The sequence below is a fragment of the uncultured Sphingomonas sp. genome (assembly GCF_902806265.1).
GTDB lineage: Bacteria > Pseudomonadota > Alphaproteobacteria > Sphingomonadales > Sphingomonadaceae > Sphingomicrobium.
This window is the reverse complement of record NZ_CADCVZ010000026.1, coordinates 1-40592: the sequence shown is the minus strand read 5'-3', so window position 1 is coordinate 40592 and position 40592 is coordinate 1. Positions and strand designations below refer to the sequence as shown.

General features: G+C 67.3%; 26 protein-coding genes. 11 read left to right on the top strand and 15 right to left on the bottom strand.

Annotated features, from left to right (window positions below):
- Window positions 1-624 precede the first annotated feature (624 nt).
- Complete coding sequence (locus tag QZX62_RS06120; protein ID WP_294172957.1) at window positions 625-1743, top strand: glycosyltransferase family 4 protein; 1119 nt, start codon at window positions 625-627, stop codon at window positions 1741-1743.
- A 33-nt stretch (window positions 1744-1776) separates the two neighbouring features.
- Here QZX62_RS06120 and QZX62_RS06115 read toward each other — a convergent pair whose 3' ends face one another.
- From QZX62_RS06115 to QZX62_RS06100, 4 genes are read right to left on the bottom strand one after another with little or no spacing between them, the layout of a single operon-like run.
- Window positions 1777-2421: a response regulator transcription factor gene (locus QZX62_RS06115; RefSeq protein WP_294172956.1), complete on the bottom strand. Its 645-nt coding sequence runs from the start codon at window positions 2419-2421 to the stop codon at window positions 1777-1779.
- Window positions 2418-3602, bottom strand: a complete 1185-nt coding sequence (locus tag QZX62_RS06110) for a sensor histidine kinase (protein WP_294172955.1) — start codon at window positions 3600-3602, stop codon at window positions 2418-2420. Before QZX62_RS06110 ends, QZX62_RS06115 begins: the two co-directional genes overlap by 4 nt.
- A gap of 46 nt (window positions 3603-3648) precedes the next feature.
- The gene (locus QZX62_RS06105; RefSeq protein WP_294172954.1) at window positions 3649-4257 is read right to left on the bottom strand and encodes a redoxin domain-containing protein; all 609 of its coding nucleotides are present in this window, start codon (window positions 4255-4257) and stop codon (window positions 3649-3651) included.
- A 14-nt stretch (window positions 4258-4271) separates the two neighbouring features.
- Complete coding sequence (locus QZX62_RS06100; protein WP_294172953.1) at window positions 4272-6347, bottom strand: protein-disulfide reductase DsbD domain-containing protein; 2076 nt, start codon at window positions 6345-6347, stop codon at window positions 4272-4274.
- Window positions 6348-6478: 131 nt separating this feature from the next.
- Between QZX62_RS06100 and QZX62_RS06095 the strand changes: the two genes are divergently transcribed.
- Window positions 6479-8386, top strand: coding sequence for a TonB-dependent receptor (locus QZX62_RS06095; RefSeq protein WP_294172952.1), 1908 nt, complete (start codon window positions 6479-6481; stop codon window positions 8384-8386).
- 77 nt (window positions 8387-8463) lie between these two features.
- On the top strand, window positions 8464-10230 hold the full coding sequence (locus QZX62_RS06090) for a M20/M25/M40 family metallo-hydrolase (RefSeq protein ID WP_294172951.1): 1767 nt from the start codon (window positions 8464-8466) through the stop codon (window positions 10228-10230).
- A gap of 44 nt (window positions 10231-10274) precedes the next feature.
- Here the strand turns inward: QZX62_RS06090 and QZX62_RS06085 are convergent, their stop codons facing one another.
- Complete coding sequence (locus tag QZX62_RS06085; RefSeq protein WP_366926185.1) at window positions 10275-11930, bottom strand: glycoside hydrolase family 43 protein; 1656 nt, start codon at window positions 11928-11930, stop codon at window positions 10275-10277.
- Window positions 11931-12153: 223 nt separating this feature from the next.
- Here QZX62_RS06085 and QZX62_RS06080 point away from each other — a divergent pair, with 223 nt between their 5' ends.
- From QZX62_RS06080 to QZX62_RS06055, 6 genes are all read left to right on the top strand, one after another.
- A complete protein-coding gene (locus QZX62_RS06080) occupies window positions 12154-14547 on the top strand; it encodes an exo 1,3/1,4-beta-D-glucan glucohydrolase (protein WP_366926184.1) in 2394 nt (797 codons plus the stop codon).
- A gap of 171 nt (window positions 14548-14718) precedes the next feature.
- Window positions 14719-15849, top strand: coding sequence for a fumarylacetoacetate hydrolase family protein (locus QZX62_RS06075; RefSeq protein WP_294172948.1), 1131 nt, complete (start codon window positions 14719-14721; stop codon window positions 15847-15849).
- Between the two features lie 14 nt (window positions 15850-15863).
- A complete protein-coding gene (locus QZX62_RS06070) occupies window positions 15864-17303 on the top strand; it encodes an aldehyde dehydrogenase family protein (RefSeq protein WP_294172947.1) in 1440 nt (479 codons plus the stop codon).
- A 3-nt stretch (window positions 17304-17306) separates the two neighbouring features.
- Window positions 17307-18062 (top strand): SDR family NAD(P)-dependent oxidoreductase, encoded by a 756-nt coding sequence (locus QZX62_RS06065; RefSeq protein ID WP_294172946.1) that lies wholly within the window; start codon window positions 17307-17309, stop codon window positions 18060-18062.
- A gap of 1 nt (window position 18063) precedes the next feature.
- Window positions 18064-18930: an SMP-30/gluconolactonase/LRE family protein gene (locus tag QZX62_RS06060; RefSeq protein ID WP_294172944.1), complete on the top strand. Its 867-nt coding sequence runs from the start codon at window positions 18064-18066 to the stop codon at window positions 18928-18930.
- The gene (locus QZX62_RS06055; RefSeq protein ID WP_294172942.1) at window positions 18909-20855 is read left to right on the top strand and encodes a sialate O-acetylesterase; all 1947 of its coding nucleotides are present in this window, start codon (window positions 18909-18911) and stop codon (window positions 20853-20855) included. Before QZX62_RS06060 ends, QZX62_RS06055 begins: the two co-directional genes overlap by 22 nt.
- Here QZX62_RS06055 and QZX62_RS06050 read toward each other — a convergent pair.
- The 4 genes from QZX62_RS06050 to QZX62_RS06035 form a co-directional block, all read right to left on the bottom strand.
- A complete protein-coding gene (locus QZX62_RS06050) occupies window positions 20852-22510 on the bottom strand; it encodes an MFS transporter (RefSeq protein WP_294172940.1) in 1659 nt (552 codons plus the stop codon). The two genes, QZX62_RS06055 and QZX62_RS06050, sit on opposite strands and share 4 nt — an antisense overlap.
- 9 nt (window positions 22511-22519) lie before the next feature.
- The gene (locus QZX62_RS06045) at window positions 22520-24280 is read right to left on the bottom strand and encodes an IlvD/Edd family dehydratase (RefSeq protein WP_294172958.1); all 1761 of its coding nucleotides are present in this window, start codon (window positions 24278-24280) and stop codon (window positions 22520-22522) included.
- Window positions 24281-24375: 95 nt separating this feature from the next.
- Window positions 24376-25782: a sugar porter family MFS transporter gene (locus QZX62_RS06040; protein ID WP_294172939.1), complete on the bottom strand. Its 1407-nt coding sequence runs from the start codon at window positions 25780-25782 to the stop codon at window positions 24376-24378.
- 113 nt (window positions 25783-25895) lie between these two features.
- Window positions 25896-26945: a LacI family DNA-binding transcriptional regulator gene (locus QZX62_RS06035; protein ID WP_294172937.1), complete on the bottom strand. Its 1050-nt coding sequence runs from the start codon at window positions 26943-26945 to the stop codon at window positions 25896-25898.
- Window positions 26946-27048: 103 nt separating this feature from the next.
- On the opposite strand from QZX62_RS06035, the gene QZX62_RS06030 reads away from it, so the two are divergent.
- Window positions 27049-29463 (top strand): glycoside hydrolase family 3 N-terminal domain-containing protein, encoded by a 2415-nt coding sequence (locus tag QZX62_RS06030; protein WP_294172936.1) that lies wholly within the window; start codon window positions 27049-27051, stop codon window positions 29461-29463.
- Here QZX62_RS06030 and QZX62_RS06025 read toward each other — a convergent pair.
- From QZX62_RS06025 to QZX62_RS06000, 6 genes are read right to left on the bottom strand one after another with little or no spacing between them, the layout of a single operon-like run.
- Window positions 29460-30368 (bottom strand): polysaccharide deacetylase family protein, encoded by a 909-nt coding sequence (locus QZX62_RS06025; RefSeq protein ID WP_294172934.1) that lies wholly within the window; start codon window positions 30366-30368, stop codon window positions 29460-29462. The two genes, QZX62_RS06030 and QZX62_RS06025, sit on opposite strands and share 4 nt — an antisense overlap.
- Window positions 30365-32191: a glycoside hydrolase family 9 protein gene (locus QZX62_RS06020; protein WP_294172933.1), complete on the bottom strand. Its 1827-nt coding sequence runs from the start codon at window positions 32189-32191 to the stop codon at window positions 30365-30367. Before QZX62_RS06020 ends, QZX62_RS06025 begins: the two co-directional genes overlap by 4 nt.
- 19 nt (window positions 32192-32210) lie before the next feature.
- Window positions 32211-33770 carry a tryptophan halogenase family protein gene (locus QZX62_RS06015; protein WP_294172932.1) on the bottom strand — a complete coding sequence of 520 codons (1560 nt, stop codon included), beginning with the start codon at window positions 33768-33770 and terminating at the stop codon, window positions 32211-32213.
- Complete coding sequence (locus QZX62_RS06010) at window positions 33767-35305, bottom strand: tryptophan halogenase family protein (RefSeq protein WP_294172931.1); 1539 nt, start codon at window positions 35303-35305, stop codon at window positions 33767-33769. Before QZX62_RS06010 ends, QZX62_RS06015 begins: the two co-directional genes overlap by 4 nt.
- A complete protein-coding gene (locus tag QZX62_RS06005) occupies window positions 35302-36819 on the bottom strand; it encodes a tryptophan 7-halogenase (protein WP_294172930.1) in 1518 nt (505 codons plus the stop codon). The genes QZX62_RS06010 and QZX62_RS06005 overlap by 4 nt, the downstream gene beginning before the upstream one ends.
- Window positions 36816-38333 (bottom strand): tryptophan halogenase family protein, encoded by a 1518-nt coding sequence (locus tag QZX62_RS06000; protein WP_294172928.1) that lies wholly within the window; start codon window positions 38331-38333, stop codon window positions 36816-36818. The genes QZX62_RS06005 and QZX62_RS06000 overlap by 4 nt, the downstream gene beginning before the upstream one ends.
- Window positions 38334-38501: 168 nt before the next feature.
- Here QZX62_RS06000 and QZX62_RS05995 point away from each other — a divergent pair.
- Window positions 38502-40592: TonB-dependent receptor (locus QZX62_RS05995; RefSeq protein ID WP_294172926.1), on the top strand; the 2091-nt coding region annotated here is incomplete at its 3' end.

The following is a 40592-nucleotide window of genomic DNA, read 5'->3' as shown; positions in this document are numbered from 1 at the left end:
CGCGCCTTCGATCATGCCCCGCAACGCCAGCCAGACAAGCCGCAGAACGATGCCCAGCGCGATGATGAGCAAGACCAGCTTGGGCGATTGATATGCCGCTTCAAGCCCCCGCCTGGCGCGAGCGAGGGACAAAAGACCCACAGACATCAGGGCACCCTGTTCAAAAACATCCACGCAATGCGAGTTGCCCGTACAGCATAGTTTCACCCGGGCCGCTATCTGCCTTGAGGGAGAAGGAGTTACCGGGTCAGCGCGCCGAAGTCCCTGAGGACGTCCCGGGTATGTGGAACCGGCTGTTTGTCGCTCGGGCCGGATCGTCTTCAAAGCTGGGCCACCGCGCGCTGGCGCCGCGGAAAATCGCTATCAAATCACGAGGTTGCCGGTTTGAGGGTCATGACTTGTAAACGAGTGCAGCCTATGTGGGTAAGACGGCCTGCTAACCCGGCGCTCATCCGAACCGATTACAGCTTCGTTGCATCCTTTAGTGAACATACAGCATCCGAACGGTCAGCCCAGCCAGTGAACAGTCTTCCTCCGGCAACGAATCCAAGGCGGCGGAGAGTTGCATTCCTGAGTCTTGACGACGCTGCACAACCCAACCTGCTTTCCGGCGGGTTCTTCGCGATGCGTCAGGGCTTCAAGGACATTGGGTGCGAGGTTTGCGACCTGTTTCCGTTGAGACCTGCGGTACGAGTGCATTGGCTGGCCAAGAAGCTACTGCACCGCTCGCTGGGCCGATATTATCATTGGGATCGGGAGCCCGACTTTCTGCGGGTGGTCGGTCGCATGGCCGAAGCGCGGATCCGGCAGGTCAAGCCCGACTTCGTGATCGCGGTCCAGTCCCCCGCCTGCGCGGAGCTGGAGGTCGCTGTTCCAGTTGTGCTGACGCATGACCAGACCTTCCTCGAGCGGCTTGCCTATGTTCCGTTCGAGCGGCGGGCGCCGGCCGAGGAGTATGTCCGGCAGGCATTGGAGCAAGAGGGCAGGAGCTTCCGCACCGCCGATCTGATCGCCTACCCGTCCCGAAGCTCCTGCGACACGGTGCAGGAAGCCTACGGCATCTCCGCTTCGAAGCTTCGCATGGCGCCTTGGGGCGCCAACTTGCCCAAGGTCCCGTCGGGAGCGGAGGTGGACCGGATGATCCGGGGGCGGGGGCGTGATCCCGTTGTGCTGTCGGCCATCGGCGTCCACTGGGAGCGTAAAGGCGGCGACACGATCGTCGCGGCTTACCGGAGCCTTCGGCAAAGCGGGGTGAATGTCCGGCTGAACGTTATCGGCATGACCCCGCCGACCAAGGTGGACGAAGGCATCCACTTCCTGCCGTTCGTGGACAAGTCCACTTCCGATGGCTTCCGCAAGATCGCCGATCTATTAGCCGCCACGCACGTCCTTGTGGCTCCGTCGCGAGTAGAAGCCTTTGGCCATGTGTTCGCTGAAGCCGCTGCCTTCGGCGTACCCGCCCTCGCGGCGGACGTTGGCGGAGTGTCCACCAGCATAAACGATGGGGTCAACGGCCGCTTGCTCCCGCCTGGGGCGACCGGCGAGGATTATGCCCGTGCCGTGCTACAATTGCTGGCCACCCCGAAGGCCTACCTCCAAGTAGCGCGTGCGAGCCGTGCCCGCTTCGAGGATGACCTGAATTGGCCAGCCTTCTGCCGCACGATCGTCGATGAGGTCGCCGGGCTTGGGGCCGCTCCCCGGAGAAGCGTGCACGAGGGAGCGGACGTAGCCCGTCGGGCATAGTGAGCAGCAGTCAGATTGCCGAAGGGCAACGGCCTAACCCAGATGTCCTTCCTGCAGAGCGATAAGCGCTGCCCGGGTCCGGTCGCGGGCGCCCAATTTCAGGAGGAGGTTGGACACGTGGTTCTTCACCGTCCCCTCCGCCAGGGCAAGCAGGTCCGCAATCTCCTTGTTGCTGTAGCCCGCGCAGATCAGGTGCAGCACCTGCTTCTCGCGACTGGTGAGCGGCTCGGCGATCGAGTTGTCCGAGGAAGTAGGGCGAGATCGACCAAGCGCTGCCACCAAGCTTTCGGTCATGGCGGGCTGAAAAGCGGTTCGGTTCTCGGCTAACGCCCGGATGGCCTGGGTGAGATCCTCCAGCGAGACGTCCTTGAGCATCAAGCCCTTGGCGCCCGCCTTGATGGCCGCGATCGCGGCGTCGCCATCATCGAAGGTCGTCAGCACCAGGGTTGGCGGCAGGCTTCCGGCCTCGCGCAGGGCGTCCAGGACGCCAATGCCGCTCAGCCGCGGCATGCGGATGTCGAGCAGCAGCACGTCGGGCTCGAGCTCCGGCACTTTCTTCACCGCTTCCTCGCCGTCGCTCGCTTCGCCGACGACCTCGATGTCCGGCACCAGCTCCAGCAGGCCGCGAACGCCCTGCCGAACCAGCTTCTGGTCGTCGACGAGGACGACTCGGATCATGCGGTATGCGGAGCGCGGGCCGGCAGCCAAGCGTCGACCGTAAAGCCACGGCCTTCACCGACCTGAATTGCCAGCCGGCCCCCGAGTTGTTCCAGTCGCTCACGCATCCCGAGAAGCCCGGTTCCCGGTACCGAAGCTTGGGGCCGCGCCTTGCCGTCATCACGGGCAACAAGGCGCACGCCATCCTGCTCGGCGTAGACCCGGAGCGACAGGTTCGTGGCCCGGGCGTGCCTAACGGCGTTCGTGATGGCTTCCTGGGCGCAGCGGACCAGAACATGGGCCTGATCGGCGCCAACCTCGACGTCGGGTGCGACGTCCACATGGATGACCGGGGTGGGCACACTATGGGCGAGGCTTGCCAGCGCTTCCTTCAGGTCGCACCTTTCCGCTTCGCGCAAAGTGGAAACGACATCACGCACCTTGGTAAGAAGAGCGCGAGCAAGCGTTTTCGCCTGGAGGACATGCTCGTTCGCACGCCTCGGTTCGCCCACGTTGCTGGCGATCTCGAGCTGAAGGCCGAGCGCGGTCAGCTCATGACCCCAGGCGTCGTGCAGCTCGCGCGAGATGCGCAGCCGCTCTTCGTCGCGGACGGTATTCGCGATGATGCTCTGGGCCGCCCGCAGCTCCCGGTTCGAGTTCGTCAGCGCTCGAGCCAGTTCCTCCTCCCGCCGGAGCGCGTGGGCGGTGAACACCAGCAACAATTGCAGGGCAATCGACTTCGCGATGACCCAGCATAAGTCCGGATTGAGCGCTTGGGCTAGCGCCAGCGTCACCGCCAAAGTCTGGGCGGCGACCCACGCCAGGGCCTTGCCAGGGGTGGTGGCCATGGCGACCTGCCAGGCGACGATGGTCAGGAACATCGACATTCCTGCCCACGACACGATGTTGGCCATGGCCGCGACGGCAGCAACCTGAACCCCGAGCAGCGTCCAGTGGAGCTCCCTCCGGCGCTTCGGCGCAAGCGCTGCGAGCAATGCAGCCCCGAAGATCGCGAAGCAGACCAGCCACAGGTCCGCCACCGGGCCCCCGCGGACGCTTCCACCGGCCAGATACTCTCTCAGCACCGGCCAGCCGAGGGCCAGCCAAACAGCGACCGCGCCGATGCCGAAGATCAAACCCTGGCGAGCCTTGAGGTAAGCTTCCATGCCCGACGGCTGCCACAGGCCGGCCGGCGCGGCCATAGGCCGGAAGTCACGGCCCGAGGCCGCGCCTTCGGCCTGCCGTGTTTCAGCTGTCGCCATATTTGACTGCGCAGCCATAAGGCCGGCTGGTCGCCACGGAAACTCCCTTGCCCGCCTTCATCTCGGCCAGGGCGGCGAGCACATGATTGCGAGCGCCGTTGATATCGCTCGCATTCCTCGTCGGCTTGTCGTCGATCCCGCCCGCATAGACCAGCGTTCCGGCCTTGTTGATGATGTACATGTGCGGCGTCGTCTTCGCTTCATAAGCCTTGCCGACTACGCCGCGGGGATCGAGCAGGTAGGCGGTCGGCCGCGCGCCCGCTTTCGCAACAAAGGCCTTGGCTTCCGCGCCGCTCATGTGCCCTTGCTTGCCCGGCGCGCCGGAGTTGATGCTGAGCCATACCGCGCCGTCCCGCGCCGCCGCGGCCTGCGCCTTTTGCATGTTGCCGCTCTCGTAATGCTTCTGCACGAATGGGCAGCCCGGGTTGTTCCATTCGAGCACCACCGTCCTGCCGCGGAAATCCGACAGCATTACCGGCTTGCCGTTGGCATCGGCCAGCTTGAAGTTGGGCGCGGACCGGCCGACAGCTGGCACCGCTGTGGCCGGTACTGCGAGGACGGCCACGGCGGCGAACGCGGCAAGCATCTCTTTCATCGTCTTACTCCTTCTCAACTGACCATTGACACGAGCCGCGAGGGGGTGAGGACCTGCGGCAGGATCTCGGCCGGCTGGCCCGGCGCGTAGTAGAGGTAGAGCGGCACGCCGGAGCGGCCGTGCTTTTCGAGAAAGCGGCCGATCGCCGCGTCGCCGCGAGTCCAGTCGCCAACCAGCACGGCCACCTTCCTGGTGGCGAATGCTTCGGCGACCTGCGCGCGTTCGAGTGCCCCCTTCTCGTTGACCTTGCAGGTCACGCACCAGTCGGCGGTGAAGTAGACGAACACCGGCCGGCGCTCGTCCTGCAGCTGCGCGAGGCGAGCTTCGGTGAACGGTTCCGACGCGAGCGCGGTCCGAGCGCTGGTGGTCGCCGGCGGGTTGGCGGCAAGAGGAAGCAGGATCAGGGCTGCGGCGGCAGCCAATGCGGCCGGTGCGAGCGGAAGCCACGAACTCAGCTGCCCTTGCCGATGGCCGACCCACCACAAGGCGAGCGCGAGCACCGTCGCGGCGGCAAGGCCGAGTGCCATGCCGTTCACGCCCGCCTGCCGGCCGAGGATCCACGCGAGGGCCAGCGCAGTCAGGAACATCGGGATCGACAGGATGCGCCGCAGCCGCGCCATCCAGGGTCCGGGCTCGGGCAAGCGGCGGCGCAGCGCCGGGATGAAGCCGAGCGCCAGGAACGGCAGGGCGAGCCCCAGGCCCAAGCCAGCGAAGATGGCGAGGGCCGCGGCGGTCGGCAGCACCAGTGCGGCGCCAAGGGCGGCGCCCATGAACGGTCCGGTACAGGGCGTCGCCACGAACGCGGCAAGCGCACCGGTCCAAAAAGCGCCCTGGCTTCCGCTCCGCCGGGCAAGCTTGCCGCCGACATCCAAGGCCGGGAGCTCGAACAGGCCGGCAAGATTAAGCGCGATGCCGGTGACCAGCAGGAGCAGCACCAGGATTACCCGCGGGTCCTGCAGCTGAAACGCCCAGCCCGCCGCACTGCCGCCCGCCCGCAGGCCGAGCAAGATCGCTCCGAGCGCCAGACAGATCAGCACGGCGCCCGCGGTGTAGGCGATCGCTTCCCGCCGGGCAGTCCGCTCATCCCCGCCCGACTTGGCCAGGCTCAGCGCCTTGAGGCTAAGGATGGGAAAAACGCATGGCATGACGTTCAGCAGCAGCCCGCCGAGCAGCGCGCCGAGCAGCGCCACGAGCACCGCGGGACGGAGAGCCGAGGATTGCTTGCCTTCGGTGGCGGGAGCGGTCCCGGCTGCCGGAACGCTGCCCGGCACGGCCTTGAGCCATAGACCGTTGCCGTCGCTCAGCTTCAACACGCCTTCGACCGTGTCGATGCTGGTCGCGTTGGACGGCGCGTCGGTTTCGACGATCAGCGCGTCGCCGGAGCGGGAGAAGGTCTGGCCGGCCGCATAGGCGAGCGCGCCGTCGGTCAGCGGAAAGAAATAGGGCTCGGCAAGCTCCACTCCCGCGGGGAGCGGAACGGCGAGTCGGAAGCGATTGCCGGCGCGCTCGAACCGCCCCTCGCTGCCCAGCGGCTTGGGCAACGCCTGGCGGAAGCGGTCGAAGGTCGTATCGCTGGGTGTCGCTCTACCGGGAACTCCGGCGCGCAGATCGACCGCGACCTTGGCGGTCTCGGGCACGCAGACCTCGTCGGTGCAGGCGAGGTAATCCACAGTCGCGCGCAGGGGGAGCGCAGTGCCGGGTGCCACGTCTGCGGGCACCTTGACGTCGATCAGCTGTGCGTACTCCCCTTCGTAGACATAGTTCATCAGCCCGCCGACGATCAGCCGGCCGGGCACGGGATACTGGATCGGTCCGGCGGTGAGGCCATAGGGCAGCTCCCAGGTGATCTGGGTCTCGATTCCGCTGTCGCCTGGGTTTTTCCAATAGCCGTGCCAGCCCTTTGCGGGGCGCATCACCAGGGCCAGCGTCACGCTTCCGCCGGGCGCAACCTCCGGAGTCTCGGCGATAAGGCTCGCCGAGATCGCGTTCTTGCCAGGCTGCGGAAACTGCGCGCTGGCCGCGGCATGCAGCAGCAGGGCTGCCAGCACCGCCGCGATCCAATGCCACAGGACTCCACGAGAGGCAGCCATGACCTCGTTTCTCTCATGACCTCGGTCCCCTGACCATATGCCGAAAGTCACGGGTGCGCGGGCCGACCTTCGGCACTTACGGCAAGGCGAGCGAGCCCGCACACCGGACGGACCAATTCGAGGGAACAGCCATGCTAAGGTCCGTCGGCGTCACCGCCATCCTGCTTGCCACCGCCGCGCCGGCCCTTGCCCAGCGTGCGGGGGAGAATGCCGTGGCCTCGGCGCAGGACGCGTTCGGCACCAGTGTCGGCAACGAGCGCGTGGGGCTCTACTTCCCCCAGAGCGCCCGCGGCTTCAGCCCGGTGCAGGCCGGAAACGTTCGCATCAATGGCCTCTACTTCGACTATCAGAACGACCTCAACAGCCGGCTCGTCTCCGGCAGCAACGTCCGGGTCGGCCTGACTGCCCAGGGCTACCCGTTTCCAGCACCGACCGGCGTCGCGGACTTCGCGTTGCGGCTGCCGGGGAAGGAGGCCGTGGCCAGCACGGTGGTCGGTATCGGCCCGTTCGGCGGAACGCGGGTGGAGCTCGACGCGCAGCTGCCGGTCACCGGCACGCTTGGGATCGCGGCGGGGGTCGGCGTGAACCGCGATGAGCTGTCTTATGGCGGACACCGCCGTCTGGTCTCCGCGGCCGCCGTTGCGCGATGGCGTCCGACCGAGACGCTGGAGGTCGTTCCCTTCTGGAGCATGCTCGACAACAGCGGCGACGAAGGCCAGCCGATCATCTTCACGGCAGGCGCGGTTCTTCCGCCAAAGATCGAACGCCGGCGCTACTTCGGCCCGGAGTGGGCGCAGAACGAGTCGCAGGGCTTCAACAGCGGCTTGCTCGCCACCTATACTGCTGGCGACTGGACGCTGCGCGGCGGTGCCTTCCGCTCCGTGTCGCGCCAGGAACGCAACTTCAACGTCCTGTATCTCAATACCTCGCGGGAGGGCGACGCAGACCGCCAGGTCATTCAGGAGGAGGGCCGCCGGGTCGCGTCCACCTCGGGGGAGCTGCGCCTCACCCGCCAGCTGATCGAGGGCGATCGCCTCCACCTGGTGCACCTGATGACCCGCGGCCGCATGCTCGACCGGCGGATCGGCGGCAGCCGGCGCTTCGACTTCGGCCGAGGCCCCATCGATGAGCCGCTGGACGTGCCGCAGCCGGATTTCGTGCGGGGGCCGCAGACCACGGACGAGGTGCGCCAGTTCACCGGCGGCCTGGGCTATGAAGGACGCTGGCGCGGGGTCGGCGAACTCAGCCTCGGCGTTCAGCGGACCTTCTACCGCAAGGAGGTGGTGCGCCCCTCCGGCGCCCTTCCCGTAACGGAGGCGAGCCCGTGGCTGTTCAACGGTGCGCTCTCGATCTTCGCGACGCCCGGTCTCGTCTTCTACGCCGGGTACAGCAAGGGGCTGGAGGAAAGCCCGGTCGCGCCGGAGATCGCCACCAATCGCGGCGAGGCCCCGCCGGCGATCATCACCGAGCAGAAGGACGCCGGCTTTCGGCTCAAGCTCAGCAAGGGCCTCAGCCTGGTCGCAGGCGTGTTCGACGTGCGCAAACCCTACTTCGCCCTCGATCCGTCCAAGGAATTCCGGCAGCTCGGCGAGGTGCGCAACCGCGGGGTCGAGGCGTCCCTTGCCGGTCAGATCACGCCGCGGCTCAGCATCGTGCTCGGCGCCGTGTTCCTCGACGCGAAAGTCGGCGGCGACGCGGTGGAGCTCGGCCTCATCGGGCGGCGGCCGGTCGGGTCGATCGGTCGCGTCATCACGGGCGCGGCGAACTGGGAAGTGCCGTGGGTCGAGGGACTGTCGCTCGACCTCGCCTATGAAAGCTCGTCGGACAGGAACGCCAATGCGGCGAACACTCTGGTCATCCCGGCGCGCTACATCCTGGCGCCCGGCGCGCGCTACCGCTTCGACCTGTTCGGTAAGCCGGCAACGCTTCGCGCACAGGTGCCTTCGGTGAACAAGCCCTATGGGTTCAGCAACATCGGCGAGGGCTTCTACTACAACCCGCCCCGCCGCTTCCAAATGAGCCTGACCACGGACTTCTGAGTTATCGGTCGCCCGATCGGGACCGAACAAATTCGACGACCGCCCGTTTCGCTCCTGAGCGGCGGAGGACAAGGCTGATGGATCTGATACGTGTGGGCACGTTGGTCGTGAGCTTGGCGATGCTCGGAGGCTGCCAGACGGCAGGTGCACCTGCACCGGCGATTAGTCCAGCCGACGAGCCGGTGCTCGCCGCCGCCGGACCCGCGCAGGCAACCGCCGCTCCGTCCGTAAGCACCCAGCGCATGTCGGAGATCACCCGGGTGCTCGCATCGGACGAGTTCGAGGGGCGCTCCATGGGGACGGGCGGCGAGGACAAGACCGTCGCCTACCTGGTCGAGCAGTTCAAGGCGGCCGGCCTCGAGCCGGGCGGCGAGAATGGGGGTTGGACGCAGCGCGTGCCGCTGATCCGCACGAAACTGCAGACGCCGCAGCTTTGGATCCGGCAGGCCTCGACCACGACCCCCCTGAGGTTCCCGCAGGACATCTATCTGAGCACCGTCCGGGACACGCAGGTCGCTCGTATCGCCGACGCCCCGATCGTCTTCGTCGGTTACGGCACGTCCGCCCCCGAGCGTGGGTGGGACGACTTCAAGGGCGTGGACCTCAGGGGCAAGGTGGCGCTGTTCCTAGTCAACGATCCGGACTTCGAGGCGGCTGCGGGCGAGCCGGTCGCGGGCAAGTTCGGCGGCAAGACCATGACCTACTATGGCCGCTGGACCTACAAGTTCGAAGAGGCGGCGCGGCGCGGGGCCATCGGCGCGATCATCGTGCACGAGACCGAAGGCGCCGCCTATGGCTGGAACGTGGTGGAGAGCGCGGCGGGCGAGAACTTCAACATCGTTCTGCCGAGTGGCGCCAGGCAGCCGGTGCTGCTGCAGGGCTGGATGCAGCAGGCCGCCGCGAAGGCAATGCTCAAGCGCGCGGGCTATGACTATGCCACCCTTAAGCGGCAGGCGCGGACCGGCGGCTTCCGCCCGATCGACCTCAAGGCGCGCTTCTCCGCCTCGGCCGGCGTGGACCTGGCGCGGATCACCAGCCGCAACGTCATCGGCAAGCTGACGGGGAGTCGCTATCCGGCCGAGACGGTGAGCTACGGCGGGCACTGGGATGCCTATGGCGTCGGCGCGCCCGATGCGCAGGGCCGGACGGTGCGGCCAGGCGCCGCCGACGATGCCCTCGGCTTGGCGGCGATGATCGAGATCGCACGCCTGTTCGCGGCCGGCCCGCGGCCGGAGCGCAGCTTGGTTTTCGCCGCCTGGACAGCCGAGGAGCGCGGGCTGCTCGGATCCGAATATTATGCACAGAACCCGCTGTTCCCGCACGAGACGATGGCGGCGAACCTGACGCTGGACACCCTGCAGTGGGCCGGCCCGACCCGCGACACATTGCTGATCGGACAGGGGCAGAGCGAGCTGGAGCGCTACCTTGAGGAAGGCGCCCGGGCGCAGGGGCGGGCGGTGACACCGGAGGGTCGGCCCGAGCGCGGGCTATTCTACCGGGCCGATCACTTCACCCTGGCCAAGCGCGGGGTGCCGGTGCTGCTCAGCATGGCGCTGGCGGGCGCCTACGATCTGCAGAACGGGGGGCGTCCGGCAGGGGAGCGCTGGCTCGAAGAGTTTACGGGCAAATGTTATCACCAGACCTGCGATGCCTGGTCGCCCGACTGGGACCTGCGCGGCGCCGCGCAGGAGGCGGAGCTCTACTATGCGATCGGCGCGCGGCTGGCGAACAGTCGCGACTGGCCGGCCTGGAGCGCCGGCTCCGAGTTCCGCAAGGTGCGCGAGGAGAGTGCGGGTGCCCGTAGCGGGCAGGCGGAGACACAGCGCCCGGGCGAGCGGGGCTAAGGCCACTCTCGATAGTGCTTGCCGCCCGGTCTCGACGGGGCCGCTCAACGCGCTCCATAGGCGTGGAGACCGAACACCGTGCCGACGAACCCACCGGCCGTTTTTGTGCTGAGGAGCTTGCCGTCTGCCCCGTGCCGTAGCGCTCGCCATTGGCCGGGCCGCACCGCATAGTCGAAGTCGTACGCACCGCCACGGGCGCGGATGCGGAGCTGGACCGGGCCCGTGTGAGCGCTGGGTAGGGGTGCGGAAGCCAGCAGGACGCCGGCTGCGGCGTCCGCCGGTCCCGCTCGGCGCTCAAGCTGCACCTCGGGCCGGCCGTTGCGGTTCCCCAGCGACAACAGGAACCAATATTCGTCGTTCTGCAGCGCCGCGATCCCAGCCTTCTGCCCGGCCGCAGGGTCGAAGCGCACCGAGGTCGAGGCGGTCGCGAACATATGCTGCTGGCGCCGAGCCAGGAACGAAGGATTGCCGAAGTCGCTGAGGCCGACGGCGCGGGGCTGCAGGCGCAAGGCCCCGCCGGAAACCGCGTACCAACGCTCGCGCGGGTTGCGCATCATCATCCACTCGGGGCCGAGCGCCCGGTCGAAGTCCTCGCGCACCGTCGTGCGCCGCCGGCTGAACGGCTTGCCCGTCGCGGGCAGCGGGGGCCGCTTGTGGACGTAGGGGATTACCTGGCCGGGAGCGGTGATCCGCGGCCAACCGTTCTCCCAGCGGACGGGCATAAGGAAGGTCTCGCGCCCGGTATTATAGTGATCGCCTTCGTACGGCCGCACGGCGAGGAAGGTCGCCCACCACTCTCCGCCGGGCAGCTGCACCAGGTCGGCATGGCCGGCCGAGGTGATCGGATTGGGACGGTCGCGCGGCAGATCCCGTTGCGTCAGGAAGGGATTGGCTGGGTTGGGGATGTAGGGGCCGGTGACGTTCTTGCTGCGCAGGGCGACTTGGGAGTGACCCTCCGCAGTGCCGCCTTCGGCCGCGGTCAGATAATAGTAGCCGTCCTCCCGGTAGATATGCGGCCCTTCGATCCAGATCGGCTTCGTGCGGATGTCGACACCCCCGTTCACCAGAAGGGTGCGCGGGCCCACCGTCTTCAGCTTGGCCGCGTCGAACTGCTGGATCCAGATGGCACGGTGGCCTTCGTAGAGCGGCTCGCCGACCGGCGGGCCGTTGTTCAGGATCCACGCGCGCCCGTCATTATCGAAGAAGAGCGACGGGTCGATGCCACCCTCCAGTTCGGGCAGCCACACCGGATCGCTCCACGGGCCAGCCGGGTTCTTGGCGGTGATCACGAAATTGCCGCCGCAGTCGACGCAGGTGTTGGCGATGTAGAAGGTGCCGGCATGATGCTCGATCGCCGGAGCGAACACGCCGCGCGACAGGCCGAGCTGCTTGAAGTTGAGCTGCTCCGGCCGGGAAATGGCGTTCCCGATCTGCCGCCAGTTCACCAGGTCGGTGCTGTGGAAGACCGGCAGCCCCGGAAAATAGGAAAAGGTCGAGGTGACCAGGTAATAGTCGCGGCCCACCCGGGTGATGCTCGGATCGGGGTAGAAGCCGGTCAGGACCGGGTTGGCGTACTCGCCTGCACGCGACCCAGGGAGGGACTCGTCGCCCCGGTACTCGAACCACTCGAACACAGCCGGAGCGGCGGCACTCTGGGACGCTGCGGGGGCGGCGACCGCGAGAGCTGCAAGCAGCAGCAAGCGCAGGCGCAACATCCAGCCTTGGCGATCGGCAATTTGAGCGAGCATGTTCCTCCGGGCTTTCTGTACCAGCACGACTTGGCCTCTTGCGCGATGGTAGCGTTACCATATGGTGCTATGCAGACGCAAAGCGGAGAAGAAGATGCAGGATCAACGCGCTGCCACCAGCCGAACGCAGCGGGGGCTTGCGGCCGTTCTCGTGGCCTCTTGCGCCGCCTTGGCTTTGGCTGCGCCGGTCGCGGCGGTGCAGGACGCAAGCTGGCCGGCGGTAAGGAGCCAGGTGGCGCCCGATCGGGTGATGGAAGCGCGCATCAACGCCATTCTCGCCCGCATGCCGGTCGAGGAAAAGGTCGGGCAGATCATCCAGCCGGACATCGCCAGCATCACGCCTGCGGACGTCGCCAAGTACAAATTCGGCTCGATCCTGGCCGGCGGCAACAGCGCGCCCGGTGGCAAGGAGAATGCTCCACCGGCCGAGTGGCTGAAGCTCGCCGACGCCTATTGGAACGCCTCGCACGCAGCCGACTGGAAGGGCGAGCGCATTCCGCTGATGTGGGGCATCGACGCGGTGCACGGCCACGCTAACGTGGTCGGAGCGACGATCTTCCCGCAGAACATCGGCCTCGGCGCGGCCCGCAACCCGGAGCTGATCCGCCGCATCGGCGAGGTCACCGCCCGCGAGATGGTCGTCACCGGCATCGACTGGGACTTCTCGCCGACGCTGGCGGTGGTGCGGGACGACCGCTGGGGCCGCACCTACGAGGGCTTCTCGGAAGACCCGGACGTTGTGCGCTCCTACGCCGGCAAGGTGGTGGAAGGGCTGCAGGGGCGCCCCGGAACCCGGGACTTCATGGGCGCGGGCCGGGTGATCGCCACCGCCAAGCACTTCGTCGGCGATGGCGGAACTGTGAATGGCAAGGACCAAGGCGACAATCCGGCGCCTCTGGCCGAACTCCGCGACATCCACGGCGCGGGCTACCCGCCGGCAATCCGCTCGGGCGTGCAGGCGGTGATGGCATCCTTCTCGAGCGTAGCGGACGAGAAGGTGCATGGCTCGCGGACGCTGCTGACCGACGCGTTGAAGCGGCAGATGGGCTTCGACGGGCTGGTGGTGGGCGACTGGAACGCGCACGGGCAGGTGCCCGGCTGCACCAACACCAGCTGTCCGGCTTCGATCAACGCCGGGCTCGACATGTTCATGGCTCCCGACAGCTGGAAGGGCCTGTACGAGAGTACGCTGGCGCAGGTGCGATCGGGCGCGATCCCCATGGCGCGCCTAGACGATGCCGTGCGGCGTGTCCTGCGGGTCAAGCTGCGGGCCGGGCTGTTCAACAAGGGTGCGCCATCGGCCCGTCCGCTCGCCGGCCGGTTCCAGCTGCTCGGCGCGCCGGAGCATCGCGCGGTGGCGCGCCAGGCGGTGCGGGAGTCGCTGGTCCTGCTGAAGAACAACGGCGGCCTGCTCCCGCTCAAGCCCAGCGCGAACGTGCTGGTCGCAGGCGACGGGGCCGACAACATCGGCAAGCAGTCGGGCGGTTGGACGATCACCTGGCAGGGCAGCGGGCTGACCAACGCCGACTTTCCCGGCGCGACATCGATCTATGCGGGGATCCGGCAAGCGGTCGATGAAGCGGGTGGAACCGCCACGCTCAGCGCCGATGGGCGGTTCACGCAGCGGCCTGACGTGGCGATCGTGGTGTTCGGCGAAGAACCTTACGCCGAGTTCGTCGGCGACCGGCCGAACCTGGAATATAGCCCCGCCGACAAGAAGGACCTCGAGCTGCTTCGTAAGCTCAAGGCGGCGGGAGTCCCCACAGTGGCGGTGTTCCTTTCGGGACGGCCGCTATGGGTCAATCCGGAGATGAACGCATCCGACGCCTTCGTGGCGGCCTTCCTGCCGGGAAGCGAAGGCGCGGGCGTCGCCGACGTCCTGTTCCGCGACCGCGCGGGCCGGACCCGGCACGATTTCCGGGGCAAGCTGTCCTACAGCTGGCCCCGGCGGGCCGACGGGGGGCCGCTCAACCGCGGGCAGGCCGGCTACGACCCGCTGTTCGCCTACGGCTACGGCCTGAACTATCGCGATCGCGTCGCCGTGCCGCGGCTCGCCGAGGATCGCCCGCCGCCGGTGCCGGGCGGAGCCGATGGCGTGTTCTTCGGCCGCGGCCGAGTTCCGCCCGGGTGGAGCTTCGCGACTTCGGGTGGCGCCCAGATCCAGCGCATCGATCGACGTGCGCAGGAGGACTCGGTCCTGGTCCGGTTCGCTGGGACCGGCGAGAAGTCGTTCCGCCTCCAGGCCAATGATCCGATCGACCTCTCGCGGGAAACCACCGGCGAGCTGAGTCTGCTGATCGATTACCGCGTGGATCAGGCGCCTGCCGGTGCCGTCACTTTGGCGATGGACAGCGCCGCGGTTCCAATCGGCGGAGTCTTGAGGAGCGCGAGCCGCGGGGAGTGGCGGACGCTGACGGTGCCGCTGCGCTGCTTCGCCAGGGCGGGGCTCAACGCGCAGAAGCTGTCGTCCCCGACCATCATCAGCACGGCCGGCCAAATGACGTTGGGCGTGTCCGACATTCGCGTGGCGAGCGCCGTCGTCGATCAGAACGCCTGTTCCTGGCAGTAGGGCAGGGCAGCACCGCCCGCCCATTTAGCGGGTTCGGAGATCAGGAAGCTGTCCGCAGCCGGCCAGCCGGGAAGCCGCGGCGAGCGGACAGCTTTTCCAGTTTGCATGCCTTGACACGGAGAGCGGCCGCTCCGATGGTAGCGCTACCAAACGCAGCGGGACAGGTCAGTGATGCAACTAAGCACATCGGCGATGCTGCCGGCCGACCACCGCGACGCGGTGCTCGCCGGGCGCCTGTTGCTGGAGGCCGGCCCGACTCCGGTCCTGATCCGCAATGGCATGGTGGAGGACGTGTCGCGCGCGGCTCCAACGCTCGCCGACCTGTTCGATCTTCCCGACCCGATTGCAGCGCGCGGCGCACCTCTATTTTCGGTCGAACAGCTTCGGGCCGAGCAGCTGCTCGCGCCGGTGGACCTGCAAGTGGTCAAGGCCGCGGGCGTGACCTTCGCCATCTCCGCGATCGAGCGGGTGATCGAGGAAGGGGCCCGCGGCGACTATCAGCAGGCTGCGGCAATCCGCGACAAGCTCGAGCAGCGGATCGGCGGAGCGATCCGCTCGGTGGTTCCGGGCACCCCGGACGCCAGCCGGCTGAAGCAGGTGCTGCTGGAGGAGGGGCTCTGGTCCCAGTATCTGGAAGTCGCGATCGGCCCGGACGCGGAAATCTTCACCAAGACTGCCCTGCTTGCGAGCGTCGGTTCGGGCGCGCCGATCGGGGTCCGGTCGGACTCGGACTGGAACAATCCGGAGCCCGAGGTCGTGCTGCTGGTTAACAGCCGCGGCGAGATCCGCGGCGCGACGCTGGGGAACGACGTCAACCTGCGCGACTTCGAGGGCCGCAGCGCGCTGCTGCTGAGCAAGGCCAAGGATAACAACGCGTCCTGCGCGATCGGCCCGTTCGTTCGCCTGTTCGATGACGGCTTCACGCTGGACGACGTGCGGGAAGCGGTGGTCGAGCTGGAGATCACCGGCGAGGACGGCTTCGTCCTCCAGGGGCGCAGCCTGATGGGCGAGATCAGCCGCGATCCCGAGGAGCTGGTTCGCCAGGCCCTGAGCGAGCACCATTATCCCGATGGCTTCGCGCTATTCCTGGGCACGCTGTTCGCGCCGACCCAGGACCGCGAGGAGCCCGGACGCGGTTTCACCCACAAGGTCGGCGACATGGTGCGGATCAGCAGCGAGAAGCTCGGCACGCTGGTGAACCCGGTGACCACATCCAAGGCGGCGCCGCCGTGGCGGTTCGGCGTTCGGGCACTCATGCGCAACCTGGCCGAGCGCCAGCTCCTTACTCCGGCGAACGCCTGACAGCAGGAATACACATGGTCGATACGCTTACCCATTTGATCGGCGGCCAGGCGCTTGGCGGCGGCGATGCTTCCGAGAGCAGCATTAATCCTTCCGACATCGGGGAGACGGTCGCGCGCTATCCTAAAGGCTCCGCGGCGGAGGTGGACGAAGCGGTCCGCGCCGCCCGCGAGGCGTTCCCGGCTTGGTCCGAAGCTTCGCCGGAGGTTCGTTCCGACGTGCTCGACCGCGCCGGTGCGCTGGTGATGGAGCGGGCCAAGGCGCTGGGCGAGCTCTTGTCCCGTGAGGAGGGCAAGACGCTGGCCGAAGGTATCGGCGAGGTGATGCGGGCCGCGCGCATCTTGAAGTACTTCGCAGGCGAGGCGCTGCGCCGCCACGGGCAGACGCTGGAGTCGACTCGGCCGGGCATCGACGCCGCGACCTATCGCGAGGCGGTCGGGGTGTTCGGTCTGATCACGCCCTGGAACTTCCCGATCGCGATCCCGGCGTGGAAGGCCGCGCCGGCGCTGGCGTTCGGCAACACGGTGGTTCTGAAGCCGGCGACGCCGACTCCGGCGATCGCTCATGCGCTTGCGGCCATCATTCAGGAAGCGGGTGCGCCTCCCGGAGTGTTTAACCTGGTGCTGGGCGAAGGCGACGTCGGGCGCGCGATCACCGACCATCCGGGCGTGGATGGCATCAGCTTCACCGGCTCGCAGGGCGTCGGCGCGATGGTCGGGCAGGCCGCAATGAAGCGGCAAGCCCGCATCCAGCTGGAAATGGGGGGCAAGAACCCGCTGGTGGTGCTGGACGATGCGGATCTCGAGCGCGCGGTGACCTGCGCGATCGACGGCGCCTTTTTCGGCACCGGCCAGCGCTGCACCGCCTCGTCGCGGATCATCGTGACCGAAGGCATTCACGACCGCTTCGTCGAGGCGCTGGCCGAACGGGCGCGGGCGCTCAAGGTCGGCGATGCGCTGGACCCATCCACCCAGATCGGCCCGGCGGTCAGCGAGCAGCAGCTGGAGCAGAACCTGCGCTACGTCGGCATCGCCCGCGACGAAGGCGGCAGGGTGCTCACCGGCGGCGACCCGCTGCAGCTGGACAAGCGCGGCTACTACATGGCGCCGACGGTGATCGCCGACACCGCACCCGACATGCGGATCAACAACGAGGAAGTGTTCGGCCCCGTCGCAAGCACCGTGCGCGTCCGCGACTATGAGGAAGCGCTGGAGATCGCCAATCGCGGGCAGTTCGGCTTGTCGGCAGGCATCGTCACCAACTCGCTCAAGCACTCGCGGCATTTCCGCCGTGCGGTGCGGGCCGGCATGGTGATGGTCAACCTGCCCACCGCCGGCGTCGACTACCATGTCCCGTTCGGCGGCACCCGCAAGTCGAGCTACGGCGCGCGCGAGCAGGGCTTCGCCGCGGTCGAATTCTACACGCAGACCAAGACCGTCTACATCGGGGGCTGATCATTGTCGGATGAGAATGGGCGGGCGGTCTATCCGAGCCTGCGGGGGAAGCGGGTGCTGGTCACGGGCGGAGGCTCGGGCATCGGCGCCGGCATCGTCGAGGCATTCGTGCAGCAAGGGTCGGAGGTAACCTTTTTCGACATCTGCGATGAGGACTCCGAGGCGCTGGCCGCGCAGACCGGCGCAAAGTTCGAGCGCGTAGACCTGACCGACATTCCTGCGACGCAAGCTACGATCCGGAGGGCGGCGGAGGAGCGTGGTGCGTTTGACGTCCTGGTCAACAACGCGGCGAACGACGATCGCCACTCGATCGAGGAGGTGACCGAGGCCTATTGGGACAACCGTCTCAACGTGAACCTCAAGCACCATTTCTTCTGCGCCCAGGCGGTGATCCCGGCGATGAAGAGCGCTGGCGGCGGCGCGATCATCAACCTGGGTTCGATCAGCTGGCATCTCGCCTTGCCCGACCTCGTGCTCTACCAGACCGCGAAGGCGGCGATCGAGGGCATGACCCGGGCGCTGGCGCGCGACCTCGGGCCGGATAACATCAGGGTAAGCTGCGTTGTCCCCGGCAACGTGCGGACGCCGCGGCAGCTCAAGTGGTACACGCCGGAAGGAGAGGCGGAGATCGTGAATGCGCAGTGCCTCAAAGGCCGGCTGGTGCCGGAGGATGTCGCGGCGCTGATCCTGTTTCTGGCCTCGGACGACGCGCGGCTCGTCACCGGCCACGAGCATTTCGTGGACGCGGGCTGGCGCTGAGATGGCAGCCGAACCTCAGGTCGTCTGGGATCTTGCGGCCGAGCTCGGCGAGGGGCCGGTGTGGGTCGACGAGGCGGTATGGTTCACCGACATCAAGAAGCACCAGGTTCATCGGTTCGACCCTGCCAGCGGAGACAAGCGCAGCTGGGATGCGCCCGAGCAGATCGGCTTCGTGCTGCCTATGCGCAGCGGCGGATTTGTCGCCGGCCTGCAGAGCGGCCTGCACCGCTTCGATCCGGACAGCGGCGAGTTCAGCCTGCTGCGGGAAGTCGAACCTGACCGCCCGACCAACCGCCTGAACGACGGGGTGGTCGATCCTTCCGGGCGGCTGTGGTTCGGGACGATGGACAATGGCGAGAAGGGGAAGAGCGGCAGCTTCTACCGCTATGACCGCGGGGAGCTCGCGCACAGCGGCATCTCGGGCATCGCCATCACCAACGGACCGGCGGTGTCTCCGGACGGGAGGACGCTCAACTGGGTCGACACGCTGGAGCGGACTATCTCGGCGTGCGAGATCGGTGAAGACGGCACGCTGGGCCCCTCGCGGCTGATCGTCACCATTGAAGAAGGCGGCGGCAACCCCGACGGGCCGACCTGCGACGCCGAAGGCTGTATCTGGATCAGCCTGTACGGGGGGTGGGAGGCGCGCCGCTACTTGCCGTCGGGCGAGCTTCTGCAGCGGGTGCGCTTCCCCGTCGCGAACATCACCAAGATCGCGTTCGGCGGCCCCGACCTGCGCACGGCCTACGCCACCACTGCGCGGCAGAAGATGAGCCCGGAACAGATCGCCCGCCAGCCGCAGATCGGCCACTTGTTCGCGTTTCCGGTCGAGGTGCCCGGCCTGCCATGTCCACGCATCGACAACTGATCGCGCTCGCCGCCCTGCTGACCAGCACCGCGACCTTAGCTGCGCCGCCGCGGCTGGACCCGCTATTCACCAACGGTGCCGTGCTGCAGCGCGACCGTCCTATCCGCATTAGCGGCGACGCTGCTGCGGGTGAGCGGGTTCGGGTCAGCCTGTCTGGCGCTACTGCGGCCGCGCGGGCGGATCGGAGCGGACGCTGGAGCGTCGAGCTCCCGCCGCTGAGCGCGGGCGGGCCCCACCGGATCGAAGCGCGGTTCGCTAGCGGAGTGTCGGCGGCGGCAAATGATGTGCTGATCGGCGATGTGTGGCTCTGCTCGGGCCAGTCCAACATGGAATGGCCGGTCAAGCAGGCCTTGAGCGGCGCTGCGGAAGCGGAAGGCGCTAGGGACGAGGAAATGCGGCTACTCACGGTGCCGCAGAAGACTGCGCTGACTCCGCAGCGGCGCTTCGATGAGGCGCCTTCCTGGGCCCGCCTGACGCCGGAGACTGCGGCGGACTTCTCCGCGGCCTGCTACTTCATGGTTCGCGACCTTCGGGCCACGCACAAGGTCCCGATCGGCGCGATCGACGCGAGCTGGGGCGGCACGCGCATCCGGCCGTGGATGGACGAAGCTGCCGCCCGGGCGAGCGGAGGCGACGCGGATGCGGCGCTGCTAGCGCTCTATCGCCGCGATCCTGCGGCGGGCGCTCGGCGGTTCGGGGAGCAATGGGGCGCCTGGTGGCGCGAGCGGACGGGCGAGGCTCCGGGGCAGGAGCCGTGGCGCGCCAGCGACCGGTTGCAGTGGCGGCCGCTCACGACGATCGCGCCGTGGGAGCAGTGGGGCGACCCGGCCTTCGCCAGCTTCAATGGCCATGTCTGGGCGCGGCGGCGGGTGACGCTCACGCCGGCGGAGGCGCGCAAGGGCGCGACGCTGTCCTTGGGCGTCATCGACGATCTCGACCAGACGTGGGTCAACGGGGTGGGCGTGGGCAGCACCTTCAGCTGGTCGCAGCGCCGCGAGCACCGGGTTGCGCCCGGCGTGCTGCGGGCAGGCGAAAACGAGATCATCGTCAATATCGGCGACAGTTGGGGGCTGGGTGGCTTCCAGGGTCCGGCCGAGCGGCTGAAGCTGACCCTAGCCGACGGTTCGGTGAAGCGGCTTCGCGAAGGCTGGGAATATTCCGTCGTGCCCGCGGCGGTCGGCGTGACGCCGCGCGCGCCGTGGGACACGCATGCGGGGCTCGGCACCATCCACAATGCGATGATCGCGCCGTTGGGGGCGCTGAGCCTCAAGGGCGTCGCCTGGTACCAGGGCGAGTCGGACGTCGGTGTGTCCGGCTACGACCGCCGCCTCCTCGCGCTGATGAGCAGCTGGCGCCGGCAATTCGGCGATCCGCAGCTGCCGTTCCTGGTGGTGGCACTCGCCGGCTTCGGCAAGCCGGCCGCGCAACCGGCCGACAGCGGTTGGGCGGCGCTAATTGACGCGCAGCGGCGCGCGGCAGCCGCGGACCCTCGTGCGGCGCTGGTCGTGGCTACCGACCTCGGTGAGCGCGCCGATATCCACCCGCCGAACAAGCAGGAGGTCGGTCGGCGGCTGGCGCTTGCAGCCCGGCGGCTGGCCTACCGTGAGGCGAACGTTGCAGCCGGGATCGTCCCGGTCGCGGGGGCGCGGAGCGGCAACGAGGTTCATGTCGGGATCGCCGGCACGGACGCTGCGCTGCAGTCGCTCAGCGGCGCTCCGGTCGGCTTCGAGCTGTGCGGCGAAAGGCAGGAGAGCTGCCGCTATGCAACTGCGACACTGGCCGCTTCCGCGCCGGTGGTCGTCGTGCAGCTCGACGGCAAGCCGGCGACGCGCGTGCGTCATGGCTGGAGCGACTATCCGATCCTTAACGTGGTGGACGACGCGCTGTTGCCGCTCCCGCCGTTCGAGCTGCCGATCAAGGACTAGTCGGCGATCTTCCTTCGCCGCGTTTCCGGCAGCAGGAACAGGCCGAGCACGACCGTCAGCAGCGCGATTCCGACCGGGTACCACAACCCCGAGTAGATGTTGCCGGTGGCCGCGATGATCGCAAAGGAGATTGTCGGTAGGAACCCGCCGAACCAGCCGTTGCCGATATGGTAGGGCAACGACATGGACGTATAGCGGATGCGCGCCGGGAACAGCTCGACCAGCAGCGCGGCGATCGGGCCGTAGACCATGGTCACATAGAGCACCAGCAAGGTCAGGATGGCGATCGCCAGCGGCCGGTTGATGCGGTTCGGGTCCGCCCTGTCCGGGTAGCCCGCGACTCGGAGCAGATTCGCCGCTTGGGTTTGGAAGCCCTTGATTGCCGCCGCCCGCTCAGGAGCGCCTAGCCCGCGCGGATCGGGGACGGGCAGGCTGGTGCCACCAACTCTAAGCTCCGCTGCCGCATCCGCCGATGCTGCGACGTTGGCATAGCTGACGCCCGCTTTCGCCAGGAACGATTTCGCGATGTCGCACGAGCGCTGGTCGAACTTGTTGCGGCCAACGGGGTCGAACTGCAGCGAGCATTGCCCCTGGTCGGCGACCACTGTCACCGGCGCCCGTGCCTGGGCTTCGGTGAGGGCCGGGTTCACCGCCCGCGACAAGGCGTTGAACAGGGGGAAGTAGGTCAGGGCCGCTATGAGGCAGCCGGCCAGGATGATCGGCTTGCGCCCGGTCCGGTCGGACAGCCAGCCGAAGAACAGGAAGAACGGCGTGGCGATCGCCAGCGCCACCGCGATCATGATGTTGGCCGTGGCGCCGTCCACGCGCAGGGTCTTCTCCAGAAAGAACAGCGCGTAGAACTGGCCCGTGTACCAGACCACCGCCTGGCCTGCGACCGCGCCGAACAGGGCGATCAGCACCAGCCGGAGGTTGGGCCAGCTGCCGAACGCTTCGGTCAGCGGCGCGCGGGAGGTTCGGCCTTCCGCCTTCATCTGCTGGAACACCGGGCTCTCGTTCAGCTGCAGGCGGATCCACAGCGACACGCCGAGCAGGACTAGCGAGACCAGGAACGGCACGCGCCAGCCCCAGGCCGCGAACGCCTCCTCGCCGAGGGCAAAGCGGGTGCCGATCACCACCAGGAGCGCGGCGAACAGACCGAGCGTAGCGGTGGTTTGGATGAAGCTGGTGTGGAAGCCGCGACGTTCGTCGGGGGCATGCTCGGCGACGTAGGTTGCGGCGCCACCATACTCGCCGCCGAGCGCCAGGCCCTGGAGCAGCCGCAGGGTGACCAGCAACACGGGGGCGGCGACGCCGATGCTGGCGTAGCTCGGCAGCACGCCGACCAGGAAGGTCGACAGGCCCATGATGCCCATGGTGACGAGGAAAGTGTTCTTGCGCCCGACAAGGTCGCCGATGCGGCCGAACAGCACGGCGCCGAACGGCCGTACTGCGAAGCCTGCGGCGAAGGCGGCGAGGGCGAGGATGAACCCCGTGGTCTCGTTCACGCCCGAGAAGAATTGCGCCGACAGGATCGTCGCCAGCAGGCCGTAGAGGTAGAAATCGTACCACTCGAACACGGTGCCGAGCGAGGACGCCGCGATCACCAGCCGCGAACTTTGGGCCTCGCTCGGATGCTGCGCGACCGCGTCGTTCATGGCTGCTTCCTAGTGATTGTGGCGCGGCGTGCGCGCGGAGGTGCCGCGGTACTTCAGCCCCAGCTCGAGCACTCCGCCTTCGGCTAGCTGGCCCGTCTTCTCACGGTAAATCTCCTCCCAGGGAGTCTGGCTTTGCGGGATGGGGGGCGGCGCTTCGGCCATGCGGCGGGCGATCTCTTCCTCGTCGACCAGCGCGTCGCACTGGCCGTTCTCGAGGTCGATGCGGATGACGTCGCCGGTGCGCAGCCAGGACAGGCCGCCCCCGGCCGCGCTTTCGGGCGAGGCGTTGAGGATCGACGGGCTATCGGACGTGCCGGACTGGCGACCGTCGCCGAGCGTCGGCAGGCTGGTAATACCGCGCTGGATCAGTGCATCGGGCGGCTGCATGTTCACCACCTCGGCCGAGCCCGGCCAGCCGATCGGCCCGGAGCCGCGGATGACCAGAATGCAGTTCTCGTCGATGTTTAGCGCGGGATCGTTGATGCGGTGGTGGTAGTCGTCCGAGCCGTCGAAAACGATCGCGCGGGCTTCGAACGCGCCTTCATGCCCAGGACGCGAGAGGTAGCGGTGGCGGAACTCCTCGGAGATCACGCTGGTCTTCATGATCGCGAAGTCGAACAGATTGCCCTTGAGCACCAGGAACCCGGCCCGCTCGCGGAACGGCTCGGCATAGGAGCCGACCAGCTCGCGGTCCCCGGTCTCGCGGCCCTGGAGATTGTTGGCCTGCGTCTTGCCCGTCACGGTCAACGCGGCGCCGTCGAGCTTGCCGGCGTTCAGCAGCTCCCACATGACCGCGGGCACCCCGCCAGCGCGGTGGAAACGCTCGCTGAGGAAGGTGCCGGCCGGCTGCATGTTGACCAGCAGCGGGATGTCGTAGCCGTGCTCCATCCAGTCGGCCGCGCTTATCTCCACGCCGGCATGCCGGGCCATGGCGGTGATGTGCGGTTGCGCGTTGCTGGACCCGCCGACCGCGCCCACCAGGCGGATGGCGTTAAGAAAGGCCTCGCGAGTCAGGATGCTTGACGGGCGCAGGTCCTCGTACGCCAGCTCCACCGCCCGCGCGCCGGTGCGGTAGGCCATCTGCCCACGCTCGCGGTAGGGTGCCGGGATGGCGGCGTTGCCGGGCAGGCACATGCCGAGCGCTTCGGCCACCGCGTTCATGGTGGAGGCGGTTCCCATGGTGTTGCAGTGGCCGGCGGACGGCGCGGAATCGGCAGCCCGGCGGAAGAACTCATCCTCGTCGATCTCTCCCGCAGCGAGCAGCCGGCGCGAGCGCCAGATGACCGTGCCGGATCCGACCAGCTCGCCATCGTGCCAGCCGTCCAGCATCGGCCCGCCGGACAGGGTGATCGCCGGGATGTCGACGGTCGCCGCGGCCATGACTGCGGCCGGGGTCGTCTTGTCGCACCCGGTGGTCAGCACCACCGCATCGATCGGATAGCCGTTGAGGATCTCGACCAGGCCGAGATAGGCGAGGTTGCGGTCGAGCGCGGCGGTGGGGCGGCGGCAATTCTCAAAGATGGGGTGCATCGGGAATTCCATCGGGATCCCGCCCGCATCCCGGATGCCCGCCTTAATCCGGTCGGCGAGCTCCAGGTGGATGCGGTTGCACGGCGCGATGTCGGAGCCGGACTGGGCGATGCCGATGATCGGCTTGCCGCAGCGGAGTTCGTCGGGCGTGATCCCATAGTTCATGAAGCGCTCGAGATAGAGCGCCGCCATGTCGCTGCGGCCGGGTGCCGCGAACCACTCGCGGGATCGGAACGGCATGGCAGGGGTGCGGGTCACTCGCAGTTGCTCCGTATCGGAAAGGAAGGGGGGCGGACTGCTCCGGCAGCCGCGCCCCTCAGAAGAGAGCCGAATGGTCAGCCCTGCATCTGCTCCAGTTCCTTGCCCTTGGTTTCATGAATGAAGCGCTGGACCAGGAAAAAGCTGATCACCGCAGAGATGGCGTAGAAGCTATAGCTCACCGCCAGTCCCAGCTCGCGGGCCATGACCGGGAAGCTCTGCGCAATGAGGTAGTTGGAGAACCACTGCGCAAAGCCCGCAACTGCCAGCGCCGACCCGCGGATCTGGTTGGGGAACATCTCGCCCAGCATCACCCACATGACCGGACCCCAGCTCACGTTGAAGAAGATCACGTAGAGGTTGGCGGCGATCAGCGCGACGATGCCGAGCCCAGAGGACAGCTGCAGGTTGCCCGCGGGGTCGAGCGTGCCATTGGCGAACACGTAGACCATCGAGAACAGGGTCACTGCCATGCCCGCGGACCCGATCAGCAGCAGCGGCTTGCGGCCGATCTTATCGATCACCGCGATGGTGATGAAGCAGGCGGCGATGGAGACCAGGCCGGAGACGATGTTGATCTGCAGCGACTGGTCCTCGGTGAAGCCGGCCAGCTGCCACAGTGTCGCGCCATAGTAGAAGATGACGTTGATGCCGACGAGCTGCTGGAACACGGCCAGCAGGATGCCCGCCCAGACGATCGGCCGGACGCGGCCGTTCGTGCCCTTGAGGTCGCTCAGCCGCGGGCGGTGATCCTGGCTGAAGGTGTCGCGGATCTCCTGCAGCTTGGCATCGGCCACACCGCGTCCGAAGAGGGAGGACAGCACTCCATGCGCCTGATCGTCACGACCTTTGGACACAAGATAGCGCGGGCTCTCTGGGATGAAGAACAGCGCGACCAGGAAGATCGCGGCGGGCAGCGCCTGCATCAGGTACATCCAGCGCCAGGCTTCCAGCCCCGCCCAGTAGGTCGCCGTGGTTTCGCCGGCCGCTGCGGCGAGGAAGTAGTTCACGACAAAGGCCGCCGTCAGCCCCGTGATGATCATGATCTGCTGGACCGTGGTGAGGCGTCCGCGGATGCTCGCGGGCGCGACTTCGGAGATGTAGGCGGGGGAGAGTACGCTCGCCGCGCCCACCGCCATGCCGCCGGCGATCCGCGCGATGACGAACACGCCTTGCGAAGTCGCGAAGCCTTGGATCAGGGCGCCAACGAGGAAGAGGACGGCGGAGAGCATCATAACGTTGCGGCGGCCCATGACGTCGGCCAGGCGGCCGGCGCTGAACGCCCCGATGAAGCAACCGATCAGCAGGGAGCCGACCGTAAAGCCCAGCCCTTCGTCCCCCAGGTTGAACGCCGTTCTCAACCCTTCCTGCGTGCCGTTCACTGCGCCACTGTCATAACCGAACAGGAAACCGCCAATGGTGGCCACGGCGACGATCGCGCCGATAAAGCCCATGTTCGCCCGTGCCGGACTGGCCTCAGTCATTCTCGCCCTCCTCAGCAGCCATCGACAGGCGATCGGCTGTTAGCGCTAACTTCTCCACGCTCCGCTCGGAAAAGCAATGGTCTTTTCACCGGAACGAGGATCGGATCGGCTGTTCAAGCGGAGGGCGGCACGGCAGACTCGCGGATCACGAGCTCATGGTCGAGCACCCGCTCGGCCGGGCCGACCGTGGTGCCCCGCCGCCCCGCGCGCAGTTCCGCCAGGAGCAGGTCCAGTGCCGCTCCGGCCATGGCTGCGACCGGTTGGCGGATGGTGGTCAGTTCCGGCCAGACGGTGGTCGCCTGGGAAGTGTCATCGAAACCCACGACGCTGAGGTCCCTGGGCAGGCTGAGCCCTCGCCGATGCGCGACGCTGATCACCGCCGCCGCCATGTCGTCGTTGCTGGCGAACACCGCCGTGGGGGGGCGCGGCAGATCGAGCAAGCGCTCGGCTGCGTCCAGCCCGGAGCGGAAAGTGAAATAGCCTTGTTCCAGGAGGATGTCGCGCTTGCCGAGCCTGGCCGCCTCGGCCGCGTCTCTAAAGCCCTGCTCACGCTCGGCACTCGCGATCTGGTCGGGGTGACCGGTGATCATGGCGATGCGCCGGTGTCCCAGGCCGATCAGATACTCCGTCATCTGCTTGGCTGCGCCGCGGTCGTTCATGCGAACGTTCAAGGGATTCTCGACCCGGCCCATGGCGACCGTGACTACGGGAACGTTCGCGTCGGCCAGTTCGCTCATGATGGCAACGGACTCGGACAGGGGAGGGGGCAGGATCACGCCCTCGACGTCCGCATTGGTGAAGCTGCGCGCCGCCTGCCGCTGGCTGTCTTCCCCGTCGGACTCGCACGGCTCGATCACCAGGTGGCAGCCGGCGCCCCGAGCGGTTTCAAGCGCGCCCACCAGGAACTGGCTGAGGTAGGCGGCGCTCGGGTTCGAGTAGAGCAGGCCGATGTGGGTGGCATCCCCCGCGGCCAGGCTGCGCGCGGCGCTGTTGGGCGAGTAGTTGAGCTTGGCGATCGCCTCCTGCACGCGTTCGCGCGTCCCGTCGCGGACGTTGCGTCCGTCGTTGATCACCCGCGACACGGTCATCGCGGACACCCCCGCAGCACGCGCGACGTCTTCAATCGTAATGCTGCCGCGGCGACGCCGGCTCGACCTGTCCATCTTCACCCCTCACGGCGAGCGTAAGAAGCGCTTTGAGCCATTGCAACAGCCCGGCACCGCTTTATGGTAGCGCTATCAAAAATTTCTTGCCTGTGGAGGTCCAATGAGCGTGCGTGCCCTGGGAAGCTTGAGCATGCTGGGTCTGGCTGCCGCGGCTGCAACGCTGGCGGTCCCGGTGTCCGCCGGGTCGGCGCAGCAGCAACGCAGCAGTGGGCGCCCGCTCTACAAGGACGCCTCGCAACCGGTCGACCGGCGAGTGGAGGACCTGCTTGCCCGGATGACGCTGGAGGAGAAAACGGCGCAGCTGATCACCATCTGGGAGCACAAGGACAAGATCCAGACCGACGCCGGCGCCTTCTCTCCCGCCGAAGCCAGCCAGAACTTTCCTCAGGGCCTCGGGCAGATCGCTCGGCCGTCCGACAAGCGCGGCGTCACGCAGTCGAACGCAGGCGCTGCGGGCGCCGCCGCGGGCACCGTCAACCGCGATGCACGGGACACTGCGGAGTATGTCAACGCCGCGCAGCGCTGGGCGGTGGAGAGAACCCGCCTGGGCATCCCCATCCTGATGCATGAGGAGGCGCTGCACGGCTACGTCGCCCGCGGCGCCACCAGCTTCCCGCAGTCAATCGCGCTTGCCAGCAGCTGGGACCCTGCTTTGCTGGAGCGCGTCTTCTCGGTGGCCGCGCGCGAGATGCGTGCTCGCGGCACTACTCTCGCCCTCGCTCCCGTGGTCGATGTCGCTCGCGATCCCCGCTGGGGCCGGATCGAGGAAACTTACGGCGAGGACCCGTACCTGGTCAGCGAGATGGGACTCGCGGCGATTCGCGGCTTTCAAGGGTCGACGCTGCCGCTCCGCCCGGACAAGGTCATGGTGACGTTGAAGCACATGACCGGGCACGGCCAGCCGGAGAACGGCACCAATGTCGGTCCGGCGCAGATCTCCGAACGCACGCTGCGCGAGAACTTCTTCCCGCCGTTCGAGCGGGCGGTCAAGGAGCTTCCCGTGCGTTCGGTGATGGCGTCGTACAACGAGATCGACGGGGTGCCGTCGCACGGCAATCCGTGGCTGCTCAACGACGTGCTCCGGCGCGAGTGGGGGTTCGAGGGCGCGGTGGTCAGCGACTATTTCGCGATCCGCGAGATGAACACCCGCCACAAGATGTTCACCGATATCAAGGAGGCGGGCGAGCGGGCGATCAAATCGGGCGTAGACTCCGAGACCCCCGACGGTGAGGCCTACGTCCACCTGCCCGAGCTTGTCCGTACCCGCCGCGTGCCGCAGGCCTTGGTCGATCAGGCGGTGCGGCGTATGCTCCGACTCAAGTTCGAAGCCGGACTGTTCGAGAACCCCTACGCTGATGCGAGAAGGGCGGAGCGCAAGACCGCGACGCCGGATGCGGTCGCCTTGGCCCGCGAAGCGGCGCAGCGCTCGATGGTGCTGCTCAAGAACCAGGGCGGGCTGCTGCCGCTCGTGCCGGCCAACATCCGCCGCCTGGCGGTGATCGGTACCCACGCCAAGGACACGCCGATCGGCGGCTACAGCGACGAGCCGCGCCATGTGGTCAGCGTGCTAGAAGGCCTGCAGGCCGCATCGCGCGGCCGCTTCGCGGTGGACTTTGCTGAGGGCGTTCGGCTGACCGAAAGCCGCTGCTGGTCGTGCGACGAGGTCAAGCTGGTGCCGGAAGCGGTCAATCGCCAGCTGATCGCGCAGGCGGTCGAGACCGCGCGCAAGGCCGACACGATCGTGATGGTGCTCGGCGAGAACGAGCAACTCAGCCGCGAGGCCTGGGCCGACCAGCACCTCGGCGACCGCAGCGCCCTGGACCTTGTCGGTCAGCAGGAGGACCTCGCCCGCGCGATCCTGGCGCTCGGCAAGCCGACGGTGGTGGTGCTGCTCAACGGTCGGCCGCTGGCGGTCAACTACCTTGCGGAGAACGCGCCGGCGCTGATCGAGGGCTGGTACCTGGGCCAGGAGACTGGCCATGCCGTGGCCGACGCGCTGCTGGGCAAGGTCAACCCGGGCGGCAAATTGCCGGTGTCGGTCGCCCGCAGCGTGGGGCAGCTGCCCATCTACTACAATCACAAGCCGACGGCGCGGCGCGGCTACCTGTTCGAGACGACCAAGCCGCTCTACCCGTTCGGTTACGGGCTCAGCTACACGCGCTTCGACATCTCGGCGCCACGGCTGGCGCAGGCTACGATCGGGACCGGCGATCGTGTCGGGGTCGATGTGGACGTCGCCAACACCGGCCAGCGGATTGGCGATGAGGTCGTGCAGCTCTACTTGCGCGACGACGAGGCCTCGGTCACTCGTCCGGTGCTGGAGCTGAAGCGCTTCCGGCGGGTGACCCTGAGACCCGGCGAGCGCCGTACCGTGCGCTTCGAGCTAACCCCGGACGACCTCGCGCTCTGGAACATGCAGATGAAGAAGGTGGTGGAGCCCGGTACCTTCACCATCTCAACGGGGCCGAACTCGGTCGACCTCAAAAGCGCCAAGCTGACGGTGGCCGCCCGCTAGGTGCAGGCGCGGTCGAGCGCCGGCGCGAAGTCGGTGCGCGGCGGCAGCGGCAAGTTCCTAGCCGCCGCCGCTTCCTCCAGCCCGCGTGGCCCGGCGGGCTGGGCAGGATTCTTGTCGGTCGCGTACACGGGATCGCGCTGCGCATCGGAGAGGCTGACGAAGCGGAAGCCGCTCGTGCGATACAGCTCGAGCAACCGCGGCATCATTCGGGTGGTGAACGCTCCGCCGTGCAGCAGCAGGACATAGGGGATGTCCCGGCCATGCAGCTGTCGTGACAGCCCGCGATAGAAGCCAATGCTCTGCCGCGCCGCCTCCATGTAGCTGCGCTCCAGCTCGGCGATCGCGGCCTGGTCGCTCGCCCCGCGGCAGCGGACGTACGGTCCCGTCCAATGCCAGTCGCTAAAGTCCATGGTGACCGCGGCGATGCGGTAGTTGTGCTTGGCCAGGATCGCGCGCCCGGCCGCACGCTTCGCCGGCGTCGCGCCCTCCTGCAGGAAAGGGTAGCGGAACCAGCGCCCGTCGTCGGGGTGCAGCAGCGGTTCGTTGCGCAGCAGTTCCGCCTCGAACTCGGCCTCGCTCAGCTGATTGAAGTTCTTGTGCGACCAGCCGTGATTGCCGAGCGGAAATCCGCGGTTGCGCCAAGACTGGAGCAAGGCGGCATGTGCAGGTTGCTGCTCCACTTGCTGACCGTTGATGAAGCCATGCGCGTCACGAGCGCCGCCCGCCTCCAGCGCGGCGAGCAGACCGCTCGCCATGCGCTCGGGCGAGTCGCCGGTGGGTAGCTCTCCATGGACCGGAAGGTCGTCGAGCGTAATCGCGAGCGCGAGGCCCCTGTTGTTCGGCACGGTCGCGCAGCCGGCAAGCAGGCTCACCAGTAGCAGCGCCGCCGCACGGCCCAGCTTCACTTGCGCTCGCCCGGGCGTTCAGCCAGCCACGCGGAGACCCACACCAGCGGTGCGTTCCAATTGATTGCAACTTCGTTGAGGCTGTAGGCCCGGGCGTCGTCGAGCCAGCAGGCCTGCGCCGCGCACTTGCCCCTGAGCGTCGCTGCGACCTCGTCAGTCATTGCCGTGTTGTTCGGCCCGCCGGACAGCGCCCCGCGCGGCGGCGGCGGGAAGCGCGGATCGAGCGAGTTGGCCCAGAACCGATGGTGCGGATTCACCATCGGCCGCGCGCCGTAGCCGGTCACGTAGGAGCGATCGAGCGGGTTGCGGCCGAGGACGTAATCCATCGCGTCGATCACGCCCGACCGGTAGCGGTCCTGACCGCTGAAGTCGTAGGCCAACCCCAGCAGCATGGCCCGGTTGAGCAGGTTCGAGTTCGACCCCCAGACCGTGTTGCCGGCATGGGGAACGAGGTAGCCGGTCCGCTCGCGCTCGGCGAGGAAGCGGTCGGCCGCCGACTGGACGGCCTGCCGGAGCCGCCGCGCTTCTCCGTTCGGCAGCGAATTGGGAAAACTCGCCAGCGTGACGGTGCCCAGCGGCGCGACACTTCCCCAACCGGGCTCGCCCGCGACCGTCCGGAAGTGCGGCGAACGCTGCAGCGCGGCTCGGTACGGTGCCTCGCCGGTAGTGGCGAACAGCTCGGCGGCGGCCCAGTAGAACTCGTCGCCGAGCTCGTCATCGCCATACGCGCCGCTGCCGGTGAAGTCCGCCAGCGCATAGACTTGCGGGTTGCGCACCGCGGCCGCCCAGGCGCGCTCGGCGCCACGGAGGCAGCGGTCGGCATAAGCCGAGTCGACTTGGCGCCAGACCCGCGCGCATTGCGCGGCGTTCGCGGCCAGGTTGAGCGTCGCCGCGGTGGTCGGCGGGAACAGCTGGCGCTTCTCCGGGTCCTGGTCCGGGCGCATGGGGAGCGAGGTCCACTTCTCGTCCGCCAGCTTGTGATGCGCCATCCCGGACGCGTCGATCTCGCTAAAGGTCAGGCCGGGAACGGTCTCCTTGGCTCCCGCCGGCACCCGCAGCCGCGTGCCCTCGGGCACCTGCATCTTGAGCAGGAAGTCCATCTGCCAGCGTGCCTCGTCCAGCAGGTCGGACAGGCCATTGCCGCGCTCGGGAATTGCAGCGGTGCCGTCGGCAAACAGCCTCGAGCCCGAGGCGGTCAGTCGCTCGTGAAGGTTGAGCAACGTCCACAGCGAGATGCCCGCGTTCACCACATATTTCCCGTGGTCGCCGGCGTCGTACCAGCCGCCGCTCACCTCCAGCGTGTAAGGACAGCCGGGCCAGACATTACCCTTGCTGTCGGTGCCGCTAACGCAGGTCGCCCGCTCGTTCGGGTGGCCCGCCGGCCGGGCCCAGCGCTGTCCGACCAAGCTCGCCTCGATCGGCGTGCCCGCGCGATTGTGGTAGAAATAGGCGAGCGCATCGTAAGGCAGGCGCGGGTAGGGCGCGGCCGAGATGTCGAACGGACGGCTAGCGGCAGCGCCGACGCGCAAGAACAGCGCCTTGCCCGGCTGGCGATAGCGGCTGAAGTCGACCCGGTGGACATGCTCGCCCGACCAACGGTCCTGGCCGAAGACGGTGGTGCGACCGGTTGCGAGCACCCGGCCGTCGAAATCCATCAGAGACCAGGCGAGCGGCTGCTTGCCGGCGTTCGGCACCACTGCGCGCTTGGGACCGCCGACGAGGATGCCGACCTGATTGAGTCGCACAGGCGCGACTTCCGCAGCGCCGGCTGAAGAAAAGGCGGCAAGCGCCGCGGCGCTGAGGAGCCAGCTCGATCGGATCATTCCACTGTTTCCTTGCCTGTCAGCCGAACCGGACTGCGCGCTCGGGCGCTGCCGCCTTGCTGGCCGCAACCATCTCAGGAGCCGCGCAGTTGTCGAGAATGAATTGCTTGTGCGTCGGCATGTAGTTGGCGCTGTTCCCAACTGCCTCCGCGATGTGCTGCAGACGGCGCCGCGTCTCGTCGAGCGGCATGATGTCAGCAACGGGATCGTAGGTGCGCGCCTGCATCAGCTGGCCCACCATGACCGCGAACCAGCTGGTGTCGTTGAACAGCTCGTCATTTTCGCGGAAGGTGCGGCCATACGCCTCGTACACCCGCATCTTCTCGGCGAGGCGCTCGGGGATCGGCATGTTGCGGCAATAGTCCCAGAAGGGAGAATCATCCCGCTGCGTGACGTGATAGTGGAGCACCAGGAACTCTCGTACGATCTCATATTCATAGGCGACGGTGCGGTTGTAGCGGTCGATCTCGGCCTGCTGGAAGGTGCGGTCGGGGAACATGGCCATCAGCCGGGACAGGCCGCTCTGCACCAGCCAGATGCTGGTCGACTCAAGCGGCTCGAGGAACCCCGCCGCAAGCCCAAGCGATACGCAATTCTTGATCCAGCTCTGCCGCCGGCGTCCGGTCTTGAACGGCACCACCCGCGGCTCGGCGAGCGGCTTGCCGTCGAGGTTGCTCATGAGGATGTCGGCAGCCTCGTCATCGCTCATGAAGTCGCTGCAGAACACATGGCCGTTGCCGATCCGATGCTGCAGCGGGATGCGCCATTGCCAGCCGGCAGTATGGGCGGTGGACCGGGTATAGGGCGTAATCTCCTCGACGCTCTCGCACGGCACGGCGATCGCGCGGTTGCACGGCAGGTAGTGCGACCAGTCTTCGTATCCGCTCTTCAGCGCCTGTTCGATCAGCAGGCCGCGAAAGCCGGAGCAGTCGATGAACAGGTCGGCCTCGATCCTGCGCCCGTCCTGCAAAGTGACGGACTCCACGAACCCGTCTTCGCCCCGTAGTGTCACGTCGACGATCTTGCCCTCCTGCCGGACGACGCCGCGGCTGGTCGCATATTCCCGCAGGTATCGGGCGTAGAGCCCGGCATCGAAATGGTAGGCGTAGGCGATCTGCGACAGCGGCGAATTACCGGCGTCGAACGGCCGCATGAACTTGCCGCGCTCGCCCGCTAGGGCCGGCAGGGACCATTCGTCGAGGCGCGGCGCTTCGCCCGCCTGGTGCAGTCGCAGCCAGTGCGAGTGGAACGACACGCCCTGCATGTTGAGCCCGTAGGAGCCGAACGGGTGGAAGTAGACGTGACCCTGGCGCCCCCAGTTCACGAACTGGATGCCGAGCTTGAACGTGCCGTTGGTGCGGCGGACGAAGTCGTCCTCGTCGATCTCCAGCATGCGGTTGAAGGTCGCCATCTGCGGGATGGTGGCTTCACCGACGCCGATGATGCCGATCTCGTCGGACTCGATCAGGGTGATCGAACAATAACGGTTGGTCAGGATCTTGGCCAAGGTCGCGGCGGCCATCCAGCCTGCGGTTCCGCCGCCGACGATGAGCACGCTGCGGATACGCTGGTCGGTCAACTCATGCTCCTCCATCTGGTGGTCACGCCGGCCGGGCGCGATCCGGCCACCTGCGCGAGATAGTTCTGGTGAGCCGGCATGGACTCGGCCGCCCGCCGGATGAACGGCGCCATCCGGCCCAGCGTTGCGCGCACCTCTTCATTCGGCAGTGCGTCTGCGAGCGGATCCCAGCGGCGGGGCACGATCCCCTGGCCGAGCAGCACGGCCAACCAGCTCGCCTCGCTGAACAGCTCGTCCTCGTGGCGGAACACCCGGCCGTTCTCGCGGAACAACGCGATCTTGCGGGCGAGGCTGTCGGGCACCGCCATGTTCGCCGCGGCGCGCCAAAACTCGCTGTCGCGGCGCTCGGTGGCCTTATAGTGGAGGATAATGAAATCGCGGACCTGCTCCAGCTGCAGGGCGGTCAGCCGGTTGTACTCGTCCGCCAGCACCGGGTCGAACCGCCGGTCCGGAAACAGCGCCAGCAGCTTGGAGATGCCGGCCTGGACGAAGTGGATGCTGGTGGACTCCAGAGGCTCCAGAAAGCCGCTCGCCAAACCCAGCGCAACCACGTTACGCTCCCACACCCTGTCACGCCGTCCAGCGGTGAAGCGGAGGAAGCGGGGTTCGGCAAGCGGCTCACCGTTGAGCCTGGCGAAAGCCGTCGCAGCCGCCTCATCGTCGCTGATGTGGGCCGATGAATAAACGTAGCCGGTGCCTACGCGGTGCTGCAGAGGGATCCGCCATTGCCAGCCTGCTGGGAGCGCCGTTGCGCGCGTGTAAGGCAGCGGCGGTTCGGTGGCAGCGGCCGGTACGGCGACGGCCCGATCGCACGGCAGCCACCGGCTCCAATCCTCGTAGCCGACGCCGAGTGCCTGACCGAGCAGAAGGGCGCGGGAACCCGAGCAGTCGATGAACAAGTCGCCCTCGATCCGCTCGCCGCTTTCCAATTGGAGCGCCTCGACAAAGCCGTCCTCGCTGCGCAGGGCTACATCGACGATCCTCCCTTCGCGCCGGACGACGCCTCGTGCGGTCGCATGATCGCGCAGGAAGGCGGCGTAGAGACTTGCGTCGAAGTGGAACGCATATTTGTACTTGGACAGTACCGATTTCGGATCGGGCGATGGACGTTGGAAGCGGCCAAGGCGGGCTGCCACCGCGCAGAGGTTGAAGTCCTCGAAGCCATGTCGCTCACCGGCAGCGCGGCTCTTCAGCCAGAACTGGTGGAAGCTCACGCCCTCCATGTCGGCACCGAAGGGGCCGAACGGATGCATGTAGCGGTGGCCGAGGCGGGTCCAGTCGACGAACTCGATCCCCAGCTTGAAGGTGGCCTGCGTCCGCCGGACGAATTCGGTTTCGTCGATGCCTACCATCGCACTGAAGGTGCGGATCGGCGGGATGGTCGCCTCGCCGACGCCAATGGTGCCGATCTCCTCGGATTCGATCAGGGTCACGCTGGTGCCGGTTGCACACAGCCGGGCAAGGGCCGCGGCCGCCATCCAACCCGCGGTGCCGCCGCCGGCGATCACGACGCGCTCGATCGGCCCTTGCCTCATGCCGCTGCAGCTCCCCTGGCCAGCTGCCGCAGATAGTCGCCGTGCGAGGGCAGGTGAGAAATCGCCTGGATCATGACCTGCCGCATGCGCGCGAGCTGGCTGGTCAGGCGTTCCAGCGGAATGGCTTCGGCGAGCGCGTCCGTGCGCGCGGCGGTGATGCCATGCCCGTCGAACAACGCCGCCCATTCGGCCTCGTCGAGCAGGTCGCCATCGAGCAGCGGCACCCGCCCGCGGCTGCGATAGAGATCGATCTTTCGTTCAAGCTTCTCGTTCCGGGAAGGCTGGCGCGCGCCGTCCCACGACTGCTCGCCAGCACGGCCGTTCAGCCGGTACGGCAGCAGCGCAAGGTCCCGCGCCCGGTCGATCTCCTCGACCGTTGCCCGGTTATATTCGTTCGCTTCCGCCTGCATTTCCATACTCGCGGGAAGTAGGCGAAGCAGCCGCTCAACTCCATTCTGAAGCAGCGAGAAAGGCATGGAGTGAAGCGGCTCTACTACAGCGGCGGCGGCCCCGATCGCCACGCAATTGCCGTTCCAGGGGGCGCGTTTGCCCGCCTTCACGGCCTCATCGCGCGGCGGGCTGACCAAGTCGCCCGCGCAATCGGCGAGGAGCAGCCGCTCGGCCTGATCGGGCGACAACAGCTGCGATGAGTAGGCGAAGCTCTCGCCCACGATCCCCGCTGCTGGAATGGTCAGGCGCCAGCCCTCGCTACGGGCGGCGGCATGCGCGTAAGCAGCCGGGGGAGCGCTGGCGCGGATCGCTGCCGAGGCCGTTCGGTCGAACGGGAACAGGCCGGCGCAGCTCTCGAGGTCGGCTCCCCTTAGGCTGCCGGCCAGCGCTCCGCGTGCACCGGTCGCATCGATGAAGACGTCACCCACCAGCCGCTCGCCGCGGGCGAGGTGCAGGGCCTCGATCCTGCCGTTCGCGACTTCGACCGACCCGAGCGCATCCCGCACGATCGTCGCTCCCCGCCGGCGCGCCAGGCCGAACAGCGCGTCCGCATAGGCCGCGGCGTGGAGGTGCAGACCGTAAGTGAAGGTGGATAGGACCGAGCGCGGATCGTCGGACGGCCGAGCGAAGCGGCCGGACTGCGCCAGCATGGCTGCGATCGAATAATCGGCCAAGGCGACCTTCTCGCCCTCCGTGCGGAGGCGTGCGGCAAGTAGGTGGAATGGAACCCCCTCGATGGAGGCGCCCGCATCGCCATAGGGGAGGAAATAAGTAGGCCGGACCGCAGACCAGCCGGAATAGGCAGTGCCCAAGGTGAAGCTTGCCGCGCCCCCGCGGATCAGCGCATCCTCATCCACACCGAGGTCGGCGTGGAAGCGACGGATACCTGGCCGGGTGGCGACGACCGGGCCGAAGCTGGCGTCCGCGTCGCCGCCGTCGCGGAGCACAGTGACGCTGTGGCTTCCGGTCGGCAGGCGCGTGGCAACCGCAACCCCGGCCATCGCCCCCGCGATCCCGCCGCCGGCGATGACGTAGCGTGTGGGCTGCCGTACCTCCGCCGTCATCCGACGGCCGCAGCGTTGATCGAGCGGAGATACTCGCAATGCAGCGGCATGGCCGCGGCCGCTTGACGGCAGGCCCCGGCCATGTCCGCCAGACGGGCCGCCAGCCTGTCGAGCTCGATCCATGCGGCAAGCGGATCGACCCTGCACGGCACGATATTCTGCCCGACGTAGACGGCGATCCAGCTCGGCTCCAGGAACATGCCGTCACGCTGGTTCACGACCACCCCGCGCTCGCGGAACAGCTCCAGCTTATGGGCGAGACTGTCGGGCAGGCTCATCGTCCGGCAATGGTTCCACAAGGGCGAGTCGTCGCGCTGGGTGGCGCAATAATGAAGGATGATGAAGTCGCGGACGCGCTCATATTCCAGGTCCATGGCCCGGTTGAACTCCGCCGCGTCCAGCGGATCCCAGCCGCGGTAGGGCAACAATTCGAGCAGCTTGCCAATGGCGAGCTGGACCAGGTGGATGCTGGTGGACTCCAGCGGCTCGATGAAGCCCGCTGCCAGGCCCAGCGCCACGCAGTTGCCGACCCACTGGCGGCGGCGCTTGCCGGGCAGGAAGCGCAAGCGGTTGGGCTCGGCCAGCGGCGCTCCTTCCAAGCCGTCCCGCAAAGCCTGCTCGGCGGCAGCGTCGTCGATGAACGCACTGGCATAGACATGACCGTTGCCGACGCGGTGCTGCAGCGGGATGCGCCAGGTCCAGCCCGCCTGCAGGGCCGTGGCGCGGGTGTAGGGCGTCAAGTCCTCCACGCTTTCGCACGGCATCGCTATCGCCCGGTCGCAGGGCAACCAGTGCTGCCAGCTTTCGTAACCGGCGGAGAGCGCCTGCTCGATCAGCAGACCGCGAAAGCCCGAGCAGTCCATGAACAGGTCAGCCTCGACCGACTGGCCCGATGCGAGCGTTACCGACCGGATGAAGCCGCTTGCTCCATCCAGCGCGGTGTCGACGATCCGTCCCTCGATCCGCTGCACGCCCAGCCGCTCGGCGAGCGTCCGCAGGAATCGCCCATAAAGCGTCGCATCGAACTGGTAGGCATAGGAGTAAGTCGAGTAAAGCGACCGCGGGTCTTGCGAGGGCGGCCCAAAGCGGTTGCGGCGCGCGGCTTGCACCGGCAGCGAGAAATCCTCCAGGGCATGATTCCCGTCAGCCTCGCGTGCGCGCAGCCACCAGTGCAGGAACGAAACGCCATCCTCGGCCATGCCGAACGCACCGAAAGGATGGATGTAGCTGTCACCGACCCGCCCCCAGTTGCGGAACTCGATGCCAAGCTTGAACGTGGCCTTGGTAGTCCGCATGAATTCGGCTTCGTCAATGCCGAGCGCGGAATTGAAGAAGCGGATGTGCGGAACCGTCGCCTCGCCCACGCCGACCGTCCCGATCTCCTCCGATTCGACCAGGCTGATTCGGATCGGCAGGCCAGCAAGCTTGTGAGCAAGTGCAGCAGCCGTCATCCATCCGGCGGTGCCGCCGCCGACGATGAGGATGTGCTGCAAAGGCGTGGGCTTCACAGGCATGCTCCACCTGCGCTGCAATGCAGCAAAGGGCGCGGAGAGTTCGCTGCAACGCAGTAGGATTGTTGCATTTTTGCTGCTTGATTGTGTTTCATCGGTGCGTACAAGTTACCGCTAACAACGAACGGCGCGGCTGCGCAACTGTTAGCGCTAACGCTGGAAGGGGATCGGATGCTCGGACAACGAAAGCAAGGGGATCGGCAGGCAGGAACGTCGCCGATCAGCCTCAAGGCCGGCGCATCGGCGCTGGCGATGTCGGCCATGCTCATGGCGGCGCCTGCCTTTGCTCAGGAGGCTCCCGCCCCCACGCAGGAAACCCCGACCCCGCCCGAGAACCAGGACTCCAGTCAGGCGGCCTCCGAGACCATTGGCATCACGTCCAATCCGAGCGACCCTGTCGAGGAAGCGACCACCAACGACACGGTGGATGACGGCACCATCGTCGTCACCGGCATCCGCCGCAGCCTGCAACGCTCCCGCGACATCAAGCGCAACTCGGACGTGGTGGTCGACTCGGTCAGCGCCGAGGATATCAGCGCGCTTCCCGATCGCTCGGTTACTGAAGCGCTGCAGCGCATCCCAGGCGTGGCCATCGATCGCTTTGCTGCCGGCAGTGACCCTGACCACTTCTCCACGGAAGGCAGCGGCGTTGTTGTCCGTGGCCTGACCTACACGCGGAGCGAGCTCAACGGGCGCGATACCTTTACTGCCAACAACGGACGCGGCCTGAGCTTCTCCGACGTTCCGTCCGAGCTGCTGGGCGGCGTCGATGTATTCAAGAGCCCGTCTGCCGACATGGTCGAAGGCGGCATCTCCGGTACAGTCAACCTGCGCACGCGCGTCCCGTTCGACCAGGAAAAGCGGCTGGTAGTCGCGGGTTCCGCCGAGGTGAACTACGGCGACATGCGCAAGAAGGGGAGCCCGACCTTCTCCATTCTTGCCAGCAACCGCTGGGAAACCCCCATCGGCGAGCTCGGCCTGCTTGGCAGCTTCACCCGGTCCAAGCTGAAGTTCCGCAGCGACGGCATCCAGATCTCCAATTATGGCGTTCGCACGCTGTACACGAGCGGCGACGTGATCCCCTCGGAGGGCGCGGTGCCCATCGGCAACGCCGAGTGCACTCCGGCCGAACCGACCCAAGATTCGTGTGTCTACCTGCCGCGCGGCGCTGCGCTGCGCACGCAGGACACGGATCGCAAACGCACCGGCTACTCGGCCGCGGCCCAGTGGCGGAGCAACGATCGTTCGATGCTCGCGACCCTGCAGTTCCTCCGTTCGGACTCAAACGAGACCTGGACCGAGCGCGCCTTTGAAATCGCGACCGATAATGTAACGGACGCCGGCGACTCCCGCGCGGTGCCCGGTACGACGCTGGACTTTGACGACGACGGCGTATTCGACAATGGCGTAATCACCGGTCCGACCGGGTGGCGGGACGACCAGCAGAATACTGCCGCATGGGGTGGCAACGGCGACGTTCGCACGCCCCGGCTTGGCTTGCAGAGCAACAACATCACCCGCGAGGTCGACGCGAGCAATCGGACTACCGACATCAGCGCGAACTTGAAGTGGAACGCAACCGACCGGATTACGCTGAATTTCGACTACCAGCATGTCGCGTCTAGGGTCAAAAATCTGGATGTGGGCTTATGGACGTCAAGCTTCCAAAACGCCTTGATTGACGTCAACGGCGGTGATCTTCCGACCCTCGAGTTTCGGCCCCCTGAGGTATGTTCGGGCCCAGCAGTCAACAGTCCTTGTACGGACCTTGTCGGCGGCGCATCGGATCAAGATCCGAGCTACTTCAGAGAAGGCAACAGCAGCTTCGCTGATCCGTATAATACCTTCTTCCGCAGCACGATGGATCACATCGAGGACAGCGAAGGCAACGAAGATGCGGCGCGGATAGACGTAGATTATGCTTTTCCGAACACGGACTGGCTGAGCTCAATCCGCGCGGGAGTCAGGCATGCGGACCGGGAGAACGTTGCCCGCTTCTCGACTTATAACTGGGGTGTCCTCAGCGAGATCTGGGGTGGTAACGGACCGGTGTGGGTCAGTGACAATGTCGACGGTGTGCCAGGTGGCAGTGGAGGAACTCCTCAGACGGGAGCGGTTGAGAGTTTCGGCTTCTCCGACTTCCTTCGCGGTCAGGCGGGCGATCCCCTTCTTGGCGACCCGCGGTCGTTGGACAGTTCGGCCACGCTGATGAAGTCAAAGAAGTCAAGCTGCGCCACCGTGCGCCGCACCGACAGGCGGGCG

What these genes read in the sequence shown, in the direction of transcription:
- QZX62_RS06120 (WP_294172957.1), top strand. Translation starts at nt 625, where the DNA reads ATGCGTCAGGGCTTCAAGGACATTGGGTGCGAGGTTTGCGACCTGTTT.
- QZX62_RS06115 (WP_294172956.1), bottom strand. Translation starts at nt 2,421, where the DNA reads ATGATCCGAGTCGTCCTCGTCGACGACCAGAAGCTGGTTCGGCAGGGC.
- QZX62_RS06110 (WP_294172955.1), bottom strand. Translation starts at nt 3,602, where the DNA reads ATGGCCGCGCCGGCCGGCCTGTGGCAGCCGTCGGGCATGGAAGCTTAC.
- QZX62_RS06105 (WP_294172954.1), bottom strand. Translation starts at nt 4,257, where the DNA reads ATGAAAGAGATGCTTGCCGCGTTCGCCGCCGTGGCCGTCCTCGCAGTA.
- QZX62_RS06100 (WP_294172953.1), bottom strand. Translation starts at nt 6,347, where the DNA reads ATGGCTGCCTCTCGTGGAGTCCTGTGGCATTGGATCGCGGCGGTGCTG.
- QZX62_RS06095 (WP_294172952.1), top strand. Translation starts at nt 6,479, where the DNA reads ATGCTAAGGTCCGTCGGCGTCACCGCCATCCTGCTTGCCACCGCCGCG.
- QZX62_RS06090 (WP_294172951.1), top strand. Translation starts at nt 8,464, where the DNA reads ATGGATCTGATACGTGTGGGCACGTTGGTCGTGAGCTTGGCGATGCTC.
- QZX62_RS06075 (WP_294172948.1), top strand. Translation starts at nt 14,719, where the DNA reads ATGCAACTAAGCACATCGGCGATGCTGCCGGCCGACCACCGCGACGCG.
- QZX62_RS06070 (WP_294172947.1), top strand. Translation starts at nt 15,864, where the DNA reads ATGGTCGATACGCTTACCCATTTGATCGGCGGCCAGGCGCTTGGCGGC.
- QZX62_RS06060 (WP_294172944.1), top strand. Translation starts at nt 18,064, where the DNA reads ATGGCAGCCGAACCTCAGGTCGTCTGGGATCTTGCGGCCGAGCTCGGC.
- QZX62_RS06055 (WP_294172942.1), top strand. Translation starts at nt 18,909, where the DNA reads ATGTCCACGCATCGACAACTGATCGCGCTCGCCGCCCTGCTGACCAGC.
- QZX62_RS06050 (WP_294172940.1), bottom strand. Translation starts at nt 22,510, where the DNA reads ATGAACGACGCGGTCGCGCAGCATCCGAGCGAGGCCCAAAGTTCGCGG.
- QZX62_RS06045 (WP_294172958.1), bottom strand. Translation starts at nt 24,280, where the DNA reads ATGCCGTTCCGATCCCGCGAGTGGTTCGCGGCACCCGGCCGCAGCGAC.
- QZX62_RS06040 (WP_294172939.1), bottom strand. Translation starts at nt 25,782, where the DNA reads ATGACTGAGGCCAGTCCGGCACGGGCGAACATGGGCTTTATCGGCGCG.
- QZX62_RS06035 (WP_294172937.1), bottom strand. Translation starts at nt 26,945, where the DNA reads ATGGACAGGTCGAGCCGGCGTCGCCGCGGCAGCATTACGATTGAAGAC.
- QZX62_RS06030 (WP_294172936.1), top strand. Translation starts at nt 27,049, where the DNA reads ATGAGCGTGCGTGCCCTGGGAAGCTTGAGCATGCTGGGTCTGGCTGCC.
- QZX62_RS06020 (WP_294172933.1), bottom strand. Translation starts at nt 32,191, where the DNA reads ATGATCCGATCGAGCTGGCTCCTCAGCGCCGCGGCGCTTGCCGCCTTT.
- QZX62_RS06010 (WP_294172931.1), bottom strand. Translation starts at nt 35,305, where the DNA reads ATGAGGCAAGGGCCGATCGAGCGCGTCGTGATCGCCGGCGGCGGCACC.
- QZX62_RS06005 (WP_294172930.1), bottom strand. Translation starts at nt 36,819, where the DNA reads ATGACGGCGGAGGTACGGCAGCCCACACGCTACGTCATCGCCGGCGGC.
- QZX62_RS06000 (WP_294172928.1), bottom strand. Translation starts at nt 38,333, where the DNA reads ATGCCTGTGAAGCCCACGCCTTTGCAGCACATCCTCATCGTCGGCGGC.